This window comes from Streptomyces sp. Inha503, from assembly GCF_047215865.1.
GTDB lineage: Bacteria > Actinomycetota > Actinomycetes > Streptomycetales > Streptomycetaceae > Streptomyces > Streptomyces lycopersici.
In genome coordinates, this window is record NZ_CP178360.1 from 10,955,195 (window position 1) to 11,012,865 (window position 57,671).

General features: G+C 70.9%; 6 protein-coding genes and 2 pseudogenes (2 of these 8 running past the window's edge). All 8 read left to right on the top strand.

Features of this window, described 5'->3' with window-relative positions:
- Positions 1-675: the 3' portion of a cytochrome P450 gene (locus ACJX2R_RS45630; protein ID WP_413104898.1), read on the top strand. 420 nt of this gene lie to the left of the window's left edge; 675 of the gene's 1,095 nt are visible here — the last part of the coding sequence; the start codon falls outside the window, past its left edge; it ends in the stop codon at positions 673-675.
- A 111-nt stretch (positions 676-786) separates the two neighbouring features.
- Positions 787-993, top strand: coding sequence for a ferredoxin (locus ACJX2R_RS45635; RefSeq protein ID WP_413104899.1), 207 nt, complete (start codon positions 787-789; stop codon positions 991-993).
- Positions 994-1,254: 261 nt separating this feature from the next.
- Entirely contained in the window at positions 1,255-13,116 is an 11,862-nt protein-coding gene (locus tag ACJX2R_RS45640) for an SDR family NAD(P)-dependent oxidoreductase (RefSeq protein WP_413104900.1), read from the top strand.
- Positions 13,117-13,204: 88 nt separating this feature from the next.
- Positions 13,205-24,526, top strand: coding sequence for a type I polyketide synthase (locus ACJX2R_RS45645; RefSeq protein WP_413106119.1), 11,322 nt, complete (start codon positions 13,205-13,207; stop codon positions 24,524-24,526).
- 85 nt (positions 24,527-24,611) lie between these two features.
- Positions 24,612-34,769: a type I polyketide synthase gene (locus ACJX2R_RS45650; RefSeq protein ID WP_413104901.1), complete on the top strand. Its 10,158-nt coding sequence runs from the start codon at positions 24,612-24,614 to the stop codon at positions 34,767-34,769.
- Positions 34,770-34,794: 25 nt separating this feature from the next.
- On the top strand, positions 34,795-49,029 hold the full coding sequence (locus ACJX2R_RS45655) for a type I polyketide synthase (RefSeq protein WP_413104902.1): 14,235 nt from the start codon (positions 34,795-34,797) through the stop codon (positions 49,027-49,029).
- Between the two features lie 77 nt (positions 49,030-49,106).
- Positions 49,107-53,738, top strand: a pseudogene (locus tag ACJX2R_RS45660) (type I polyketide synthase); the annotation flags it as partial.
- Between the two features lie 141 nt (positions 53,739-53,879).
- Positions 53,880-57,671: pseudogene (locus ACJX2R_RS45665) on the top strand (type I polyketide synthase) (its annotated part continues 9,486 nt past the right edge of the window); the annotation flags it as partial.

A 57,671-nucleotide genomic window follows, 5' to 3' on the forward strand; every position in this document is an offset into this window, starting at 1 on the left:
CGGCTCTCCTGTACCGTTCCCGAGGCGCTCGGCGCTGTCTCCGGGATGAATGGATTCCTGGCCCGCTTCATCCCCATCAGGATGGACGACCCCCGGGACGACCTCCTCGGAGACCTGATCCGGGGCGGGCAGCTCAATGAGCAAGAACTCATGGGCATGGCCGCCACGTTGATCAACGGGGCCTTCGACACCACGGGCAACATGCTCGCCATGGGCGTCTTCACCCTGCTCGAGCACCCCGATCAACTGGCCAAGCTCCGCGAGGACCAGGAGCTGATGGGGGCTGCCGTCGAGGAGCTCCTCCGCTTCCTCACCATCTCCCACCTCGGGGCCAGCCGGTGGGCGCTGGAGGACGTCGAGTTCGCCGGTCAGAGCATCAAGAAGGGCGAGGTGGTCACCGTCGCCCTCCCCGCCGTCAACCGCGACCCCGAGCGCTACGACAACCCCGATCAGCTGGACATCGGCCGTACGGACCACGGTCACCTGGCACTCGGCCACGGCGTCCACCAGTGTCTCGGTCAGCACCTCGCCCGCACGATCCTGCGTGTCGGCTACGAGGCCCTGTTCGACAGGTTCCCCACGCTGCGACTTGCCGTGCCGGGCGACGAGGTCCCCATGCGCGACGACTTCGTGCACTACGGCCCCAGGTCGCTCCCCGTCACCTGGGACGACTGATCGGGATACCAAGCGGTGGATGTGACGGACGATGTGGAGTTCCCGCATCGTCCGTCAAGCAAGTGGGCCCGCAAGACATACCACAAACAATCAAGGTAGGACTGAGACCCGATGAGGATCACCGCCGACCGTGAGGTGTGCTGTTCGGCCGGCCAGTGCGCGCTGATCGCGCCTGACCTGTTCGACCAGAGCGACGAGGACGGCTCCGTCGTTCTGCTCGACGCACAGCCCGACACCGGACGGCTGGACGTTCTGCGAGAGGTCGTATCCCGCTGCCCGACCGGTGCGATCCGTGTGGAAGAAGACCCTGCCGTGTGAAAACAGCGCATGAAATTTCGGGGGCATGAATAGCGGCGGAGAAACGCATAGTGGCAAGAGTCACACGGCCGGTGAAACGCTACTGAAACCAAACCCCGGGAACACGCCCCGGGGTGTCAGCCACGCCCGAGTGGGTTTCTAGGGTTTCCCTTACGCGGGCAGAGCTAGTGTGGCCGGTGTCCGTCTGGCGAACCGTGTTTTCATAACTTTCAGGGCCGTTGCGCTCTTCCAGCGAACGACGTGTTTAGTGTGGAGTTTTTGATGCCTGCTGCATCCAACCAGAACAAGGCCGTTGAAGCGCTGCGCAAGTCGTTCAAGGAAATCGAGCGGCTCCGGCGTCAGAACCGCCAGCTGACCAGTTCGGCCACCGAGCCCATTGCGATCATCGGTATGGCCTGCCGATTTCCTGGTGGAGTGAATTCTCCGGAAGCGCTGTGGCAGCTGGTCGCCGACGGATCGGACGCGATCTCGCCCTTCCCGACAAACCGTGGCTGGGACGTGGAGGGGATCTACAATCCGGACCCGGAACATCCGGGTACCAGTTACGTTCGCGAAGGCGGTTTCCTCCACGACGCGGACCAATTCGACTCCGCGTTTTTCGGCATCTCGCCTCGTGAGGCCCTGGCCATGGACCCCCAGCAGCGGCTGCTGCTGGAGACGTCGTGGGAGGTGTTGGAGCGGGCGGGCATCGACCCCGCGTCACTGCATGGCAGCCAGACAGGCGTCTTCACCGGTGCCATGCACACTACTTACGCGTCCGATGCCGTGCAGATCCCGGACGAGATCGAGCCGTACCTCCACAACAGCGCCACCACCAGCATCGCCTCGGGCCGTGTCTCCTACACCTTCGGCTTCGAGGGCCCCGCGCTGACCGTGGACACCGCTTGCTCATCGGCGCTGGTCGCCCTGCATCTGGCCGCTCAGTCGCTGCGCCAGGGCGAGTGCTCCATGGCGCTGGTCGGCGGTGCCACGGTCATGGTGAGTCCCGAGGGCTTTGTCACCTTCAGCCGGCAGCGCGGCCTGGCCGTCGACGGCCGGTGCAAGGCGTTCGCCGACGGAGCCGACGGCACCACATGGTCCGAGGGCATCGGTGTGCTGCTGGTGGAGCGGCTGTCCGACGCCCGGCGCAACGGGCACCAGATACTCGCGGTGGTGCGCGGCTCCGCCGTGAACCAGGACGGCGCGAGCAACGGTCTGACGGCCCCCAACGGTCCGTCACAGCGCCGCGTCATCCGGCAGGCCCTGGAGAACTGCGAGCTGACCCCCGGCCAGATCGACGCGGTTGAGGCGCACGGTACGGGTACGTCGCTGGGTGACCCGATCGAGGCGCAGGCGCTGCTGGCCACGTACGGGCAGGACCGGCCGGAGGGGCGGCCGCTGTGGCTGGGCTCGCTGAAGTCGAACCTCGGCCACACGCAGGCCGCTGCTGGTATTGCCGGTGTCATGAAAATGGTGCTGGCGATGCGGCATGGTGTGCTGCCGAAGACGCTGCATGTCGACGCTCCGTCGAGCCACGTGGACTGGTCCGAGGGCCAGGTCGAGTTGTTGACCGAGGCGCGGGCGTGGCCGGAGACGGGCGAGCCGCGCAGGGTTGGTGTGTCGTCGTTCGGTGTGAGCGGGACGAACGCGCATGTGATCTTGGAGCAGGCTCCGGAGGTCGAGGCGGCCGAGGTCGAGGTCGAGGAGTCCGCTGACGGTGGTGTCGCGGGCATCACGGGTCCGGTGGCGTGGGTGGTGTCGGGTAAGAGTGATGCCGCGTTGCGGGCGCAGGCCGGGCGGTTGCGGGAGTTCGTGGCGGAGCGTCCGGAGTTGGGCGCCGCCGATGTGGCGCTCTCGCTGGCGACGACCAGGTTCGCCTTCGAGCAGCGTGTCGTGGTGACCGGGGCTGGCCGTGAGGAGCTCCTTGAGCGTCTGGGGGCGGTGGCCGAGGGGGTGAAGCTCCCCGGTGTGGTGTGGGGGAAGGACGCCGAGACGCCTGGCCGGTCGGTGTTTGTGTTCCCGGGTCAGGGGGCGCAGTGGGTGGGGATGGCGGTGGGGTTGTTGGAGTCCTCGCCGGTGTTCGCGGAGGTGATTGGTGAGTGTGAGTCGGCGCTGTCGGCGTATGTGGACTGGTCGTTGACGGATGTGCTGCGTGGGGTTGAGGGTGCTCCTGGTTTTGACCGGGTGGATGTGGTGCAGCCGGTGTTGTTCGCGGTGATGGTGTCGCTGGCGAGGCTGTGGCGTTCGGTGGGTGTCGAGCCGGATGCGGTGATGGGTCACAGTCAGGGTGAGATCGCGGCGGCGTGTGTGGCGGGTGCGTTGTCGTTGGAGGATGCCGCGAAGGTGGTGGCGTTGCGGTCGCAGGCGATCGCGGTGGGTCTTGCGGGTCGTGGTGGCATGGTGTCGGTCGGCCTGTCGGCGGATGCGGCCAAGGAGCGTATCGCCGCCTGGGACGGCGCGATCTCGGTGGCGGCGGTCAACGGTCCCGGCTCGGTCGTGGTGTCGGGTGATCCGGGTGCGCTGGATGAGATGGTGGCCCGGCTGGAGGGTGAGGAGGTGCGGGTTCGCCGGGTTCCGGTGGACTACGCGTCGCACTCGGCGCATGTGGAGGGGATCCGCGAGGAGCTGCTGAAGGTTCTGGCGGACCTTCAGCCGCGTTCGTCGGAGGTGCCGTTCTACTCGACGGTGTCCGGTGAGCTGGTGGACACCGCAGGGCTGGACGCGGAGTACTGGTACCGCAACCTCCGCCAGACCGTCGAGCTGGAGGTCACCACCCGCAAGCTTTTGGACGACGGCCACACCGTCTTCATCGAGGCGAGCCCGCATCCCGTACTGATGCTGCCGTTGCAGCAGACCGTCGAGGCTGCCGAGGCCCAGGCGGTCGTCGTCGGCACGCTGCGACGGGATGAGGGCGGGCCCGAGCGGTTCCTGACCTCCGTCGCCGAACTCCATGTCAGCGGGGCCAGTGTTGACTGGCGGAAGGTGTTCGCCGGCCACGGTGCCCGCCGCGTGGAACTGCCCACCTACGCCTTCCAGCGGGAGCGCTTCTGGCTTGACACTCCGGCGGGCGCGGGCGATGTGGGTTCGGTGGGGTTGGGCTCGCTGGGGCATCCGTTGCTGGGTGCGGTGGTGTCGTTGGCCAGTGGTGGCGGAATGCTGCTGAGCGGGCGGCTGTCGCTGGCCACGCATGGGTGGCTGGCGGATCACGCCGTCCACGGGGTGACGTTGCTGCCCGGGACGGCGTTCGTGGAGCTGGTGGTACGGGCGGGCGATCAGGTCGGCTGTGGCCGGGTTGAGGAACTGATCCTGGAAGCGCCGCTGATCGTGCCCGCGAAGGGCGGCGTACAACTTCAGGTAGAGGTGGGGGAGGCGGACGCTTCCGGCTTCCGTGAGGTGAGTGTGTTCTCGCGGGACGAAGCGGACGGTGAGGGCGTCGCGTGGACGCGGCATGCTCATGGTGTGCTGGGTTCGGCCGTGCCCGGTTCCGAGGTGCGGTTCGACTTTGGTGTGTGGCCTCCGGTGGGGGCGGAGTCGGTTGATGTGTCGGGTGAGTATGTGCGGGCGGCGGAGAACGGGTTGGGGTATGGGCCGGTTTTCCAGGGGTTGAAGCGTGCGTGGCGGCGTGATGGTGAGGTGTTCGCGGAGGTCGAGCTTCCGGAGGGTGAGCGGGAGCGGGCGGGCCGGTTTGGGCTGCATCCGGCGTTGTTCGACGCGGCGTTGCATGCGATGGGTGTGAGCGAGGGTCTGGGCGGTGGTTCGGGGAGTCTGCTGCCGTTCTCCTGGCGTGGGTTTTCTCTGGAGGCGGTGGGTGCGACATCGCTGCGGGTGCGGGTGGCGCCGACGGGTGCTGGGTCGGATGCGGTGTCGGTGCTGGTGGGGGATGAGTCGGGGCGTGGGGTTGCGTCGGTCGAGTCGCTGGTCCTGCGACCGGTTGACGCGGATCAGCTGAACGCCGTGGGCGGGGTGGCGCGGGATGCGCTGTTCCGGGTGGAGTGGGTGGACGCGCCCGCGGCGGTGGTGGCGGGTGAGGTCCCGCCGGGGACAGAGGTTGTGCGGGTCGCCTCCGGCGGTGCGGATGTGGTGGGCGAGGTGTACGGGCGGGTCCTTGAGGTCTTGGAGTGGGTCCAGGCGTGGGCGGCGGATGAGGACCGTGCGGGTGAGCGGTTGGTGGTGGTGACCCGGGGCGCTGTTGATGCGGGCGATGGCGTAGGGGATTTGGCGGGGGCTGCGGTGTGGGGTCTGGTGCGGTCCGCGCAGGCGGAGAATCCCGGGCTCCTGGTGCTGGTGGACACCGATGACGTGGAGGGAGTCGCGGACGTTCTCCCCGGGGTGCTTGCTCTGGGTGAGGAGCAGGTGGTGGTGCGGTCGGGTGCGGTGCGGGTGCCGCGTTTGGGCCGGTCGTTGCCTTCGGGTGACGCTCCGGAGTCGGGTGGGTTTGGTTCGGGTGCGGTGCTGGTGACGGGTGGTACCGGTGTGCTGGGTGGTTTGGTGGCGCGGCATTTGGTGGCGCGGCATGGTGTCGGGAAGCTGGTGTTGTTGTCTCGTCGTGGTGCGGATGCGGCGGGTGCGGCCGAGTTGCGGGCCGGGTTGGAGGCTGTTGGTGCCGAGGTGGTGATCGCGGCGTGTGATGCCGCGGATCGTGAGGCTCTGGCGGGGGTGTTGTCGGGGTTGCCGGAGGGTTTTGGTCTGAGTGGTGTGGTGCATGCGGCGGGTGTGCTCGATGACGGGCTGTTGACGTCGTTGACCCGTGAGCGGGTTGAGCCGGTGTTGCGGGCGAAGGTGGACGCGGCGTGGAATCTGCATGAGTTGACCGCGGGGATGGACCTGTCGGCGTTCGTGCTGTTCTCCTCGGCCACCGGTGTGCTGGGCGGTGCGGGGCAGAGCAACTACGCGGCGGCGAATGTGTTCCTGGACGGCCTGGCGTCGTGGCGCCGGGCTCAGGGGCTGCCCGGGGTGTCGATGGCGTGGGGTCTGTGGGCCGAGGCCAGCGGCATGACCGGACACCTCGGCGAGGATGACATCCGGCGGATATCCCGCTCGGGCGTGCTGCCACTGGCCACGGACGAGGGGCTTGAGCTGTTCGACGCCGCTCTGGCCTCGGACGTGGCGGTACCCGTTCTCTTCCGGCCGGACATCGCGGCGCTGCGCGCGCGGGGTGCCGAGCTCCCCGCCCTCTTCCGCAACGTCGTACCGGGGATGGCCGTCCGGCGTGTCGCGGGCGCCGGAGACGCGGACGCGGACGAGATCGCCGCCCGCCTGCGGCGGCGACTGGTCAGCATGTCCGAGGCGGATCAGGAACAGTTCCTGCTCGAAGAGCTGATCCGCGTCCATGTGGCCGCCGTCCTGGGACACGCCAAGTCGGACGCCGTGGAGGTGGGACGCCCCTTCAAAGACCTGGGCTTCGACTCGCTCACCGCCGTGGACCTGCGGGCACGTCTGAGCGCGGAAACGGGTCTGCGCCTCCCGGCGACACTCGTTTTCGACTACCCGAACCCGACGGTACTGGCGGGCTATCTGCGCTCGGAGATCCTCGGCTCCCAGGACAGGACCATCGCGGTACCTGGGGGCGGGTCCTTCGGGGCCGCGTCGCGCACGGACGACGAACCGATCGCGATCGTGGCCATGAGTTGCCGATTCCCCGGTGCGGTGCGTACGCCCGAAGAGCTGTGGCAGCTGGTGATGTCGGGCACCGATGCCACGTCGCCGCTCCCGTCCAACCGTGGCTGGGACCTCGAGTCCACATACGACCCGGACCCCTCGCATGAGGGCACGTACTACGTCCGCAACGGTGGCTTCCTCTATGAGGCGGACGAATTCGACCCGGAGTTCTTCGGGATCTCGCCGCGTGAGGCGCTGTCGATGGACCCGCAGCAGCGACTGCTGCTGGAGACGTCGTGGGAGGCGTTCGAGCGGGCCGGTATCGCTCCCGAGACGGCGAAGGGAAGCCGGACCGGCGTCTTCGTCGGCGTCATGTACAACGACTACGGTGCCCGTCTGGAAGGGAACGCCCCCGCCGGCTTTGAGGGCTACCTCGGCATGGGCAGCGCGGCCAGCGTGGCCTCGGGCCGGATCTCCTACACCTTCGGCCTCGAGGGGCCCGCCGTGACAGTGGACACGGCGTGCTCGTCGTCGCTGGTCGCGCTGCACCTGGCGGTCCAGGCGCTGCGCCAGGGTGAGTGCGACATGGCGCTGACCGGTGGTGCGACGGTGATGTCCACACCGGTCGCGCTGGTGGACTTCAGCCGTCAGCGCGCGCTGTCCGCGGACGGCAAGTGCAAGGCGTTCAGCAATCGCGCCGACGGCTTCGGATTCGCCGAGGGCGTCGGGCTGCTGCTGGTGGAGCGGCTGTCGGATGCCAGACGCAATGGGCACGAGGTGCTGGCCCTCGTCCGGGGTTCGGCGACGAACCAGGACGGTGCGTCCAACGGCCTGACCGCCCCGAACGGCCCGTCTCAGCAGCGGGTGATCCGCGCGGCGCTGGCGAACGCCGGGCTGTCGGCGGCCGAGGTGGACGCGGTCGAGGCGCATGGCACCGGCACTCCGCTGGGCGATCCCATCGAGGCGCAGGCCCTGCTGGCCACCTACGGCCAGGACCGGCCCGCGGACCAGTCGGTGTGGCTCGGCTCGGTGAAGTCGAACATCGGCCACGCGCAGGCGGCGGCCGGTGTGGCTGGTGTCATCAAGATGGTCATGGCAATGCGGCACGGCGCGCTGCCGAAGACGCTGCACGTCGATGAGCCGTCGCAGCATGTGGACTGGTCCGCGGGCGGAGTGCGCCTGCTGACGGACGATATGCCCTGGCCGGAGACGGGACGGCCGCGGCGTGCGGCGGTCTCCTCCTTCGGGATGAGTGGCAGCAATGCCCACGCCGTACTGGAGCAGGCCCCGCTCGACGACGCTCCCAGCCCTGCCGCCGATGACGAGGCCCCGGCCGGGGGACTTCCGGAGATCACGCCGTTGGTGATCTCCGGACGGTCGGAGACCGCGGTGGAGGCGCAGGCGGAGCGGCTGCTTGCGCATGTGCGCGAGCGCGGAGAGGTCTCGCCCGCCGATGTCGGGCTGTCGTTGGCGACCACGCGCAGTGTGTTCGAACACCGCGCGGTGGTGCTGGCGGGCGACGGGGACGGCCTCATGAACGGCCTGGGTGCGTTGGCCGAGGGGAACGTGTCGCCTGGTGTGGTACGGGGGGTGGCGGCCGCCCGGGACCAGGCAGTGCTTGTCTTCCCTGGTCAGGGGTCGCAGTGGGTGGGGATGGCGGCGGGGTTGCTGGAGTCTTCGCCGGTGTTCGCGGAGCGGATCGGTGAGTGCGCGGCCGCGCTGGCGCCGTTCGTGGACTGGCCGCTCGCGGATGTGCTGCGGGGTAGCGAGGGCGCCGCGGAGGCGTTGGAGCGGGTGGATGTGGTGCAGCCCGTGTTGTGGGCGGTGATGGTGTCGTTGGCGGAGTTGTGGCGTTCGTACGGGGTGGAGCCCGCGGCGGTCATCGGCCACTCGCAGGGTGAGATCGCGGCGGCGTGTGTGGCGGGTGCGTTGTCGCTGGAGGACGCCGCGCGGGTGGTGGCGCTGCGGAGCAAGGCGCTGCGGGCGTTGTCGGGGCTGGGCGGGATGGTGTCCGTGTCGCTGCCCGTGGACTCGGTGCGGGAGCGGCTTGCGGCGTGGGGCGAGCGGTTGTCGGTGGCGGCGGTGAACGGGCCTTCGGCGGTCGTGGTGTCCGGTGACGCCGACGCGTTGGACGAGCTGCTCGCGGCCTGCGAGGGCGAGGGGATCCGGGCGCGGCGCGTGCCGGTGGATTACGCCTCCCACTGCGCTCATGTCGAGGCCATCGAGGACGAGCTTCAGCAGATCCTCGCGGGAATCGCCCCGCGCTCGTCGTCGGTGCCGTTCTATTCGACGGTGACCGGCGGGGTGCTGGACACGGCCGGTCTGGACGCCGCGTACTGGTACCGGAATCTGCGTCAGACGGTGCGTTTCGACGAGACCGTCCGTGTCCTGCTGGCCGACGGTTTCCAGGTGTTCATCGAGGCCAGTGCCCATCCGGTGCTCACCATGGGGGTTGAGCAGACGGCCGAGGACCACGCCACGCACGTCACCGCCGTGGGTTCGCTGCGCCGTGAGGAAGGCGGCCTGGAGCGTTTCCTGACCTCTGTGGCCGAGGCGTATGTGGGCGGTGTGTCCGTCGACTGGGCGGGGGTGTTCGCCGGGACCGGCGCGAAGCGTGTGGAGCTGCCGACGTATGCCTTCCAGCGCACGCGCTTCTGGCTGGAGCCCGAGGCCATCAACGGCGCTGGTGATGTGGCGTCGGTGGGGCTGGACTCGGCCGGGCATCCGTTGCTGGGGGCCGCCGTGCCGCTGCCCGACTCGGACGGTTTCCTGCTGACCGGTCGGCTGTCGCTTCGTACGCATCCCTGGCTCGCCGACCATGCGGTGTTGGGCCGGGTCATCCTGCCGGGTACGGCGTTTGTCGAGTTGGCGTCGCGGGCCGGTGACGCGGTGGGTTGTGACCGGTTGGAGGAGCTGACGCTGGAGGCGCCCCTGGTGCTGCCCGAGGAGGGGGCGGTCCAGGTGCAGCTGGTGGTGAGCGGGCCGGTACAGGATGGGCTGCGCGAGTTCAGCGTGTATTCCCGCCGTGTCGATGGCCCGCACGCGTCGTGGACGTGCCATGCGAAGGGTGCGCTGGCCCTGGCGTCGGCCGCCGACAGGGCGACGGGCCCGGTGGGCCTGGAGGCATGGCCTCCGGCGGGGGCGGAAGCGCTCGAAACTGCGGGCTTCTACGAGGAGGTGGCGGCCACCGGGCTGGCGTACGGGCCGGTGTTCCAGGGGTTGCGCGCCGTGTGGCGCAAGGGTGATGAGGTGTTCGCGGAGGTGGCGCTGCCGGAGGAGTCGCGGGCGGAGGCGGCCCGGTTCGGGCTGCATCCGGCGCTGCTCGATGCGGCGCTGCACGCCTGGCTGGTGTCCGCCGCCGCCGAGGGAGGCGGGAAGGCGGAGGGAATCCGGCTGCCGTTCGTGTGGAGTGGCGTGTCGCTGTATGCCACGGGCGCGACCTCTCTGCGGGTACGGCTGACCCGTACGGGCGCCGAGGGGATGTCGGTGCTCGTGGCGGATGCCGCCGGTGCGCTGGTGGCGTCGGCGGACGCGCTGGTCACCCGGCCGGTCTCGGAGGCGCAGCTCGCGTCGTCCGCCGGCGACGACGAGTCGCTGTACCGGCTGGAGTGGATCGCGGCCCCCACTGTCGACCCCGCCCCCGCCACCGACCAGTGCGCCGTGGCCGGACCGGATGTCTTCGGCCTGGCCCGGGCGTTGAAGGCGGCCGACGGGTCGGTGGAGGAACACACCGACCTGGCCGCTCTGGCGGCGCATGTGGGATCGGGTGCTCCGATGCCGGAGCTGGTGTTTGTGACGGTGTCCTCCGGTCCCGGTGAGGATGTCGTTCCGGCGGCGCGGGCGGTGGCCCACCGGACTTTGGACGTGGTGCGGGCGTGGCTGGCGGAGGACGTGTTCGCCGGGGCGCGGCTGGTGTTCGTCACTCGGGGTGCGCTGGCGACCGAGGATGGTGTGGATCCGCGTGATCTGGCGGCGGCCCCGGTCTGGGGGCTGGTGCGGTCGGCGCAGGCGGAGCATCCGGACCGGTTCGTTTTGCTGGATGTGGACGGTGTCGAGGCGTCGCTTGCCGTGGTGCACCGGGCGGTGGCGACCGGGGAGCCGCAGCTCGCGGTGCGCGATGCGGAGGTGCTGGTGCCCCGTTTGGCGCCCGGCGCCGCGAGGGGTGTGCTGACGCCGCCGGATGGCGGGGAGGCGTGGCGGCTGGAGCCGTCGGGAGCGGGCACGCTGGAGGGGCTGAGGCTGGCCCCGGCCACGGATGTCACCGCGGAGCTCGGCGAGCACGAGGTCCGGGTCGCCGTGCGGGCCGCGGGCATGAATTTCCGCGATGTCCTGATCTCCCTGAACATGTACCCGGACCCCGGGGCCATGATGGGGAGCGAGGGAGCCGGCGTGGTCGTGGCCACCGGTTCCGGTGTCACGTCTCTCTCCGTCGGCGACCGGGTCATGGGCTCGTGGACCGGTGGTTTCGGACCGCTGGTCGTGGTGGACCACCGCGGCCTGGTGCGCATCCCGGATGGCTGGTCCTACACCCAGGCCGCACCCATCCCCGTCGTCTTCGGAACGGCTTTGTACGGGTTGCGGGAGTTGGGGGGCCTGCGGCGTGGTGAGTCGCTGTTGGTGCATTCGGCTGCTGGTGGTGTGGGGATGGCGGCGGTGCAGTTGGCGCGGGCGTGGGGTGTGGAGGTGTTCGCGACCGCGAGTGAGGCGAAGTGGGATGTCCTGCGTGGTCTGGGGCTGGACGATGCGCATATCGCGTCGTCGCGGACGTTGGAGTTCGAGGAGCGGTTCAGGGCTGCCTCGGGTGGTCGTGGTGTGGATGTGGTCCTGGATTCTTTGGCCGGTGAGTTCGTGGACGCGTCGCTGCGGTTGCTGGGTGAGGGCGGGCGGTTCATCGAGATGGGCAAGACGGATGTGCGGTCGGCCCAGGAGGTGGCCGCGGCGCATCCGGGGGTGATGTACCGGGCGTTCGACCTGGCCGAGGCGGGTTCGGAGCGTATCGGGGAGATGCTCGCGGAGATCGTGGCCCTCTTCGAACGAGGTGAGCTGGAGCCGTTGCCCGCACGGGTGTGGGATGTGCGCAGGGCTCCTGAGGTGTTCCGGTTCATGAGCCAGGCGCGCCATGTGGGCAAGCTGGTGCTGAGTGTGCCGGCCGCGCTGGATCCGGAGGGGACGGTGCTGATCACCGGTGCCGGTGGTGTTCTGGGTGGTCTGGTCGCCCGGCATCTGGTGGCGGAGCACGGCGTGCGCCGGCTGCTGCTGGTCAGCCGTCGTGGCCGGGCGGCGGAGAGTCTGACGGAGCTCGAGGCGGAGCTGACGGCGTTGGGTGCCTCGGTCACGGTCGCCGCCTGCGATGTCGCCGACCGTGACGCGCTGGCAGGTCTGCTGGCCGACCTCCCCGATGGACACGGTCTGACCGGTGTGGTTCACGCCGCGGGTCTCCTGGATGACGGCACGGTGACGTCGCTGACGCCGGAGCGGCTGGACGCGGTGTTGCGGGCGAAGGTCGATGGGGCGTGGCATCTGCACGAGTTGACGCGCCGTTTCGATGTGGCCATGTTCGCCCTGTTCTCGTCGGCCGCCGGGGTGTTGGGGGCCGCGGGACAGGCGAACTACGCCGCCGCCAATACGTTCCTGGACGGGCTGGCTCAGCGGCGCCGGGCGATGGGTCTGCCGGGAGTGTCGCTTGCCTGGGGTCTGTGGGCTGAGCGCTCCGGGATGACCGGACATCTCGATCAGGCGGACATCTCGCGGATGACGCGGGGCGGATTGGTGCCGTTCTCCTCCGAGGAGGGGCTGCGGCTGTTTGACACGGCGGGTCGGCTGGCCGAGGGGGTGGTGGTGCCCGCTCAGCTCGATCTCGGCCAGTTGGCGGCCACCGCCGATGCCTCGCCCGTACCGCCGTTGCTGAATGGACTCGTACGACGGTCCGTTACACCCCGGCGTGCATCGGTCCAGGAAGAGGCTGGTTCGCAGGAGGCGTCGTTGGCGCGGCGGCTGGCCGGGCTTGGTCAGGGGGAGCGGCGGCGGATGCTGCTGCGTTTGGTCCAGGAGCACGCTGCCACGGTGCTCGGTCATGGGACGGCGTCCGCGGTGGATACCGATCGTGGCTTCCTGGAGCTGGGCTTCGACTCGCTCACCGCGGTCGAGTTGCGCAACCGGCTGAACGCGGCCAGCGGGCTACGCCTGCCCGCCACGCTCATCTTCGATTACCCGACGCCAGCGGCGTTGGCCGGACACCTGGGTGCGGAGATCGCCCCCGTGGCGGCGGACGACGCGCCGGATGTGGCTGCCGAACTCGACCGGCTGGAAGTCGCGTTGCTCGGCACGGACACCTCGGCCGACGACGCCACCCGCGCGATGGTGGCCGACCGACTGAAGCGCCTGCTGTCCCAGTGGGACGGCGGCCGTGGCGTTCCGGTGCCGGACGGCCAGGCCGGCGGAGCGGCCAATGGCTCCGGCGATGTGGACGGTGTCGCCGACCACCTGGAGACGGCGGCGGCCGACGAACTCTTCGCCTTCATCGATGAGGAGTTCGGGACGTCGTGATCCGACCAGCGGCCGCCACCACGGCGCATCCACGAAGCCACACCTGCCCGCCGATCACCCGATCCCGAAGCGCTGACCCCGAGAGGTTCTGATGTCGGAACAAGAAAAGCTGCTCGCATACCTCCGGCGGGTGACGGCTGATCTGCACCAGACGCGGCAGCGTCTCCAGGATGTGGAGTCGGCGGCCCGGGAGCCGATCGCGATCGTCGGGATGAGCTGCCGGTTCCCCGGCGGGGTGCGCTCCCCGGAGGAGTTCTGGCGGCTGCTGAGCGGGGCCGAGGACGCCATCACACCGTTTCCCGAGGACCGCGGCTGGGACCTCGACTCGCTCTATGACGCGGACGCTGATCGGCCGGGTACCTCGTATGCGCGTGAGGGTGGGTTCCTGCACGACGTCGGCGACTTCGACGCCGATTTCTTCGGGATCTCGCCGCGTGAGGCGCTGGCGATGGACCCCCAGCAGCGGTTGCTGCTGGAGACCTCGTGGGAGGCGATTGAGGGGGCGGGTATTGATCCGGCCTCGCTCAAGGGCAGCCGGTCCGGGGTCTTCGTCGGGGCGGTGGCCCCTGACTACGGGCCGCGGGTGCACGAGGCCCCCAGTGGTGTCGAGGGTCATCTGGTGACCGGCAGCGCCTTCAGCGTCGTGTCCGGGCGCGTGGCCTACACCCTGGGTCTGGAGGGTCCGGCGGTGACGGTGGACACCGCGTGTTCCTCGTCGCTGGTGGCTCTGCATCTGGCGGTGCAGGCGCTGCGTCAGGGTGAGTGTTCCCTGGCTCTGGCCGGTGGTGTCACCGTCATGGCCACGCCCGGCACGTTTGTTGGTTTCAGCCGTCAACGTGGGCTTGCGGCGGACGGGCGGTGCAAGCCGTTCGCTGCGGGGGCGGACGGTTTCGGGCCTGCTGAGGGTGTGGGCATGCTGTTCCTGGAGCGGCTGTCCGACGCACAGCGCAATGGGCATCGTGTGTTGGCGATTGTGCGGGGTACGGCGATCAATCAGGACGGTGCGAGCAGTGCGCTGTCCGCTCCCAACGGCCCGTCCCAGCAGCGGGTGATCCGTCAGGCGCTGGCCAACGCCGGGCTCACGGCCGGGCAGGTCGACGCCGTGGAGGCGCATGGGACGGGGACGTCGCTGGGTGATCCGATCGAGGCACAGGCGCTGCTGGCCACGTACGGCCGTGAGCGTACGGCGGATGATCCGCTGCGGCTGGGGTCGGTGAAGTCGAACATCGGTCATACGCAGGCGGCCGCCGGTGTGGCGGGTGTGATGAAGATGGTGCTGGCGATGCGGCACGGCGTGCTGCCGCCCACCTTGCACATCGAGGAGCCGTCCCCGCACGTGGACTGGGCGACGGGCACCGTCGAACTCCTCGCCGAGGCCACCGCGTGGCCCGAGGGTGAGGAGCCGCGCCGGGCCGGTGTGTCCTCGTTCGGCATCAGCGGCACCAATGCCCACGCCATCATCGAGCAGGCGCCGTCGCCGGCCGCCACCGACACCGCTTCTGACGCGGACGTGGCGGAGGAGACGGAGGCGCCCCGGACGGCGTTGCCGCTCGTCCCCTGGCTGCTGTCGAGCAAGTCAGAGGCGGCGCTGCGCGCCCAGGCCAGGCGGCTGCTGGAGCATGTGGAGCGGCACCCGGAGGTCGCGGCCGAGGACATCGGATTCTCCCTCGCCACGACGCGGACCGCCTTCGAGCACCGTTCGGTCGTGCTGGCCTCCGATCGTGCGGAGGCCGTACGGGCGCTGACTGATCACCTCGCGGGACGGGGCGGCTCCGAGCTGGTCGAAGGCGTTGCCAAGCGCAGTGCCGGGGTTGCCTTCGTCTTCCCCGGTCAGGGGTCGCAGTGGGTGGGGATGGCGGCGGGGCTGCTGGATTCCTCGCCGGTGTTCGCGGAGCGGATCGAGGAGTGCGCGGCGGCCCTGGCGCCGCATGTGGACTGGTCGCTGGTGGAGGTGTTGCGCGGCGGTGAGGGTGCCGCGGAGGCGTTGGAGCGGGTGGATGTGGTGCAGCCCGTGTTGTGGGCGGTGATGGTGTCGCTGGCGGAGTTGTGGCGTTCGTACGGTGTGGAGCCTGCGGCGGTCATCGGTCATTCGCAGGGTGAGATCGCGGCGGCGTGTGTGGCGGGTGCGTTGTCGCTGGAGGATGCCGCGAAGGTGGTGGCGCTGCGCAGCCAGGCGATCCGGGCGCTGTCCGGGCGCGGGGGCATGGTGTCGGTCTCGCTGCCCGTGGAGGCGTTGCGGGAGCGGCTCGCGACCTGGGGTGAGCGGCTGTCGGTGGCGGCGGTGAACGGCCCCTCGGCGGTCGTGGTCTCCGGCGACGTCGACGCGCTGGAGGAGCTGCTGGCGGCCTGCGAGGCGGAGGAGATCCGGGCCCGCCGGATCCCCGTGGACTACGCCTCGCACTGCGCCCATGTCGAGGCCATCGAGGACGAGCTTCGGCAGACCCTCGCGGGAATCGCCCCGCGCTCGTCGTCGGTGCCGTTCTATTCGACGGTGACCGGCGGTGTGCTGGACACGGCCGGGCTGGACGCGGGCTACTGGTACCGCAATCTGCGCGGGACCGTGCGTTTCGACGAGACCGTGCGGGTGCTTCTCGATGAGGGATTCCAGACGTTCGTGGAGGCCAGTGCGCATCCGGTGCTGACCATGGGCATCGAGCAGACGGCCGAGGACCACGGCACTCCCGTGGCGGCCGTCGGTTCGCTGCGCCGCGACGAAGGCGGCCCGGAAAGGTTCCTGACCTCCCTGGCCGAGGCCCACGTCGGAGGCATCGCCGTGGACTGGCGGACGGTGTTCGCCGGAACCGGTGCGCACCCCGTCGACCTGCCCACCTACGCCTTCCAGCGCCAGCGCTACTGGCTGGACGCCAACCCGGTTGTCGAGGCAGCCGCCGGTAACGGCTTGAGCGCGGATGCGGTGGACGCCCGCTTCTGGGAGGCGGTGGAGCGCGAGGACCTGGAGGCGCTGACACGGACGTTGGAGGTGGCGGACGAGGAGCAGCAGTCGTCGTTGACGGCGTTGCTTCCGGCGCTGTCGTCCTGGCGCCGTCAGCGGCGTGAGCAGAACACGGTGGACGGCTGGCGCTACCAGGCGGTCTGGAAGCCCCTGGCGTCCGCGTCCGAGGCCACGCTCTCGGGCACCTGGCTCGTGGCCCTTCCGGAAGGCCGTGGTGACGATGTATTGGTCGCCACCGTGCTGGACGGGCTGGCCGGGCGCGGTGCGCATGTGGTTCGCGTAGCCGTCGGGGCGGCGGATGACCGTGAGGCGATCACGGAGCGGCTGCGCGTGGCCCTCGAAGGCGCAGCCGCGGCGCCGTCGGGCGTGGCGGGTGTGTTCTCGCTGCTGGGGCTGGACGAGTCGGCACATGAGTCCTTCGAGGTGGTCCCGGCCGGGCTGGCGGCGACGGTGGGCCTGGTTCAGGCGCTGGGTGACGCGGGTGTGGTGGCTCCGCTGTGGTGCGCCACTCGGGGTGCGGTGTCGGTGGGGCGTTCCGACCGGCTGGTGAGCCCGGTGCAGTCGATGGTGTGGGGCCTGGGCCGGATCCTGGAGGCGGAGTACCCCCAGCGCTGGGGCGGCGCCGTGGACCTGCCCGAGACCATGGACGACCGCGCGATGACCCGTCTGGCCGGAGTGCTGGCGGGCACCGAGGGCGAGGACCAGGTCGCGGTGCGCGGGTCCGGCGTCTTCGCCAAGCGGCTGGTGCGGGCCTCCGCGCCTGAGGCCACGGCCGCGGATGGCTGGCGTCCGAGTGGTTCGGTGCTGGTGACCGGTGGTACGGGTGCGCTGGGTGGCCATGTGGCCCGGTGGCTGGCGCGTACCGGTGCCGAGCATCTGGTGCTGACGAGCCGTAGTGGTATGGAGGCCGAGGGCGCCGCCGAGCTGAAGGCGGAGCTGGAAGGGCTGGGTGCCCGGGTGACGGTGGCGGCGTGTGACGCGGCCGACCGGGATGCGCTGGCCGAGGTGCTGGAGGCGATCCCGCGGGAGTTCCCGCTGACCGCCGTGGTGCATACGGCTGGTGTGCTGGACGACGGTGTGGTGGACGCGCTGACGGTGCGTCGGGCGGCCGGGGTGCTCCGTCCGAAGGTGGACGCGACCCGGAATCTGCATGAGCTGACCGCGGGGATGGATCTCTCGGCGTTCGTGCTGTTCTCCTCCGCGGCGGCCACATTGGGCGGTCCGGGTCAGGGCAGCTACGCGGCGGGTAACGCCTACCTCGACGCGCTGGCGTCGCAGCGGCGCGCGGACGGCCTTCCGGCCACGTCCATCGCCTGGGGCGCCTGGGCCGGCGGCGGCCTCGTCACGGATGAGGTCGGCGAGCGGATGGGCCGGTCGGGGATTCTGGCCATGGCCCCCGAGCTGGCGATTTCGGCGCTCCAGCAGGCCCTGGACCACGACGAGACGTTCCTCGCGGTCGCGGACATCGACTGGACGCGCCTCGATGCCGAATCCCCCGACGCTCCCCTCTTCCGCCAGTTGCGCAGCGCGCGGAGCGCGACCACGGAGAAGCAGCCCACGGCAGGCAGTGCCCTCCCCGGACGGGCGGAACTGCGCGACCGGCTGGAAGCCATGCCCCGGGAGAAGCGCGAAGCGGCGCTGCGGGATCTGGTGCGTGCCCAGGCCGCCGATGTCCTCGCGCACGACAGCGTGGACGCGGTCGCCCCGGACCGTGCCTTCCGGGACCTCGGCTTCGACTCGCTGACCGCCGTTGAGCTGCGCAACCGGATCGGTGCGGCGACCGGGCTGCGGCTGCCGGTCAGCCTGGTCTTCGACTACCCCACGCCGACGGTGCTGGCGCGGTTCCTGCACGGTGAGATGTTCGGCACCGAGGAAGGCGGGGTCGCCGAGACGGCGCCGACCCGCTCGGACTCGTTCGACGAGCCCATCGCGATCGTGGCGATGAGCTGCCGGTTCCCGGGCGGTGTGCGGACTCCCGAGCAGCTGTGGGACATCGTGAACGCCGGAGTCGACACGATCTCCGGCTTCCCCGACGACCGTGGCTGGGACCTCGACGGGCTGTACGACCCCGACCCGGACAAGCCGGGCACGACCTACGCCAGCACCGGCGGATTCCTGGACAACGTCACCGACTTCGACCCGGACTTCTTCGGCATCTCACGGCGTGAGGCCCTGGCCATGGACCCCCAGCAGCGGCTGCTGCTGGAGACCTCCTGGGAGGCGTTCGAGCGCGCCGGTATCGACCCGGCGACGCTGCGCGGCAGCCAGGCGGGTGTCTTCATCGGCTCGAACTACCAGGACTACAGCGGGCGGGCCGTGAGCGCGCCGGAGGGTGTGCAGGCCTATCTCGGACTCGGCAGCGCGTCGAGCGTCGCCTCCGGCCGCCTCTCCTACACCTTCGGCTTCGAGGGCCCGGCCGTGACGGTGGACACCGCGTGCTCGTCGTCGCTGGTCGCGCTGCACCTGGCCGCGCAGTCGCTGCGCCAGGGCGAGTGCGACATGGCGCTGGCCGGCGGTGTGACGGTCATGGCCACGCCGGGCACGTTCGTCGAGTTCAGCGCCCAGCGCGTGCTCTCGCCGGACGGACGCTGCAAGGCCTTCTCCGCCGGGGCCGATGGCACTGGCTGGTCGGAGGGTGTGGGGCTGCTGCTGGTGGAGCGGCTGTCGGACGCCCGGCGCAAGGGCCACAAGGTGCTGGCCGTCGTGCGGGGCTCGGCGATCAACCAGGACGGCGCCTCCAACGGTCTGACGGCGCCCAACGGCCCGTCGCAGCAGCGCGTGATCGGCAAGGCCCTCGAGAACGCGGGTCTGTCGGCCGCCGACGTGGACGCGGTCGAGGCCCATGGCACGGGTACGTCGCTGGGTGACCCGATCGAGGCGCAGGCGCTGCTGGCCACGTACGGCCAGGGGCGGCCGGAGGACCGGCCGCTGTGGCTGGGCTCCATCAAGTCCAACATCGGCCACTCGCAGGCGGCGGCCGGTGTGGCCGGAGTCATCAAGATGGTGATGGCCATGCGCGAGGGCGTGCTGCCGAAGACGCTCCACGCGGACGAGCCCTCACCGCATGTCGACTGGACCAGTGGCGCCGTGTCCCTGCTGCACGAGGCGACCCCGTGGCCGGAGACGGACCACCCGCGCCGGGCGGCCGTGTCGTCCTTCGGGATCAGCGGCACCAACGCGCACACCATCATCGAGGCGGCCGACGCCGTCGAGTCGCCGTCGCCGGAGACGGGCGGCGAGGCCACCGGATCCCCGGCCGGCCTCGCGGTGGTTCCATGGCTGCTCTCCGCCGGCAGCCCTGACGCGCTGAGCGCTCAGGCCGGGCGACTGCTGGAGTTCGACGGTGTGGGTACCGCACACGCCAATGACCTCGCCGACATCGGCTATTCGCTGGCGACGACACGTTCCGCCCTGCCCTACCGTGCGGTTGTGGTCGCCGAAGAGCCGGCGCAGTTCCGGTCCGGACTCGACGCTCTGGCGGCGGGCAGGAACGCGGCCACGCTGATCCAGGGCGTGGCGCGGGCCGAGCACAAGACGGCGTTCCTCTTCTCGGGCCAGGGTGCGCAGCGGCTCGGCATGGGCCGGGAGCTGTACGACGCCTTCCCGGTGTTCGCCCAGGCGCTGGACGCGGTGTGCGCCCATCTCGATGTGCTGCTCGACCGTCCGCTCACCGAGGTGATGTTCGCGGCCGAGGACAGCGCGGACGCCGAGCTGCTGAACCAGACGGCGTTCACCCAGCCCGCGCTGTTCGCCATCGAGGTGGCGCTGTTCCGGCTGCTGGAGCACTGGGGTGTCACCCCGGATGTGCTGATCGGCCACTCCATCGGTGAGGTCGCCGCCGCGCATGTGGCGGGTGTCTTCTCGCTGGAGGACGCGTGCGCGCTGGTGGCCGCGCGTGGGCGACTGATGCAGGCGCTCCCCGAGGGCGGCGCGATGGTGGCGGTGCAGGCGCCCGAGGAGGAGATCGCCGCGTCGCTGGCCGGTCGTGAGGCCGAGGTGAGCATCGCCGCCGTCAACGGCCCGACCTCCGTGGTCATCGCGGGCGATGAGGCCGCGGTGCTGGAGATCGCCGGACAGTGGGAGCGCGAGGGCCGTAAGACGCGTCGCCTGCGCGTCAGCCACGCCTTCCACTCCCCGCGCATGGACGGGGTGCTCGGCGACTTCCGGAAGGTCGTCGAGGGGCTGTCGTTCGCCTCGCCGACCCTCTCCCTGGTCTCCAACGTCACCGGCACGTCGGCCGACGCGGACGAGGTGTGCTCGCCGGAGTACTGGGTGCGCCATGTGCGGGAGGCGGTGCGGTTCGCGGACGGGGTACGGGCCCTGGAGCGACTGGGTGTGACGTCGTTCGTGGAGGTGGGCCCGGACGGTGTGCTCACCGCGATGGCCCAGGACTGCCTGGCGGCTGAGGAGTCCGATGGAGGGCCCGCTCCCTCCCTCGTGCCCGTGCTGCGCAAGGACCGGCCCGAGATCCAGTCGCTGACCATGGCGCTGGCCGAACTCCACGTCCACGGCACTACGGTGAAGTGGGACGCGGTGTTCGCCGGGCGTGGCGCCCGGCGGGTGGAGCTGCCCACCTACGCCTTCCAGCGGCAGCGCTACTGGCTCGAATCGGCGTCGGCCGCCGGCGGGGATGTGACCTCGGCGGGGCTGGACTCGCCCGACCACCCGCTCCTCGGCGCCGCCGTCGCCCTGGCCGACACCGACTCCTACCTGTTCACCGGCCGCCTGTCCGTCGCCACCCAGCCATGGCTGGCCGACCACGTCTTCGCGGAGACCGTTCTCTTCCCGGGCACGGCCTTCGTGGAAGTGGCCCTGCGCGCGGCACAGCAGGTGGGCTACGAGCGGCTGGACGAGCTGACCATCGAGACGCCGCTGGTCCTGCCCGAACGGGGCGCGGCCCAGATCCAGCTCATCGTGGGCGAGCCGGACGAGTCCGGAGCCCGTTCGCTCAACCTGTACTCCAGGCCCGAGGACGCCCAGCCGGACGGTCCCTGGACACGCCACGCGACCGGCCTGCTCACCAGGGACCCGTCCACCACGGCACCGGAGTCCGCGGCCGCCGACTTCGCCGTGTGGCCGCCCGCGGAGGCGAAGCCGATCGACGTGGCTGACCTCTACGACCAGTTCATCGATGTCGGCTTCGCCTACGGTCCGGCCTTCCAGGGGCTGCGAGCCGCCTGGCGCCGTGGCGACGAGATCTTCGCCGAGGTCGACCTGCCCGAGACGCAGGAGACCGAGGCCGCGCGGTACGGCCTGCACCCGGCGCTGCTCGACGCCTCGCTGCACACCGTCGCGTTCAAGTCGTCCGGCACCGATGGCAGCGCCCTTCCGTTCTCGTGGAACGGGGTGACCCTCCACACCGGTGGTGCGTCCGCACTGCGCGTGCGGCTTGCGAGCGGCGGTGGGGACGCGGTCTCCCTGCACGCCACCGACACCTCCGGCGCACTCGTCGCCTCGGTCGACTCCCTCGTGCTGCGGCCCGTGGCCCCGGAGCAGGTGAACTCCGTCCAGCCGTACGAGTCGCTGTACCAGGTCGAATTGGTGCCCGTGGACGTGTCCCGCGCCCCGGAGACGGGCGGTGGGGCGGCCGGGCGCTGGGCGCTCGTCGGGCCCGACCAGGCCGAGGTGACCGGCGTCCTCGGATCGGCCGGTGTCACCGTGGACACCTACCCGGACCTCGCGGCCCTGGCCGAGGCCATCGGCGGGGGCGCGACCGCGCCCGACGTCGTACTGGCCTCCACCGTGTCCCGTAGCCGCCGGACGCAGCACCTGGCGGAGGCGGTACGGGAAGTCAGCCACTACGCTCTCGGCCTGCTCAAGAGCTGGCTGGTCGACGACCGCTTCGGCGCCTCCCGCCTGGTGTTCCTCACCCGGGGAGCCATCGCCGCGGGCGGCGATGCCGATGTGGCCGACCCCGCCGGCGCGGCCGTCTGGGGCCTGGTGCGCTCGGCCCAGTCCGAGAACCCCGACCGGTTCGTCCTGGTCGACCTGGACGGCCAGGAAGGCTCACGCCGGATCCTCCCGGCGCTGCTCGCCGCCGATGAGCCGCAGGCCGTGGTCCGCGAGGGCACGGTGCTCGGCCAGCGGATGGCCCGGGTCTCCTCGGGTACCGCGTTGCTGCCGCCCGCCGGAATCCGGGAATGGCGCCTGGACATGCACACCAAGGGGGTCTTGGAGGATCTGGCGCTGCTGCCCAGCCCCGATGCCACCGAAGCCCTGGGCGAGAACGACATCAGGGTCGAGATGCGCGCCGCGGGCCTGAACTTCCGCGATGTGCTCAACGCCCTGGGGATGTACCCCGGTGAGGCCGGGCCGCTCGGTACCGAGGGCGCCGGTGTGGTGACCGAGGTCGGCTCCGCGGTCAAGGACCTGGTGCCGGGCGACAAGGTGATGGGCATCTTCAGCGGGTCGTTCGGCCCGGTCGCCATCACCGACCGGCGGGTGGTCGCCCGGATTCCGGACGGCTGGACGTTCGAGCAGGCGGCTTCCACGCCGATCGTGTTCCTGACGGCGTATTACGCCATGGTGGATCTGGGTGGTCTCCAGGCCGGTCAGTCGGTGCTGGTGCATTCGGCGGCCGGTGGTGTGGGCATGGCCACGCTCCAGTTGGCGCGGTATCTCGGCGCCGAGGTCTTCGGTACGGCGAGCGAGGGCAAGTGGGACACCCTGCGTTCGTTGGGTCTGGACGACGAGCACATCGCGTCGTCGCGGACGCTGGACTTCGAGAAGCGTTTCTTGGATGTGACCGGCGGGCGCGGTGTGGACGTGGTGCTCGACGCGCTGGCGCGGGAGTTCGTGGACGCGGGCCTGCGCCTGCTGCCGCGCGGTGGTCGGTTCCTGGAGATGGGCAAGACCGACGTCAGGGTGGAGGAGGAGGTGGCCGCCGAATACGGCGGGGTGTCTTACCAGGCGTTCGATCTGATGGAGGCGGGGCCCGATCGCATCCAGGAGATGTGGGGCGAGCTGATCTCGCTGTTCGAGGGCGGGGTGCTGCGGCCGTTGCCGGTGCGTTCCTGGGATGTGCGCAGGGCGCCCGAGGCCTTCCGTTTCATCAGTCAGGCCCGGCATACCGGCAAGGTGGCGCTGACCATCCCGAGGAGGCTGGACGGTTCGGGGACGGTGCTGGTCACGGGTGGTACGGGTGGTCTGGGCGCGCTGCTGGCCCGTCATCTGGTGGTGGAGCACGGTGTTGAGCGTCTGGTGCTGACGAGCCGTCGTGGCGTGGAGGCGCCGGGTGCGGCGGAGTTGGTGGCGGAACTGGCCGGGCTCGGTGCCGAGGCACAGGCCGTGGCATGTGATGTCGCCGACCGCGACTCCCTCGCCGCGCTTCTGGCCTCCCTGCCGGCCGAGCACCCGCTCACCGCCGTGATTCACACCGCCGGTGTGCTGGACGACGGCGTCGTCGAGGCACTCACTCCCGAGCGCGTCGACCGTGTGCTGCGGCCCAAGGTCGACGCGGTGCTCAACCTGCACGAGCTGACCGCCGGCCTCGACCTGTCCGCGTTCGTGCTCTTCTCCTCGCTGTCCGGGATGCTCGGCGGCCCTGGCCAGGCCAACTACGCCGCCGCGAACGCCTTCCTGGACGCGTTCGCGCACCGGCGCCGGGCCGAGGGCCTTCCCGCCCAGTCACAGGCATGGGGGCTGTGGGAGCAGCGCAGTGGCATGACGGGCAAGCTGGACGAGGCCGATACGCGGCGTATCGCCCGGGACGGAGTGACCCCGATGGCCTCCGAGGAGGCCCTGGCCCTGTTCGACGCCGCTTGCGGCGTCGACGCGGCCATGCTGGTCCCGGCACGGCTCGACGCCTCGGCGTGGCGAGCCCAGGACGGGCCGATCCCGGCCCTGCTGCGAGGCATCATCCGGGCCACGGCTCGGCGCGGCCCCGCGAGGACGTCCACGGGCGGTTCCGGCGCCGACCCCGCCGAGCTGCGTCGCCGTATCGGCTCGATGAAGCCCGCGGCGCGGCAGCAGGCGCTCCTGGAACTGGTGACCGAGCACGCGGCCATGGCGCTGGGCCACGACGACGCTCGCATGATCGCCCCCGACCGCGGATTCCTCGATCTCGGCTTCGACTCGCTGACCGCGGTCGGACTGCGCAACCAGCTGGGCACGGTGACCGGCCTTCGGCTGCCCTCCACCCTGCTGTTCGACTACACGACGTCCAAGGCGCTGGCCGGGTATCTGGCGGAAGAACTCGTCGAGGAGGAGCCGGAAGCACTGGTGGTGCTGCCGGTCCTGTCGGAGCTGGAGAAGCTGGAGAGCTCCTTTGCCGAGGTGGTGGCGGACGAAGCCGCGAGGACACGCCTCACAACACGCTTGCAGCAGGTGCTGGCGAAGCTGACCGCAACGCAGCAGACACAGACGACGAACGGTGGGGTCGCCGCCGCCGAGAAGTTCGAGTCGGCGACCGACGACGAGATCTTCGACTTCCTCGACGAGGAGCTCGGAACGTCGTGACCGACACACGCCCCGTCCCTGGAAGTTACCGGCTGAAGGCATTCAACCCCCGGTCTTGGGGTTCTCAAAGGAGTGACAAGAGGCAGTGAGCGACACCAAGCTGCGCGATTACCTCAAGCGCGCGACGGCCAGTCTGCACGAGACTCGTCAGGAGCTGCGGGAACTCAAGGACAGGGACACGGAACCCATCGCGATCGTCGGCATGGGGTGCCGGTATCCCGGTGGGGTGGAGTCGCCGGAAGACCTGTGGGACCTGGTCGCCTCGGGCACCGACGCCATCTCCGCCTTCCCCGTGGACCGGGGGTGGGACGAGGACCTGTACGACCCGGACCCGGAGAAGCCGGGCAAGAGCTACACCCGTGAGGGTGGGTTCCTGTACGACGCGCACGGCTTCGACGCCCCGTTCTTCGGCATGAGCCCGCGCGAGGCGCTGGCGACCGATCCGCAGCAGCGGCTGCTGCTGGAGACCTCGTGGGAGGCGCTGGAGCGGGCGGGCATCGACCCGGCGTCCGTGCGCTCCAGCCGCACCGGTGTGTTCGTCGGTGTGCTTTACAACGACTACGGTTCCCGTATCCAGTCGATACCGGAGGGTTTCGAAGGCCACCTGGGCAACGGCAGCGCCGGAAGCGTCGCGTCCGGTCGCATCTCCTACACCTTCGGCTTCGAGGGCCCCGCGGTGACCGTGGACACGGCGTGCTCGTCGTCGCTCGTGGCGCTGCACCTGGCCGTGCAGTCGCTCCGCAAGGGCGACTGCACGCTGGCGCTCGCCGGAGGCGTGTCCACGATGGCGACGCCACAGGCGTTCGTCGAGTTCAGCCGTCAGCGGGGACTTTCCGTCGACGGCCGGTGCAAGGCGTTCGCCGCGTCGGCGGACGGCACGGGCTGGTCCGAGGGCGTGGGGATGCTGCTGCTGGAGCGGCTGTCGGACGCCCGGCGCAACGGACACCAGATACTCGCGGTGGTACGGGGCGTCGCCGTGAACCAGGACGGGGCGAGCAGCCGGTTGACCGCGCCCAACGGTCCCTCGCAGCAGCGGGTGATCCGCGACGCACTGCGGAACGCGGGCCTGTCGGCGGCCGATGTGGACGCGGTGGAGGCACACGGTACGGGTACGACGCTGGGTGACCCGATTGAGGCGCAGGCGCTGCTGGCCACCTATGGCAAGGAGCGCCGTGGGGCGGACCGGCCGCTGTGGCTGGGGTCGTTGAAGTCGAACATGGGGCACACCCAGGCGGCCGCCGGCGTGGGTGGCGTCATGAAGATGGTGCTGGCGATGCGGCATGGTGTGCTGCCGAAGACGCTGCATGTCGACGCTCCGTCGGAGCATGTGGACTGGTCGGCGGGGACGGTCGAGTTGTTGACCGAGGCGCGGGCGTGGCCGGAGACGGGGGAAGCACGCAGAGCCGGTGTGTCCTCGTTCGGTGTGAGCGGGACGAACGCGCATGTGATCTTGGAGCAGGCTCCGGAGGTCGAGGCGGCCGAGGTCGAGGCCGAGGAGTCCGCTGACGGTGGTGTCGCGGGCATCGCAGGCATCGCGGGTCCGGTGGCGTGGGTGGTGTCGGGTAAGAGTGATGCCGCGTTGCGGGCGCAGGCCGGGCGGTTGCGGGAGTTCGTGGCGGGGCGTCCGGAGTTGGGCGCCGCCGATGTGGCGTTTTCTCTGGTGGGTACGCGGTCGGTGTTCGAGCACCGTGGGGTGGTGACGGGGGCCGACCGCGAGGAGCTCCTGGAGCGGCTGGGCGCGTTGGCGGGGGATGAGGTCGCCTCGGGTGTCACGCGTGGTGTGGCGGACGTGCGCGGCCGCTCGGTGTTCGTGTTCCCCGGCCAGGGGGCGCAGTGGGTCGGCATGGCCGTGGGGCTGCTGGAGTCCTCGCCGGTGTTCGCGGAGGCGATTGGCGAGTGTGAGTCGGCGCTGTCGGCGTATGTGGACTGGTCGTTGACGGATGTGCTGCGTGGGGTTGAGGGTGCTCCTGGTTTTGACCGGGTGGATGTGGTGCAGCCGGTGTTGTTCGCGGTGATGGTGTCGTTGGCGAGGTTGTGGCGTTCGGTGGGTGTGGAGCCGGATGCGGTGATGGGTCACAGTCAGGGTGAGATCGCGGCGGCGTGTGTGGCGGGTGCGTTGTCGTTGGAGGATGCCGCGAAGGTGGTGGCGTTGCGGTCGCAGGCGATCGCGGTGGGGCTTGCGGGTCGTGGTGGCATGGTGTCGGTCGGGCTGGCGGTCGACCAGGTGGAAGAGCGTCTCGCCCGGTGGGGCGGCGCGATCTCGGTGGCGGCGGTGAACGGCCCGGGTTCGGTCGTGGTGTCGGGTGATCCGGGTGCGTTGGATGAGATGGTCGCGGAGCTGGAGGGTGAGGAGGTGCGTGTTCGCCGGGTTCCGGTGGACTACGCGTCGCACTCGGCGCATGTGGAGGGGATCCGCGAGGAGCTGCTGAAGGTTCTGGCGGGTATCGCGCCGCGTTCGTCGGAGGTGCCGTTCTACTCGACGGTGTCCGGTGAGCTGGTGGACACCGCAGGGCTGGACGCGGAGTACTGGTACCGCAACCTGCGGCAGACCGTCGAGCTGGAGGCCACCACCCGCACGCTGTTGGACGACGGCCACTCCGTCTTCATCGAGGCGAGCCCGCACCCGGTGCTGACTCTGCCGGTGCAGCAGACCGTGGAGGCCGCTGAGACCCAGGCGGTGGTCGTCGGCACGCTGCGGCGTGACGAGGGCGGCCCGGAGCGGTTCCTGACCTCCGCCGCCGAGCTCTATGTCAGCGGGGTCGGTGTGGATTGGCGGAAGGTGTTCGCCGGCCACGGTGCCCGCCGTGTCGAGCTGCCGACGTATGCCTTCCAGCGGGAGCGCTTCTGGCTTGACACTCCGGCGGGGGTGGGCGATGTGGGTTCGGTGGGGTTGGGCTCGCTGGGGCATCCGTTGCTGGGTGCGGTGGTGTCGTTGGCCAGCGGCGGTGGGGTGCTGCTGAGCGGGCGGTTGTCGCTGGCCACGCATGGGTGGCTGGCGGATCACGCCGTTCACGGGGTGACGTTGCTGCCCGGGACGGCGTTCATGGAGCTGGCGCTCCAGGCGGGCGATCAGGTCGGCTGTGGTCGGGTTGAGGAACTGATCCTGGAAGCGCCGCTGATCGTGCCTGAGAAGGGCGGGGTGCGCCTTCAGGTAGAGGTGGGGGAGGCGGATGCTTCCGGTTTCCGTGAGGTGGGTGTGTTCTCGCGGGAGGAAGCTGGGGGTGAGAGCGCCGCATGGGTGCAGCATGCCCATGGTGTGCTCGGTTCGGCCGTGCCCAGCTCCCAGGCTCAGTTCGACTTTGGTGTGTGGCCTCCGGTGGGGGCGGAGTCGGTTGATGTGTCGGGTGAGTATGTGCGGGCGGCGGAGAACGGGTTGGGGTATGGGCCGGTTTTCCAGGGGTTGAAGCGTGCGTGGCGGCGTGATGGTGAGGTGTTCGCGGAGGTCGAGCTTCCGGAGGGTGAGCGGGAGCGGGCGGGCCAGTTTGGGCTGCATCCGGCGTTGTTCGACGCGGCGTTGCATGCGATGGGTGTGAGCGAGGGTCTGGGCGGTGGTTCGGGGAGTCTGCTGCCGTTCTCCTGGCGTGGGTTTTCTCTGGAGGCGGTGGGTGCGACATCGCTGCGGGTGCGGCTGGCGCCGACGGGTGCTGGGTCGGATGCGGTGTCGGTGCTGGTGGGGGATGAGTCGGGGCGTGGGGTTGCGTCGGTCGAGTCGCTGGTCCTGCGACCAGTCGCAGCCGACCAGCTGAACGCCGTGGCTGGGGCGGCGCGGGATGCGCTGTTCCGCGTGGAGTGGGTGGAGGCGCCCGCGGCTGTGGTGGCGGGGGGTGAGGTCGCGCCGCGGACAGAGGTTGTGCGGGTGGTCTCCGATGGTGTGGATGTGGTGGGCGAGACGTATGGGCGTGTGCTTGAGGTTTTGGAGCGGGCGCAGGGGTGGTTGGCGGATGAGGACCGTGCGGGTGAGCGGCTGGTGGTGGTGACCCGGGGCGCTGTTGATGCGGGCGATGGCGTAGGGGATTTGGCGGGGGCTGCGGTGTGGGGTCTGGTGCGGTCCGCGCAGGCGGAGAATCCCGGGCTCCTGGTGCTGGTGGACACCGATGACGTGGAGGGAGTCGCGGACGTTCTCCCCGGGGTGCTTGCTCTGGGTGAGGAGCAGGTGGTGGTGCGGTCGGGTGCGGTGCGGGTGCCGCGTTTGGGCCGGTCGTTGCCTTCGGGTGACGCTCCGGAGTCGGGTGGGTTTGGTTCGGGTGCGGTGCTGGTGACGGGTGGTACCGGTGTGCTGGGTGGTTTGGTGGCGCGGCATTTGGTGGCGCGGCATGGTGTCGGGAAGCTGGTGTTGTTGTCTCGTCGTGGTGCGGATGCGGCGGGTGCGGCCGAGTTGCGGGCCGGGTTGGAGGCTGTTGGTGCCGAGGTGGTGATCGCGGCGTGTGATGCTGCGGATCGTGAGGCTCTGGCGGGGGTGTTGTCGGGGTTGCCGGAGGGTTTTGGTCTGAGTGGTGTGGTGCATGCGGCGGGTGTGCTCGATGACGGGCTGTTGACGTCGTTGACCCGTGAGCGGGTTGAGCCGGTGTTGCGGGCGAAGGTGGACGCGGCGTGGAATCTGCATGAGTTGACCGCGGGGATGGACCTGTCGGCGTTCGTGCTGTTCTCCTCGGCCACCGGTGTGCTGGGTGGTGCCGGGCAGAGCAACTATGCGGCGGCGAATGTGTTCCTGGACGGCCTGGCGTCCTGGCGCCGGGCTCAGGGACTGCCCGGGGTGTCGATGGCGTGGGGTCTGTGGGCCGAGGCCAGCGGCATGACCGGACACCTTGACGAGGAAGACCTGCGCAGGGTGTCGCGTTCGGGCCTGGTGCCGCTCTCCTCCGAGGAAGGGCTCGAACTGTTCGACGCCGCCCTGGCGTTGGACGAAAGCGTGCCGGTTCCGCTGCGGTTGGACGTCCCCGCGCTGCGTGCGCAGGGTGCCGAACTCCCCGCTCTCTTCCGCAACGTCGTGCCCAACGTGATGACGCGCCGCACCGCGCGATCGGAGCAGAGCGAAGGTCTTCCCGGCGAACTGCGTCGACGCCTCGCGGGTCTGCCGCGGACAACGCAGGACGAGATGCTGTTGGAGCTGGTCCGCGTTCAGACCGCGGCGGCCCTTGGGCACGCCACCCCCGCGACGGTGAACACGCGGCAGCCCTTCAAGGAACTCGGCTTCGACTCACTGATGGCTGTCGACCTGAGGAATCGGCTCACCGCGGAGACCGGCCTGCGACTGTCCGCCACGCTGGTCTTCGACTATCCGACCCCGATGGCACTCGTCGGTCACCTGCGCGACGAGATCCTGGGGGGCGACGCTGTCACCACATCGGCGGGCGCGGGTGTGCGGGCCGCGGCAGGCGCACCGGTGGACAGCGACCCCATCGTGATCGTGAGCATGAGCTGCCGGCTTCCGGGCGGGGTGCGGACGCCGGAGGAACTGTGGCACCTGATGATGGCGGGCACCGACGCGGTGTCCGAGTTCCCGTCCAATCGCGGTTGGGACCTCGACGGGATGTACGACCCGGACCCCGATCGGGAGGGCACGTACTACGTACGCCACGGCGGATTCCTCCATGACGCCGACCAGTTCGACCCGGCGTTCTTCGGGATTTCGCCGCGTGAGGCGCTGTCGATGGACCCGCAGCAGCGGCTGCTGCTGGAGACGTCGTGGGAGGCGTTCGAGCGGGCGGGAATCGATCCGGTGGCCAACCGGGGGAGCCGATCCGGCGTATTCGTCGGTGTCATGTACAACGACTACGCCACTCGTCTGCAAGGGAACGCTCCGGAAGGCTTCGAGGGCTCCCTCGGTACCGGCAGCGCGGGCAGTGTCGCGTCCGGTCGTATCTCGTACACCCTGGGTCTCGAGGGGCCGGCGGTGACGGTGGACACGGCGTGTTCGTCGTCGCTGGTGGCGCTGCATATGGCGGCTCAGGCACTGCGTCAGGGCGAGTGTGACCTGGCGCTGGCCGGCGGTGTCACGGTGATGTCGTCGCCGGGTGTGTTCGTGGAGTTCAGCCGTCAGCGGGGACTTTCTGTCGATGGCCGGTGCAAGCCGTTCTCGAACGAGGCGGACGGCACGGGCTGGGCCGAGGGCGTGGGGATGCTGCTCCTGGAGCGGCTGTCGGACGCCCGGCGCAAGGGTCACCCGGTGCTGGCGGTGGTCCGTGGCTCGGCGATCAACCAGGACGGCGCGTCGAACGGTCTGACGGCGCCCAATGGCCCGTCGCAGCAACGCGTGATCCGCCAGGCGCTGGCGAGCGCCGGCCTGGTGCCGGCCGACGTGGACGCGGTGGAGGCGCACGGGACCGGTACGCCTCTGGGCGACCCGATCGAGGCACAGGCAGTGCTGGCTACGTACGGGCAAGGGCGCCCCGAGGGCCGGCCACTGCTGTTGGGCTCGGTGAAGTCGAACATCGGCCATCCGCAGGCGGCAGCCGGTGTGACGGGTGTGATCAAGATGGTGATGGCGATGCGGCACGGGACACTGCCGAAGACGCTGCACCTTGATGAGCCGTCGAAGGAGGTGGATTGGTCGGCGGGTGAGGTGCGACTGCTGGCGGAAGCCACGGAGTGGCCGGAGACGGGCCATCCGCGTCGGGCCGGTGTGTCGTCGTTCGGAGTGAGCGGGACGAACGCGCACACCATTCTGGAACAGGCTCCGGAAGACGAGGCGGCCGAGGTCGCCGAGGCCGAGGTGGCCGGTGGCCCGGTGGCGTGGGTGGTGTCGGGCCGCGGCGCGGCCGGGCTGCGGGCGCAGGCCGAGCGGTTGCGGGAGTTCGTGACGGCCCATCCGGAGCTGGATGTTTCGGATGTGGCGCTGTCGCTGGCGACGACCAGGTCCTCGTTCGAGCATCGTGGTGTGGTGACCGGGGCCGATCGCGAGGAGCTCCTGGCTCGACTGGGCGCGCTGGCCGGGAATGAGCCCGGCCCTGGCGTCACGCGCGGTGTGGCGGATGTCCGGGGGCGCTCAGTGTTTGTGTTCCCGGGTCAGGGTGCGCAGTGGGTCGGCATGGCCGTGGGGCTGCTGGAGTCCTCGCCGGTGTTCGCGGAGGCGATCGGCGAGTGTGAGTCGGCTCTGTCGGCTTACGTGGACTGGTCGCTGACGGATGTGCTGCGTGGGGTTGAGGGTGCTCCTGGTTTTGACCGGGTGGATGTGGTGCAGCCGGTGTTGTTCGCGGTGATGGTGTCGTTGGCGAGGCTGTGGCGTTCGGTGGGTGTCGAGCCGGATGCCGTGATGGGTCACAGTCAGGGTGAGATCGCGGCGGCCTGTGTGGCGGGTGCGCTCTCGTTGGAGGATGCCGCGAAGGTGGTCACCCTGCGGTCGCAGGCGATCGCGGTGGGTCTTGCGGGTCGTGGTGGCATGGTGTCGGTCGGCCTGTCGGCGGATGCGGCCAAGGAGCGTATCGCCGCCTGGGACGGCGCGATTTCCGTCGCGGCGGTGAACGGCCCGGGTTCGGTCGTGGTGTCGGGTGACCCGGGTGCGCTGGATGAGATGGTGGCCCAGCTTGAGGGTGAGGAGGTGCGGGTCCGCCGGGTTCCGGTGGACTACGCCTCGCACTCCGCCCACGTGGAGGCGATTCACGAGGAGCTGCTGAAGGTCCTGGCGGACATCACGCCGCGTTCGTCGGAGGTGCCGTTCTACTCGACGGTGTCCGGTGAGCTGGTGGACACCGCAGGTCTGGACGCGGAGTACTGGTACCGCAACCTCCGCCAGACCGTCGAGCTGGAAGCCACCACCCGCGCACTGCTCGACAGCGGGCATGGCGTCTTCGTCGAGGCGAGCCCGCATCCCGTACTGATGCTGCCGTTGCAGCAGACCGTCGAGGCCGCTGAGGCCCAGGCGGTCGTCGTGGGCACGCTGCGGCGTGACGAGGGCGGTCTGGAGCAGTTCCTCACCTCCGCCGCCGAACTCCACGTCAGCGGGGCCGATGTCGACTGGCGGAAGGTGTTCGAGGGCCGCGGCGCCCGTCGGGTCGATTTGCCGACCTACGCCTTCCAGCGCCAGCGCTACTGGCTGGACGCGCCGGTTGATGAGGTGCCCGCCGGCGGTGCGGGGCCGGGCGCGGACAGTGTGGACGCGCGGTTCTGGGAGGCCGTCGAGCGCGAGGACCTGGAGGCGCTGGTCCGCACGCTGGAGGTGGACGACGAGGAGCAGCAGTCGTCCTTGACCGCGTTGCTTCCGGCGCTGTCGTCGTGGCGTCGTCAGCGGCGTGAGCGGAGCACGGTGGACGGCTGGCGCTACAGCGCCGCCTGGACATCCGTGGTGTCCGCCGCCGACACCACGCTCACCGGTACCTGGCTGGTCGTCGTCCCCAAGGTCTGTGGTGACGACGCGTTGCTCGCCTCGGTGGTGGACGGCGTGGCCGGGCGTGGCGCGCAGGTGGTTCGTGTCGTTGTCGACGCGGCCGATGGCCGTGAGGCGATGACGGAGCGGCTTCGTGCGGCGCTCGACGAGGCGGGAACGGACCCGGCAGGCGTGTCGGGTGTGTTGTCGCTGCTGGGGCTGGACGAGTCGGCGCACGGATCGTTCGAGGTGGTCCCGGCCGGGCTGGCGGCGACGGTGGGACTGGTCCAGGGGCTGGGCGACGCCGGAGTGGTGGCCCCGCTGTGGTGCGGGACGCGGGGCGCGGTGTCGGTTAGTCGCTCAGAACCGCTGGTGAGCCCGACCCAGGCGATGGTCTGGGGGTTGGGGCGGATCGTGGAAGCGGAATATCCCCAGCGGTGGGGCGGTCTGGTCGACCTGCCCGAGACCATGGACAGCCGTGCGATGGACCGTCTGGCCGGTGTACTGGCCGGTGCGGAGGCCGAGAACCAGGTCGCGATACGTGGTTCGGGGGTGTTCGCCAAGCGGCTGGTGCGGGCCTCGGCGCCGGAGAGCTCGACCGGGGACGGCTGGCGGCCCACCGGTTCGGTGCTGGTGACCGGTGGTACCGGTGCGCTGGGTGGTCATGTGGCGCGGTGGTTGGCGCGTGCGGGTGCCGAACATCTGGTGCTGACCAGCCGGCGGGGTATGGAGGCCGAGGGTGCCGCCGAGTTGAAGGCGGAGCTGGAGGCCGTGGGCGCCCGGGTGACGGTGGCGGCGTGTGACGTGGCGGACCGTGCGGCGCTGGCGGCGGTGCTGGAGGGGATTCCCGGACAGTCGCCGTTGAGCGCGGTGGTGCATACGGCGGGGGTGCTCGATGACGGTGTGATCGATGCGCTGACGGTTCAGCGGGCGGCCGGGGTGTTGCGTCCGAAGGTGGCCGCGGCGCGGAATCTGCATGAGCTGACCGCCGGGATGGATCTGTCGGCGTTCGTGCTGTTCTCCTCGGCGGCGGGCACGATAGGCGGCCCGGGACAGGGGAGTTACGCGGCGGGTAACGCGTTCCTGGACGCGCTGGCGGCGCGGCGGCGCGCGGACGGCCTTCCGGCGACCTCCATCGCCTGGGGCGCCTGGGCCGAAAGCGGCATGGTGGTCGACGAGGATCTCGACGATTACATGAACCGCAACGGTGTCGCCCCGATGAACCCGGAACTGGCGATCTCCGCGCTCCAGCGCGTTCTTGACCTGGACGAGACCTACGCCCTTGTGGTCGATGCCGCATGGGAGCGCTTCGGGGGCGAACTGGGTGGGGCCCGGCCGACGCCACTGCTGACCGAGTTGGTGAAGAGGCGGCAGTCGAACGCGTCGTCCGAGCCCTCGGACCCGGCACCGGCCGAGTTGGCCGCGGCGGAGCTGCGTGCGGAGCTGGAGGGGCTCTCCTCGGCGAAGCGTCAGCGTTCCCTGCGCAAGCTGGTGCGGCAGCACGTCGCCGCGGTCCTGGTGCATGCGACTCCCGAGGCCGTCGAGAGCGACCAGTCGTTCAGGGAGCTGGGCTTCGACTCGCTGACGGCCGTTCAGCTCCGGAACCGATTGAGCGCGATCACCGGCCTGGAACTGCCGACCACGCTGGCGTTCGACTACCCGAATCTCACCGTATTGGCCGAGCATCTGGAGACGAATATGTTTCCGCGGGCCGATGGGGCTGAGCTGAAGGACCCGGAGGAGGACCGGATTCGCGAGGCGTTGGCCTCCATTCCGCTCGCGCGGTTCCGTGAAGCTGGGCTGATGGACGCCCTTCTGGAACTTGCCCAGAGCTCGGAGAGCGGTTCTGAGTTGGAGCCCCAAGAAGGAATGAACAGCGCGGTCGACGCGATGGATGTCGACGACCTCGTCCAGAGGGCACTGGGCGGCGCAGACCTCTGATGTTTTTGGAAGTGTGGAGCTACTGATGGCTACGTCCTCCGAGAGAGTTGTCGAAGCGCTGCGCGCTTCTTTGCGGGAAAACGACCGCCTCAAGCTACAGAATCAGCGCCTGGTCGCGGCGTCGCGTGAGCCCATTGCCATTGTCGGGATGAGCTGTCGTTTCCCTGGAGGCGTGCACACCCCGGAGCAACTGTGGCAACTCGTCGTCGATGGCGTCGACGCCATCTCCGGGTTTCCGACGAATCGCGGCTGGGACACCGAGGGGCTGTACCACCCGGACCCGGACAATCCGGGGACGAGTTATGCCCGAGAGGGCGGTTTCTGCTACGAGGCCGACGAGTTCGACCCGCAGTTCTTCGGAATATCTCCCCGTGAGGCCGTGGCGACTGACCCGCAGCAGCGGTTGGTGCTCGAAGCGTCATGGGAGGCGTTCGAGCGAACCGGCATTGACCCACTGTCCCTGCGTGGCAAGCCGGTCGGGGTGTTCGTCGGCACGAACGGTCAGGACTACTCGACTCATCTTCTGGAGGCAGGAGGTGGGCTCGAGGGCTATCTGACGGGTAGCGCGGTCAGCGTGGTGTCGGGGCGTATTTCCTACACCTTGGGTCTCGAGGGGCCCGCGGTGTCCGTGGACACGGCGTGTTCGGCATCGCTGGTGGCGCTGCACATGGCCATGCAGGCGCTGCGGCAGGGCGAGTGTGATCTGGCGCTGGCCGGTGGTGTGTCGGTGATGTCGACGCCGGGTGCCTTCGTGGAGTTCAGCCGGCAACGGGGGCTCGCCCCTGATGGCCGGTGCAAGCCGTTCGCGGACGCGGCGGATGGCACCGGCTGGTCCGAGGGCGTCGGCATGCTTCTCGTGGAGCGGCTGTCGGACGCGCGCAAGAACGGTCACCCGGTGCTGGCGATCGTCCGGGGTTCGGCGATCAACCAGGACGGTGCGTCGAACGGTCTGACGGCGCCCAACGGCCCGTCGCAGCAGCGGGTGATCCGTCAGGCGCTGGCGAGTGCGGGGTTGTCGGCGTCGGAGGTGGACGCGGTCGAGGCGCACGGTACGGGTACCACGTTGGGTGACCCGATCGAGGCGCAGGCGCTGCTGGCGACGTATGGCAAGGAGCGGTCGGCGGACAGTCCGCTGTGGCTGGGTGCCATCAAGTCGAACATCGGCCATACCCAGGCCGCCGCTGGTGTCGCGGGTGTCATCAAGATGGTGATGGCGATGCGGCACGGGGTGCTGCCGAAGACGCTGCATGTGGATGAGCCGTCGCGGCAGGTGGACTGGTCGGCGGGTGAGGTGCGGTTGCTGACCGAGACGACCGCGTGGCCGGAGACGGACCGACCGCGCCGGGCGGGTATCTCCTCGTTCGGGGTGAGCGGGACCAACGCGCACACCATCATCGAGCAGACTCCGGAAGCCGACCGTGATGGACAGACCCGGACGACGGCCCCCGAGGGGGACGAGGCCAAGCGGTCCGTTGTCCTGCCGTGGCTGCTGTCCGGCAAGAGCGCGGAGGCGCTCGCCGCCCAGGCCGGTCGGCTCCACGCCCATCTGAGCGCCCACTCGGGGGCGGCGCTGACGGACGTCGGCTTCTCCCTGGCCACGACCCGATCGGCCTTCGAGCACCGTGCGGCCCTGGTCGCCGGGGACCGGGACGAGTTCCTCCGCAGCCTGAAGGCTCTGGCCACCGGCGAGAACGCGGCTCAGGTCATTCAGGGCACGACACGCGTCGAGGACACCCTCGCGTTCCTGTTCTCGGGTCAGGGCGCGCAGCGCCTGGGCATGGGGCGGGAGCTGTACGACGCCTTCCCGGTGTTCGCGCGGGCGCTGGACGAGGTGTGCGCGCACCTGGATGTGGCGCTGGACCGTCCGCTGCGGGAGGTGATGTTCGCGGCCGAGGGCAGCGCGGATGCCGAGCTGCTGGATCGGACGGCGTTCACCCAGCCGGCGCTGTTCGCCATCGAGGTGGCGCTGTTCCGGCTGCTGGAGCACTTCGGCGTCACCCCGGATGTCCTCATCGGCCACTCGGTGGGCGAGATCGCGGCCGCGCATGTGGCCGGGGTGTTTTCGCTGGAGGACGCGTGCACGCTGATCGCGGCCCGCGGCCGGCTGATGCAGGCGCTGCCCGAGGGCGGCGCCATGGTGGCGGTGCAGGCGTCGGAGGAGGAGATCTCCGGATCGCTGGCCGGGCGTGCGGCCGAGGTGAGCATCGCGGCCGTCAACGGCCCGGCCGCCGTGGTCATCGCCGGTGACGAGGGAGCGGCGCTGGAGATCGCCGAGAAGTGGGCGGAGCAGGGCCGCAAGACCCGCCGGCTGAAGGTCAGCCACGCTTTCCACTCGCCGCGCATGGACGCGATGCTGGACGACTTCCGCAAGGTCGTCGAGGGGCTCTCATTCAACGCGCCCACCATCGATCTGGTCTCCAACGTGACCGGCGGGCCGGCCTCGGACGCCGAGGTGTGCTCGCCGGAGTACTGGGTGCGGCATGTGCGGGAGGCCGTGCGCTTCCTGGATGGAGTGCGGACACTCGAGGGACAGGGCGTGACCACCCTCCTGGAGGTGGGTCCCGACGGTGTGCTCTCGGCGATGGCGCAGGACTGCCTGTCGGAACGGTCCGAGCCCGCCTCGGCGCCCGTGATCGTGCCGGGGCTGCGCAAGGATCGCTCGGAGGTCGTGGCCCTGACCACGGCGCTCGCCAGGCTGCACGTTCACGGGTCCGCCGTCGACTGGGCCTCGGCCTTCGACGGTCTCGGGGCCCGCAGGGTCGACCTGCCGACCTACGCCTTCCAGCGTCGGCGCTACTGGGCAGAGAAGTCCGCCGACGCGGCCGGTGCCGATCTCGGCATCCGCCACGAGGTGGACGCGCGGTTCTGGCAGGCCGTGGAGCGGGAAGACCTCGAATCGCTCGCGAGGACACTGGACTTCGAGGACGAGGCGTCGCTGGGCGCGGTGCTGCCCGCCCTGTCGGCGTACTGGCGCAGCAGCCGCGATCAGTCGACGATCGACGGCTGGCGCTACCGGGTGTCGTGGAAGCCGGTCCCGGACGTGGCCGAGGGGTCGTTGTCGGGGACGTGGCTGGTGGTGGTTCCGGCGTCCCGCGCCGAGGACGAGCTGGTCCCGGGGGTTGTCGCCGGGCTCGAGCGGCATGGTGCGGGCGTGGTGTCGCTCGTGCTGGACGAGCGGGACCTGGACGGAAGCGTGCTGGCGGAGCGGCTGCGTGAGGTGGTCGGGCGGACGCCCGAGCTGAGTGGTGTGCTGTCGCTGCTCGCCCTGGACGAGGAGCCGAACCCGGAGTATCCGGCACTGTCGGGTGGTTATGCGCGGAACCTGGTGCTGGCGCAGGCGATGGTCGAGGCGGACGTTCCGGCCCGGTTGTGGTGCGGTACGCGTGGCGCGGTGTCCGTGGGGCGCTGGGACCGGCTGACCGGCGCGGTGCAGTCGCAGGTCTGGGGTCTGGGACGGGTGGTGGCGCTGGAGCACTCCGCGGTGTGGGGCGGTCTGGTGGATCTGCCCGAGTCGCTGGACGAGCGCGGTGCGGCGCGGCTGGCCGGTGTGCTGACCGCCGGGAATGGCGAGGACCAGGTCGCGATCCGTGGCTCGGGGGTGTTCGCCAGGCGACTGGTGCGGGCCGACGCGGGTGTGGGAGCGGAGCGGCCGTGGCGGGCGCGTGGCACGGTGCTGGTGACCGGTGGCACCGGCGCGCTGGGCGGCCAGGTGGCCGGTTGGCTGGCACGCAGCGGTGCCGAGCATCTGGTGCTGACCAGCCGACGCGGCCTCGACGCGCCGGGCGCCGCCGAACTGCGCGATGAGCTCGAGGCGCTGGGCGCGCGGGTGACCGTGGTGGCGTGTGATGTGACGGACCGTGACGCGTTGGCCGCTGTCCTCGCTGACATTCCGGAGGAGTTCCCGCTCAGCGCGGTGTTCCACGCGGCGGGTGTCGAGCAGGCGGCCGAGCTTTTGGGGATGAGTCTGGCGGACGCGGCGGCGGTGGTGTCCGGGAAGGCCGCGGGGGCCGCGTACCTGGATGAGCTGCTGGGCGACCGGGAACTCGACGCGTTCGTGGTCTTCTCGTCGATCGCCGGTGTGTGGGGCAGTGGTGGCCAGGCCGCGTACAGCGCCGCCAACGCCTATCTGGACGCGCTGGTGGAGGAGCGCCGTGCGCGGGGCCTCGCCGGTACCGCCGTGGCCTGGGGCCCCTGGGCCGAGGGCGGTATGGCGACCGCGGAGGGGGCGGAGCGGGAACTCGCCCGTCGTGGCTTGCTCGCCATGGCTCCGGCGCTGGCCATCGCCGCCTTGCAGGGCGCGATCGCGGGTGACGACGGTGTGGTGACGGTCGCCGATATGGACTGGGAGCGATTCGCCCCCTCGTTCACCCTGGGGCGGCCGAGCCCGTTGATCGGAGACCTCCCCGAGGTCGCGAAGGTGCTCGAGGCCGCGGGCGCGTCCGGCGGGGCGGATGCTTCGTCGGGCCTGCGGGAGCGGTTGGCGGGGCTGACCGGGGCCGAGACCGACCGGGCCCTGCTCGACCTGGTGCGTGGCCATGTGGCCGCGGTCCTCGGGTTCACCGGTGGGGAGACGGTCGACGCCGAGCGCGCGTTCAAGGAGCTGGGCTTCGACTCGCTGACGGCGGTGGAGCTCCGTAACCGGCTGAACGCGGAGACCGGGCTGGCGCTTTCGGCGACGCTGGTCTTCGACTACCCGAACGCGTCGATCCTGGCGGACCACCTGCGTGCCGAGGTGCTGGGCACACGGGGTGCGGTGGCCGCGCCGGTGGCGGTGGCGGCTCGGGTCGATGACGATCCGATCGCGATCGTCGGGATGAGCTGCCGCTTCCCGGGCGGGGTGCACAGCCCGGAGGATCTGTGGGACCTCGTGGTCGGCGGCAGCGACGCGATCTCCGAATTCCCGTCCAACCGCGGATGGGACGTGGACGGGATGTACGACCCGGACCCCGAGCGCTCGGGCACGTTCTACTCGCGCGAGGGCGGTTTCCTGCACGAGGCGGGCGAGTTCGACGCCTCGTTCTTCGGGATCTCGCCGCGTGAGGCGCTTGCCATGGATCCGCAGCAGCGGCTGCTGCTGGAGACGTCGTGGGAGGTGTTCGAGCGCGCCGGTATCGCTCCCACGTCCGTGCGCGGCAACCAGATCGGCGTGTTCGTGGGGGCCGCCACCTCGGGCTACGGGTCCGGCGCCAACGACCTGGAAGGACAGCTGCTGACCGGTAACGCGACATCGGTCGTGTCCGGTCGTATCTCCTACACCTTGGGTCTTGAGGGGCCCGCGCTGACGATGGACTCGGCATGCTCGTCGTCGCTGGTCGCGCTGCACCAAGCCGCGCAGGCGCTGCGTCAGGGCGAGTGCGACATGGCGCTCGCCGGCGGTGTGACCGTACTGGCCACGCCGGCGGCCTTCGTGGAGTTCAGCCGCCAGCGTGGACTGGCGCCCGACGGCCGCTGCAAGCCGTTCGCGGACGCCGCCGATGGCACCGGCTGGTCCGAGGGTGTGGGCATGCTGCTGGTGGAGCGGCTGTCCGATGCCGAGCGCAACGGCCACCAGGTGCTGGCGATCGTGCGCGGCAGCGCCATCAACCAGGACGGTGCGTCGAACGGTCTGACGGCGCCCAACGGCCCCTCGCAGCAGCGGGTCATCCGGCAGGCGCTGGCGAACGCCCGCCTGTCGGCCGCCGAGGTCGACACGGTGGAGGCGCATGGCACCGGCACCATGCTCGGCGACCCGATCGAGGCACAGGCGCTGCTCGCGACGTACGGCCAGGAGCGGCCGGAGGGCCGCCCGCTGTGGCTGGGCGCGCTGAAGTCGAACATCGGTCATACGCAGGCCGCCGCCGGTGTCGCCGGGATCATCAAGATGGTCATGGCGATGCGGCACGGTGTGCTGCCGAAGTTGCTGCATGTGGACGAGCCGTCGCGGCAGGTGGACTGGTCGGCGGGTGAGGTGCGGCTGCTGACCGAGGCCATCGAGTGGCCGGAGACGGGTCAGCCGCGCCGGGCCGGTGTGTCGGCGTTCGGTGTGAGCGGGACCAACGCGCACACCATCATCGAGCAGGCCCCGGTGTACGACGAGGAGGTGCCGGACGAGGATCCCGCCGAGGACCGCGGCGTCCTTGCGTGGGCGCTCTCCGGCCGGAGCCCGGAAGCCCTGCGCGCCCAGGCCGAACGGCTGAGGTCGCGGCTGATGGAGCGCACCGAACTGGGCGCGCTGGATGTGGGTTACTCGCTGGTGGCGACGCGCTCGGTCCTGGAACACCGTGCGGTGGTCACGGGCTCGGATCGCGCCGAACTGCTTCGCGGGCTCGAGGCTGTCGCGGCCGGTGAGACCGCCCCGGGAGTGGTCCGGTCCGCCGCGCGTACGTCGGGTTCGACCGCGTTCCTGTTCTCGGGTCAGGGTGCGCAGCGCCTGGGCATGGGGCGGGAGTTGTATGAGGCGTTCCCGGTGTTCGCGCGTGCGCTGGATGAGGTGTGTGCGCATCTGGATGTGGTGCTGGACCGTCCGCTGAAGGACGTGATGTTCGCGGCGGAGGGGAGTGTGGATGCCGAGTTGCTGGATCAGACGGCGTTCACCCAGCCCGCGCTGTTCGCGGTCGAGGTGGCGTTGTTCCGGCTGCTGTCCGCGTGGGGCGTGGTGCCGGATGTGGTGATCGGTCACTCCATCGGTGAGATCGCCGCGGCGCATGTGGCGGGGGTGTTCTCGCTGGAGGACGCGTGCGTGCTGGTGGCGGCTCGTGGCCGGCTGATGCAGGCGCTGCCGGAGGGTGGCGCGATGGTGGCTGTCGAGGCGTCGGAGGAGGAGGTTGCTCCGTCGCTGGCCGGTCGTGAGGCCGAGGTGAGTGTCGCGGCGGTCAACAGCCACACCTCCGTGGTCATCGCCGGTGACGAGGCGGCGGTTGTGGAGATCGCCGAGCGGTGGGCGGAGCAGGGTCGTAAGACTCGTCGGTTGCGGGTCAGTCACGCGTTCCACTCGCCGCGTATGGACGCGATGCTGGGCGGCTTCCGCAAGGTCGTGGAGGGGCTGTCGTTCGCGCCGCCCTCGATCGCGCTGATGTCCAATGTGACGGGCAAGTCGGCGGGCGCGGACGAGGTGTGCTCGCCCGAGTACTGGGTGCGCCACGTGCGGGAGGCCGTGCGGTTCGCGGACGGGGCACGGGCACTCGAGGCGCAGGGCGTGACCACCTTCCTGGAGGTGGGCCCGGACGGTGTGCTCTCGGCGATGACGCGGGAGTGCCTGACGGCGGAGGACGCGTCGACCTCGGTCGTCGTGCCGGTGTTGCGCAAGGACCGCCCCGAGCCGCAGGCGTTGACGACGGCTCTGGCCGAACTCCACGCCCACGGCGTCACCGTCGACTGGGAGCAGCTCTTCGCCGGACGCGGTGCGCGGAAGGTCGAACTGCCCACCTATGCCTTCCAGCGACAGCGCTACTGGCTGGAGGACGGGGGCAGTGCGTCGGGTGGCTCCACCGCCGACAGCGTGGACGCCCGGTTCTGGGAGGCGGTTGAGCGCGAGGACCTGGAGGCCCTCGCCGAGGCGCTGGACATCGACGGGGAGGGCTCGCTGAGCGAGTTGCTGCCCGCGCTGTCGTCGTACCGTCGGCAGCAGCGCGACCGGGCCACGGTCGACGGCTGGCGTTACCGCGTCTCCTGGAAGCCGGTCCCGGACCCGGCCACCGGGTCCCTGTCGGGGACCTGGCTGCTGGTGGTGCCGGCCGGACTGGCGGACAGCGACGTCACCACGTCGATCCGCCATGGATTCGAGAAGTACGGCGCCCGCGCGGTACCGGTGGCGGTTGCCGCCGACACGGACGCCGACGGGCTGGCCCGAGCACTGCTCGCCGCACTCGACGGTGAGTCCGAGGTCGGCGTGTTGTCGTTGCTCGGCTTGGCCGAGGAGCCCCTCGCCGAGGAGCCGGTGGTCGCGGCCGGACTCGCGCTGACCCTGCGGTTGGTGCAGGCCCTGGCCGGGCTGGACATGGGCGTTCGGCTGTGGTGCGCCTCGCGGGGCGCGGTCTCGGTGGGGCGTTCCGACCGGCTCACCAGCCCGGTGCAGGCGGAGGTGTGGGGCCTTGGCCGGGTCGCCGCCCTGGAGCACCCCCGGATCTGGGGTGGCCTGGTCGATCTGCCCGAGGTACTCGACGAGCGTGCCGTCGGGCGGCTGGCCGGTGTGCTGTCCGCCGAGGGCGCCGAGGACCAGGCGGCGGTGCGGGGCTCCGGAGTGTTCGTCCGGCGGTTGGCGCGTGTCGCGTCGTCGGACGGCGGAGCCTGGCGGCCGACCGGCTCGGTTCTGGTGACCGGTGGTACGGGCGCGCTGGGCGCGCATGTAGCCCGCTGGGCGGTGCGCGAGGGCGCGGAGCACATCGTCCTCACAAGCCGCCGCGGCCTGGCGGCCGACGGTGCGCCCGAGCTCAAGGCGGAACTCGAGGCCATGGGCGCGCTGGTCTCCGTGGCCGCGTGTGATGTGGCCGACCGCGAAGCGCTCACCGAGCTGCTGGCGGGGATCCCCGAGGAGTTCCCCCTGCGCGGAGTGGTGCACGCGGCTGGTGTGCTGGATGACGGTGTGCTGGACGGTCTGTCCGTCGACCGGGTCGCCGGGGTGCTCGGCGCCAAGGTGGCGGGCGCGCGGCAGCTGCACGAACTGACGGCACATCTGGAGCTCGACGCGTTCGTGCTGTTCTCGTCGTTCGCCGGCGTCATGGGCGGCGCCGGACAGGGGGCCTACGCGGCGGCCAACGCCCACCTGGACGCGCTCGCGGTGCTGCGTCGTGGTGCCGGACTCGCCGGTACGGCGGTCGCCTGGGGGCCGTGGGCCGAGGCCGGTATGGCCGTGGAGGGCCGCGCCGGGGAACGGGTGCGCGGTGGTGTGGTGGCCGCGATGGACCCGGCGCTGGCCGTAGCGGCGCTCGGTTGGGCCGTCGGCCATGACGAGGCGGCACTCGTGGTCGCGGACGTCGACTGGGAGCGCCTTGCCTCGGCACACACCGCGTCCGGCGGCGGTGCTTTCATCAGCGACATCCCCGAGGCGCTCAAGCACCTGACCGCGGTCGAGGCCGGTGCCGAGGCGGAAGCCGCCACCTTCGCCCAGAAGCTCGCCGGACTGTCGGCGACCGAGCGGAACCAGGCCGTACTGGAACTGGTACGGGGGCATGCGGCCGCGGTGCTCGGCCATGCTTCGGCGGAGTCGGTCGAGCCCGGCCGGGCCTTCCGCGACCTCGGGTTCGACTCCCTCACCGCGGTCGAGCTGCGCAACCGGCTGGACCTCGCGACGGGGCTGCGTCTCCCGGCCACCCTGGTCTTCGACTATCCGAGCGCCGTCGAACTGGCCGACTACCTGGACGCCGAGGCGTTCGGCACCACCCAGCCGGCCGTGGCCGCGGCCGAGCCGAGGGCCGTCGCCGTGGACAGTGACCCGATCGCGATCGTCGCGATGAGCTGCCACTTCCCCGGGGATGTCCATACCCCGGAGGAGCTGTGGCGGCTGGTCGCCGAGGGCGGCGACGCCATCGCCGAGTTCCCCGCCGACCGCGGTTGGGACCTCGACGGGCTGTACGACCCCGACCCCGAGCGGTTCGGCACGTCCTACGCACGCGAGGGCGGCTTCCTCTACGGCGCCCCGGACTTCGACGCGGGGTTCTTCGGGATCTCGCCGCGCGAGGCGCTGTCCATGGACCCGCAGCAGCGGCTGCTGCTGGAGACGTCGTGGGAGGCGTTCGAGGGGGCCGGTATCGCTCCGGAGTCGCTGCGGGGCACCCGGGCGGGTGTGTTCGTCGGCACGAACGGCCAGGACTACGCCGGGCTGTGGATGGACGAGCAGGGTGAGTTCGAAGGCCACTTGGGCACGGGAAGCGCGGCCAGCGTGGCGTCGGGGCGCATCTCCTACACCTTCGGTCTCGAGGGACCCGCGGTGACGGTGGACACCGCGTGCTCCTCGTCGCTCGTGGCACTCCACATGGCCATGCAGGCGCTGCGGCAGGGCGAATGTGATCTGGCGCTGGCCGGTGGTGTGTCGGTGATGTCGACACCGGGTGCGTTCGTGGAGTTCAGCCGTCAGCGTGGACTCGCTCCCGACGGTCGGTGCAAGCCGTTCTCCGACGAGGCGGATGGCACCGGGTGGGGCGAGGGCGTCGGCATGCTTCTCGTGGAACGGCTGTCGGACGCGCGCAAGAACGGTCACCCGGTGCTGGCGATCGTCCGAGGTTCGGCGATCAACCAGGACGGCGCGTCGAACGGTCTGACGGCACCGAACGGCCCGTCGCAGCAGCGGGTGATCCGGCAGGCGCTCGCCAGTGCCGGACTGTCGGCCGCCGAGGTGGACGCGGTGGAGGCGCACGGCACCGGCACCATGCTGGGTGACCCGATCGAGGCGCAGGCGCTGCTGGCCACCTACGGCCAGGGCCGGGCGGAGGGAAGTCCGCTGTGGCTGGGGGCCATCAAGTCGAACATCGGTCATACGCAGGCCGCCGCCGGTGTCGCGGGTGTCATCAAGATGGTGATGGCGATGCGGCACGGCGTGCTGCCGAAGACGCTGCATCTGGGCGAGCCGTCGCGGCAGGTGGACTGGTCGGCGGGTGAGGTGCGGCTGCTGACCGAGACGACCGCGTGGCCGGAGACGGACCGACCGCGCCGGGCGGGTATCTCCTCGTTCGGCCTGAGCGGGACCAACGCGCACACCATCATCGAACAGGCCCCCGCCGTGGTGGAGCCCGAGGTCCCGGACACCGCGACCCCCGGAACGGCCGAGTCGATGGACGTGGTGCCGTGGCTGGTCTCCGGTAAGAGCCCGGAGGCGTTGCGGGCGCAGGCCGAACGGCTGTACGCGCATGTGGCGGACCGGGCTGACCTCGGGGCGCTGGACGTGGGGTACTCGCTGGCGGCCCGCTCGGTGTTCGAGCACCGTGCCGTGGTGGTCGGCGAGGACCGGGAGTCCCTTCTGCGTGGTCTCGAGGCCGTGGCCGGGCGCGGGATCGCTTCCGGAGTCGTCCAGGGGCAGGCCGTAACGGGTGGTAAGACGGCGTTCTTGTTCTCCGGCCAGGGTGCGCAGCGCCTGGGCATGGGGCGGGAGTTGTACGGGGCGTTCCCGGTGTTCGCCCAGGCGCTGGACGAGGTGTGTGCGCACCTGGATGTGGTGCTGGACCGCCCGCTGCGCGAGGTGATGTTCGCGGCGGAGGGCGGTGTGGATGCCAAGCTGCTGGATCGGACGGCGTTCACCCAGCCCGCGCTGTTCGCCATCGAGGTGGCGCTGTTCCGGCTCCTGGAGCACTTCGGCGTCACCCCGGATGTCCTCATCGGCCACTCCATCGGCGAGATCGCCGCGGCACATGTGGCCGGGGTGTTCTCGCTGGAGGACGCGTGCACGCTGATCGCGGCCCGCGGCCGGCTGATGCAGGCGCTGCCCGAGGGCGGCGCGATGGTGGCCATCCAGGCATCCGAGGAGGAGGTCGCCGCGTCACTCGCCGGTCGCGAGCACGAGATGAGCATCGCGGCGGTCAACGGTCCATCGGCAGTGGTGATCGCCGGCCATGCGGCAGCGGTCCAGGAGGTGGCGGACACATGGACGGCGAAGGGGACAAAGACTAGGCGTTTGCGGGTCTCGCATGCGTTTCACTCTTGCCTCATGGACAGTATGTTGGACGCGTTCGGCCACGTGGTCCGTGAGGTCTCTTTTGAACCGCCGACCATGGCGCTGGTGTCCAATGTCACCGGTGGGCCGGTATCGGAAGCGGAGATGTGTTCTCCGGACTATTGGGTTCGGCATGTGCGTGAGGCGGTTCGGTTCGCGGATGGGGTACGTTCGCTTGAGGCGTTGGGCGTGACCAGGTTCTTGGAAGTGGGTCCCGATGGTGTGCTCACCGCGATGGCTCAGGACTGCCTCGCGGAAAGCGCCGGAGATACTTCGGCGGCAATGCTGGTTCCCGTGCTGCGCAAGCAGCGCCCGGAAACAGGGGCGTTGGTGACGGCGCTGGCCGAATTGCATGCGCACGGTGGCGCGGTGAACTGGGAATCGGTATTCGCGGACCGCGGTGCGGGCCATGTGCAGTTGCCCACATACGCGTTCCAGCGCGAGCGGTTCTGGCCGGAGACGTCCGCGGCCGGTGGCGGCCGGGATGCCGGTTCGACCGCCGCGGATTCGGTGGACGCGCGATTCTGGGAGGCGGTCGAGCGCGAGGATCTCGAAGCGCTCGCCGAGGCGCTCGACGTCGACGGCAATACGCCGCTGAGCGCGGTTCTGCCCGCGCTGTCCGCGTATCACCGGAGCAACCGCGAGCAGTCGACGATCGACGGCTGGCGCTACCGGGTGTCGTGGAAGCCGGTCGCTGACGTGACCGGTGGGTCGCTGTCGGGGACGTGGTTGGCGGTGGTTCCGGCGTCGCGTGCCGAGGACGAACTGGTGGCGGGCGTCGTCTCCGGGCTCGGGCGGCATGGCGCGGATGTGGTGTCGCTGGTGGTGGATGAGCGCCACCTTGACGCCGCGGTCCTGGGGGAGCGGCTGCGTGAGGCGGTCGCGGATGTGCCCGAACTGGGTGGTGTGTTGTCGCTGCTCGCCCTGGACGAGGAGCCCTGCCCGGAGCACCCCGCGCTGTCCGGCGGCTTCGCTTCCACGTTGACGCTGGTGCAGGCGCTGGTGGAGGTGGGTGCCGGGGCCCCGCTGTGGTGTGTTTCGCGGGGTGCGGTATCGGTGGGGCGTTCGGACCGGCTCGCCGGCGTGACGCAGTCGCAGGTGTGGGGTCTGGGCCGGGTCGTGGGGCTGGAGCACTCCGAGGTGTGGGGTGGTCTGGTCGATCTGCCCGAGGTACTGGACGAGCGGGCCGTGAGCCGGCTGGTGGGTGTGCTGTCCGCCGGGGGCGATGAGGACCAGATCGCCGTGCGCGGTTCTGGGGTGTTCGTCCGGCGCCTGGCGAGGGCGGAGGCCGGCGAGGGTGCGGAGCGGTCGTGGCGAGTCGGCGGTTCGGTGCTGGTGACCGGTGGTACGGGCGCGCTGGGTGCTCGGATCGCGCGGTGGGCGGTGAGCCAGGGGGCCGAGCATCTGGTGCTGACCAGTCGCCGAGGCCTTGAGGCACCGGGCGCACCCGAGCTGCGTGCGGAGCTCGAGGCGCTGGGCGCCCGGGTGACCGTGGCGGCCTGCGATGTGGCCGACCGCGAGGGACTGGCCGCGGTGCTGGACGCCGTTCCGGAGGAGTTCCCGCTGAGGGCCGTCTTTCACGCGGCCGGTGTGGAGCAGGCCGCCGAGCTGGCGGGGATGGGTCTGGCGGACGCGGCGTCGGTGGTGTCGGGGAAGGCGGCGGGAGCCGGCCATCTGGACGCGCTGCTGGGCGACCGTGAGCTCGACGCGTTCGTGGTCTTCTCCTCGATCGCGGGTGTGTGGGGCAGTGGTGGCCAGGCGGCGTACGGTGCGGCCAACGCCTATCTGGACGCGCTGGTGGAGGACCGGCGTGCCCGGGGCCTCGCCGGTACCGCGGTGGCCTGGGGCCCCTGGGGCGAGAGCGGTATGGCGGCCGGCGAAGGCGGCGACCAGCTGGCGCGTCGTGGCCTGCCCGCGATGGCCCCCGGTCTGGCGATCGCCGCGCTTCAGGGAGCGGTCGCGGGTGACGAAGGTCTGGTGACGGTCGCCGATGTGGACTGGGAGCGATTCGCCCCCGCGTTCACGATCGGACGGCCCAGCCCGCTCCTCGGTGAACTGCCCGAGGTCGTCTCGGCCCTGGAGCGGGCCCGTGCCGCCGAGGAGACCCATGCGGAGGCCGGATCGCGCCTGAGGGAACGGCTTCTCGGGCTGGCTCCGGGCGAGCGGGAGCGTGCCGTCCTCGATCTGGTGCGCGGTCACGCGGCCGCGGTTCTCGGATTCTCCGGTATGGAGGGCGTGGAATCCGACCGCGCCTTCAAGGAATTGGGATTCGACTCGCTCACGGCGGTAGAATTCCGAAACCGGCTGAACGCGGACACCGGACTCCGGCTGCCGACCACGCTGGTCTTCGACTATCCCAACGCAAGGACTCTCGCAGAACATGTACGAGCGGGCGTACTGCCCGACGAAGGGACTTCCGCCACTCCGCTGATCGCGGATCTGGAAAAACTCGAGGCATCACTCTCCACGGCTGAGCCGGACAACGCCGAGCGAATGGCCATCGCATCCCGACTCCAGGTACTCCTTGCCAAGCTCAATGGCGGAGAGGGCGGAGCGACGGAATCCGAGAGCATTACGCAGCGGCTTGACGAGGCGTCGGACGACGACCTCTTCGATTTCATCGAAAATGAGCTCAGCTAGATGTGACCGCCGAGGTGCAGTTCTCTGGCCTCCTTTCATTCTTCAGTCTTCTTTGACTCGTAATAGGCAAGGTTTTCATGGTGAACGAAGATAGGCTTCGGGACTATCTCAAGCGGGTAACGGCAGATTTGCACCAAGCTCGCCAACGCCTGCGCGAGCTGGAGGCCGGAGAGCAGGAGCCCATCGCGATCGTGGCGATGAGCTGCCGTTTCCCGGGCGGTGTGGGGAGCCCCGAGGCTCTGTGGCGGCTGGTGGCCGGCGGTGGCGATGCCATCTCCGACTTCCCGTCCGACCGTGGGTGGGACGTGGACGGGATGTATGACCCCGACCCCGAGAGCTCGGGCACGTTCTACTCCCGTGAGGGCGGTTTTCTCCACGACGTGGCCGAGTTCGACGCGGGCTTCTTCGGGATCTCGCCGCGTGAGGCGCTTGCCATGGATCCGCAGCAGCGGCTGCTGCTGGAGACCTCATGGGAGGCGTTCGAGCGTGCGGGCATCGCTCCGGGGTCGGTGAAGGGCCGTCGAGGCGGTGTCTTCGTGGGAGCCTCGACCTCGGGTTACGGAGCGGATGTCGACGAGGTCCCGGAGGAAGCCGAAGGCCATTTGCTGACGGGTACCTCGACTTCCGTCGTATCGGGCCGTATCGCGTACACCTTCGGTCTCGAGGGGCCCGCGGTGACCGTGGACACGGCGTGTTCCTCGTCGCTGGTGGCGCTCCATCTCGCGGCACAGGCGCTGCGCCAGGGCGAGTGTGACCTGGCGCTGGCCGGTGGTGTGACGGTGATGTCGTCTCCGAGTGCCTTCGTGGAGTTCAGCCGGCAGCGTGGGCTGGCGCCCGATGGCCGGTGCAAGCCGTACGCGGACGCCGCGGACGGCACCGGCTGGTCCGAGGGCGTGGGCATGCTGCTCGTGGAGCGGCTGTCGGACGCGCGCCGGGACGGCCACCCGGTGCTGGCGGTGGTGCGGGGCTCGGCGGTCAACCAGGACGGCGCGTCCAACGGTCTGACGGCGCCGAACGGCCCCTCGCAGCAGAGGGTCATCCGGGACGCCCTGTCGAGCGCCCGGCTGGCCGCGTCCGACGTGGACGTGGTGGAAGGGCACGGGACCGGCACCTCCCTGGGCGACCCGATCGAGGCGCAGGCCCTGCTGGCCACCTACGGCCAGGAGCGGCCGGAGGGCCGCCCGCTCTGGCTGGGCGCCCTCAAGTCGAACATCGGTCATACGCAGGCCGCCGCCGGTGTCGCCGGTGTCATCAAGATGGTGATGGCGATGCGGCACGGGGTGCTGCCGCGGACGCTGCATGTGGACGAGCCCTCGCGGCAGGTGGACTGGTCGGCGGGCGAGGTGCGGCTGCTGACCGAGGCCACCGAGTGGCCCGAGACGGGTCAGCCGCGCCGGGCCGGTGTCTCCGCGTTCGGTGTCAGCGGCACCAACGCGCACACCATCATCGAGCAGGCCCCGCCGGCCGAGGACGAGGCCGAGCCGAGCCCGGTTTCCGTGGGTGACACTGGTGTCGCCACGTGGCTGCTGTCGGGTCGTGACTCGGACGCGCTGCGGGCCCAGGCCGCCCGGCTCAAGGCGTTCCTGCTGGAGCGGGCCGAGCTGAGCGCGCTGGACGTCGGCCATTCGCTGGTGGCCACGCGGTCGATGTTCGAGCACCGCGCGGTGGTGTCCGGTGCGAACCATGCGGAACTCCTCGCCGGGCTCGAGGCCATCGCCGCGGGCGAGGTCGCTCCCGGTGTGCTCCAGGGCGTGGCGGGGACGGCCGTCAAGACGGCGTTCCTCTTCTCCGGCCAGGGCGCGCAGCGCCTTGGGATGGGCCGGGAGCTGTACGAGGCGTTCCCGGTGTTCGCGCGGGCGCTGGACGAGGTGTGTGCGCACCTGGATGTGGTGCTGGACCGTCCGTTGCGGGAGGTGGTGTTCGCGGCGGAGGGGAGCGCGGATGCCGAGCTGCTGGATCGGACGGCGTTCACCCAGCCGGCGCTGTTCGCCATCGAGGTGGCGCTGTTCCGGCTGCTGGAGCACTTCGGCGTCACCCCGGATGTCCTCATCGGCCACTCCATCGGCGAGATCGCCGCGGCCCACGTGGCCGGGGTGTTCTCGCTGGAGGACGCGTGCACCCTGGTGGCCGCTCGTGGCCGGCTGATGCAGGCGCTGCCCGAGGGCGGCGCCATGGTGGCGGTGCAGGCGTCGGAGGAGGAGATCTCCGGATCGCTGGCCGGGCGTGCGGCCGAGGTGAGCATCGCCGCCGTCAACGGCCCGACTTCCGTGGTCATCGCCGGTGACGAGGCCGCTGTGCTGGAGATCGCCGCCCAGTGGTCGGAACAAGGGCGCAAGACGAGCCGGCTGAAGGTCAGCCACGCCTTCCACTCCCCGCGCATGGACGCGATGCTGGACGACTTCCGCCGTGTCGTGCGGGGGCTGTCCTTCCAGACCCCCACCCTGGCGCTGGTCTCCAACGTCACGGGAGAGCCGGCCGGGGCCGAGGAGATCAGCTCGCCGGACTACTGGGTGCGGCATGTGCGCGAGGCCGTGCGCTTCGCCGATGGCATTCGCTCCCTCGACGCCCAGGGCGTCACCGCCTACCTGGAGGTGGGCCCCGATGGTGTGCTCTCGGCGATGGCGCGGGACTGCCTGACGACCGGGTCGGCGTCGGCCCCGGTCGTGGTGCCCGTTCTGCGCAAGGGGCGCCCCGACGCACAGGCTCTGATGGCCGCGCTGACCGAGGCCCACGTCCACGGTGTGACGGTCAACTGGGAGCAGGTCTTCGACGGGCGGGGCGGCCGCAAGGTCGAGCTGCCCACGTACCCCTTCCAGCGTCAGCGCTACTGGCTGGCGGGCACGAGCGGGGCGTCCGTCGGCTCCGCCGCCGCGGACAGTGTGGACGCGCGGTTCTGGGACGCGGTGGAGCGCGAGGACCTGGAGGCGCTGGCCGAGGCGCTGGATGTCGACGGCGCCGGCTCGCTCGGCGAGCTGCTGCCCGCGCTGTCCTCGTACCGGCGCCAGCAGCGTGACCGGGCCACGGTCGACGGCTGGCGCTACCGGATTTCATGGAAGCCGGTCTCGGAGAACCCCACGGCCACCCTCTCGGGGACATGGCTCGTGGCCGTCCCCGCCTCCGGTGTCGATGACACGTTCGCGGAGTCGGCGTCCGCCGCTCTCCAGCGGCACGGTGTCGATGTCGTTCGCGTGGTGGTGGACGAGGGCGACCTCGCGCCCGGCGTGCTGGCCGACCGGCTGCGCGAGATCGCCACCGGTCCGTCCGGGATCGGTGGGGTGCTGTCCCTGGTGGGGCTGGACGAGCGCCCCTGCACCGAGCACCCGGTGGTCTCCCGTGGCCTGGCGCTGACGCTGACGCTGGTACGGGCCCTGTCCGAGGCGGACATCCAGGCCCGGCTGTGGTGCGGCACCCGGGGTGCCGTGTCGGTGGGCCGCTCCGACCAGCTCACCAGCCCCGCGCAGGCGGAGATCTGGGGCCTCGGCCGGGTGGCGGCCATGGAGCACCCGCGGATCTGGGGCGGTCTCGTCGATCTGCCCGAGACGCTGGACGAGCGCGCCGCCGCACGGCTGGTCTGGGCGCTGTCCGCCGAAGGCGGCGAGGACCAGGTGGCGGTGCGCGGATCCGGAGCGTACGCCCGGCGCCTCTCCCGCGTCACGGTGGGCAACGAGTCGGCGGGGCGCGCGTGGCGGCCCCGTGGCTCGGTGCTCATCACCGGTGGCACCGGCGCCCTGGGCGCCCATGTGGCGCGCTGGGTCGTGCGCGAGGGCGCCGAACACGTGGTGCTGACAAGCCGTCGTGGCCCGGCGGCCGAAGGCGCCACCGAGCTCAAGGCGGAACTCGAGGAACTGGGCGCCGAGGTGACCGTGGCGGCTTGCGACGCCGCCGACCGTGATGCCCTCGCCGCGGTGCTGGCCGCCATCCCGGAGCGGTCTCCGCTGAGCGCGGTCGTGCACGCGGCCGGCATCCTGGACGACGGTGTGCTGGACGGCCTGACCGTCGACCGGCTCGCCGGGACGCTGGCCGCGAAGGTCGAGGGCGCGCGGCAGCTGCACGAGCTGACCGCCGAACTCTCGCTCGACGCGTTCGTGCTGTTCTCCTCCTTCTCCGGAGCCTTCGGCGGCGCGGGCCAGGCCGCCTACGCGGCGGCCAACGCCTACTTGGACGCGCTGGCGCAGCAGCGCCGGGCCCAGGGCCTGGCCGCCACCGCGGTCGCCTGGGGCCCGTGGGCCGACAGCGGCATGGCCGCGAGCGGCCGCGCCGGGGAGCGGATGCGTGGCGGGCCGCTGCCTCCCATGGCTCCCTCGCTGGCCGTGGACGCGCTGCGCTGGGCCGTGGGCCAGGACGAGGCCGCGCTGGTCGTGGCCGACATCGACTGGACCGGCATGGCGTCGATGATGAGCGCGGGCCCCAGCGCCCTCGTCAGCGACATCCCCGAGGCGCGTGAACTTCTGGCCGCCACGGGCGGAGCCGCCGCCCAGACAGGGGCGGGCCACGGCCTGCGGGCACAACTGGCCGGACAGACGGACGCGGAGCAGCGCGCCCTCCTGCTGGACCTCATCCGCACCCACGCGGCCTCGGCCCTCGGCCACTTCTCGGCGGAGTCCGTCGAGCCGGGCCGCGCGTTCCGGGACCTCGGATTCGACTCCCTCACCGCCATCGAGCTGCGCAACCGGCTCGACCTGGCCACCGGTCTGCGCCTGCCCGCGACCCTCATCTTCGACTACCCGACCGCCGAGGTGCTCGCCGAGCATCTGTGGCAGGAGCTGGGCGGAGTCCACGCCGAAGCGGCCACCGCGACGGTGGCGCACCGGGTGCGGCCCGATGACGACGACCCCATCGCCATCGTGGCGATGAGCTGCCGCTTCCCCGGAGGCGTGGAGACCCCGCAGGACCTGTGGCGACTCCTGGCCGAGGGTGGCGACGGCATCGCCGGATTCCCCGGCGACCGTGGCTGGGACGTCGAGGGCATGTACCACCCGGACCCCGACCACCCGGGCACGTTCTACGCCCGCGAGGGCGGCTTCCTCTACGGGGCGCCCCAGTTCGACCCCGGGTTCTTCGGGATCTCGCCGCGCGAGGCGGTCGCCATGGACCCGCAGCAGCGGCTGCTGCTGGAGACGTCGTGGGAGGCGTTCGAGAACGCGGGCGTCAAACCGGCCTCGCTGCGCGGCACCCGGACCGGAGTGTTCGTCGGCACCAACGGCCAGGACTACTCCACGATCATGCTCGACGCCCCCGAGGACTTCGCGGGCCACGTGGGTACGGGCAGCGCGGCCAGCGTGGTGTCCGGCCGCATCTCGTACACGTTCGGCCTCGAGGGGCCGGCCATGACGGTGGACACGGCATGTTCCTCGTCGCTGGTGGCGCTGCATCTCGCGGCACAGGCGCTGCGCCAGGGTGAGTGCGATCTGGCGCTGGCCGGTGGTGTGTCGGTGATGTCGACACCGGGTGCCTTCGTGGAGTTCAGCCGCCAGCGCGGCCTGGCTCCCGACGGCCGCTGCAAGCCGTTCGCCGAGGGTGCGGACGGCACCGGCTGGTCCGAGGGCGTGGGCATGCTGCTCGTGGAGCGCCTGTCCGACGCCCGGCGCAATGGCCACCAGGTGCTGGCGATCGTGCGGGGCTCCGCCGTGAACCAGGACGGAGCCTCGAATGGTCTGACGGCGCCGAACGGCCCCTCGCAGCAGCGGGTGATCCGGCAGGCGCTGGAGAGCGCCGGACTGTCGCCCGCCGAGGTGGACGCCGTGGAGGCGCACGGCACCGGTACGACGCTGGGTGACCCGATCGAGGCGCAGGCGCTGCTCGCGACCTACGGTCAGGGCCGCCCGGAGGGCCGCCCGCTGTGGCTGGGCGCCATCAAGTCCAACATCGGCCACACGCAGGCCGCCGCGGGCGTGGCCGGGGTCATCAAGATGGTGATGGCCATGCGCGCGGGCGTGCTGCCGCGGACGCTGCATGTGAACGAGCCGTCGCGGCAGGTGGACTGGTCGGCGGGTGAGGTGCGGCTGCTGACCGAGGCCACCGAGTGGCCGGAGACGGGACAGCCGCGCCGCGCGGGTGTCTCCTCGTTCGGGCTGAGCGGAACCAACGCGCACACCATCATCGAGCAGGCTCCTGACCTGGAAGAGGCCATGGCCCCGGAGGCGGCCGGGCCCGAGGTGTCGGTGTCGACGGCCGTGGTGCCGTGGCTGGTCTCCGGGCAGAGCCGGGAGGCCCTGCGGGCACAGGCCGAGCGGCTGTACGGGCATGTGGCGGCACGGGAAGACATCGGCGTGCTCGACGTCGGACACACGCTGGCGTCCAGGTCGGTGTTCGAGCACCGGGCCGTGCTGGTGGGTGAGGACCGGGAGACCCTTCTGCGTGGCCTCCAGGCCGTCGCGGAGGGCGGGATCGCCTCGGGAGTCGTCCAGGGGCAGGCCGTAACGGGTGGGAAGTCGGCGTTCCTGTTCTCCGGCCAGGGCGCGCAGCGCCTCGGCATGGGCCGTGAGCTGTACGACGCCTTCCCGGTGTTCGCGCGGGCGCTGGACGAGGTGTGCGCGCACCTCGATGTGCTGCTGGACCGTCCGCTGAAGGACGTGATGTTCGCGGCCGAGGGGAGCGCGGACGCCGAGCTGCTGGATCAGACGGCGTTCACCCAGCCCGCGCTGTTCGCGGTCGAGGTGGCGCTGTTCCGGCTGCTGGAGCACTGGGGCATCGCCCCGGATGTGGTGATCGGTCACTCCATCGGTGAGATCGCGGCCGCGCATGTGGCCGGGGTGTTCTCGCTGGAGGACGCGTGCGTGCTGGTGGCGGCCCGTGGCCGGCTGATGCAGGCGCTGCCCGAGGGCGGCGCGATGGTCGCCGTCGAGGCCTCGGAGGAGGAGATCTCCGGTTCGCTGGCCGGTCGTGCGGCCGAGGTGAGCATCGCCGCGGTCAACGGCCCGACGGCCGTGGTGATCGCGGGTGATGAGGCGGCGGCGCTGGAGATCGCCGGGCAGTGGAGGGAGCAGGGCCGTAAGACCCGCCGGCTGCGGGTCAGCCACGCCTTCCACTCGCCGCGCATGGACGCGATGCTGAACGACTTCCGTGACGTCGTCTCCGGCCTGTCCTTCCAGGCACCGTCCATCGCCCTGGTCTCCAATGTGACCGGCGAGGCGGCGGAGGCGGCCGAGCTGTGCTCCCCGGAGTACTGGGTGCGGCATGTGCGCGAGGCCGTGCGCTTCGCCGACGGCATGCGGGCACTCACCGTCCAGGGCGTCACCAGGTTCCTGGAGGTCGGCCCCGACGGTGTGCTTTCCGCGATGGCGCGGGACTGCCTGACGGAGGACCAGGCTGCGGCCTCGGCCGTGGTGCCGGTGCTGCGCAAGGACCGTCCCGAGGCCCAGGCGCTGACGATGGCGCTGGCCGAACTCCATGTCCACGGAGGTTCGGTGGAGTGGGAGTCCGTCGTCGCCGGGCGCGGTGCGCGCACGGTGGAGCTGCCGACGTACGCCTTCCAGCGTGAGCGGTACTGGCCCGAGGTGTCCCTCAGCGGATGGGGCACACCGGGCGCCGTGGACTCGGTGGACGCGCGGTTCTGGGAAGCGGTCGAGCGCGAGGACCTCGAAGCGCTCGCCGCGACGCTCGACGTCGACGGCGAGACGCCGCTGAGCGCGGTGCTGCCCGCGCTGTCCACGTACCACCGCACCAGGCGCGACCAGTCCACGATCGACAACTGGCGCTACCGGGTGACATGGAAGCCGGTTCCGGACACGGCCGATGGATCGCTGTCGGGGACGTGGCTGGTGGTGGTTCCGGCCTCGTGGTCCGAGGACGAGCTGGTGGCGGAGGTCGTCTCCGGGCTCGAACGGCATGGCGCGGACGTGGTGTCGCTGGTGGCGGACGAGGGGGACCTCGACGCCCAGTCGCTGGGGGAGCGGCTGCGTGGGGCGATCGCCGACGCGCCCGCCCTGGGCGGCGTGTTGTCGCTGCTCGCCCTGGACGAGGAGCCCTGCCCGGGACACCCCGCGCTCCCCAGCGGTCTCGCGCTGACGCTGACCCTGGTGCGGGCCATGGCGGACACCGGCATCGAGGCCTCGCTGTGGTGCGGTACCCGCGGCGCCGTGTCGGTGGGCCGCTCCGAACGGCTCGGCCACCCGACACAGGCGATGGTGTGGGCGCTGGGCCGGGTGGCCGCGCTGGAACTGCCGCAGCTGTGGGGCGGTCTGGTCGACCTGCCCGCGTCCCTGGACGAGCGTGCGGTCACGCGGCTGGCCGCTGTGCTGTCCGCGGACGCCGCGGAGACCGCTGAAGACCAGGTGGCGGTGCGCGGTTCCGGGGTGTTCGCACGCCGCCTGACCCGGTCGGCCGCCCCCGCGACCGACGGGACGACGTGGCGGGCGCGTGGCACGGTCCTGGTGACCGGTGGCACGGGTGCGCTGGGCGGTCAGGTGGCCCGCTGGCTGGTGCGCAACGGCGCCGAGCACCTGGTGCTGACCAGCCGTCGTGGCATCGACGCGCCGGGCGCGCCCGAGCTGCGCGAGGAGCTGGAGGCGCTGGGCGCCCGGGTGACCGTGGCGGCCTGCGACGTGGCCGACCGCGAGCGACTGGCCGCGGTCCTGGACGCCGTGCCGGAGGAGTTTCCGCTGACGGCGGTGGTCCACGCGGCGGGCGCCAACGCGGCCGGG

What these genes read in the sequence shown, in the direction of transcription:
- ACJX2R_RS45635 (WP_413104899.1), top strand. Translation starts at nt 787, where the DNA reads ATGAGGATCACCGCCGACCGTGAGGTGTGCTGTTCGGCCGGCCAGTGC.
- ACJX2R_RS45640 (WP_413104900.1), top strand. Translation starts at nt 1,255, where the DNA reads ATGCCTGCTGCATCCAACCAGAACAAGGCCGTTGAAGCGCTGCGCAAG.
- ACJX2R_RS45655 (WP_413104902.1), top strand. Translation starts at nt 34,795, where the DNA reads ATGGCTACGTCCTCCGAGAGAGTTGTCGAAGCGCTGCGCGCTTCTTTG.